This is a genomic window from Shewanella kaireitica, assembly GCF_023284045.1.
Lineage (GTDB): Bacteria > Pseudomonadota > Gammaproteobacteria > Enterobacterales > Shewanellaceae > Shewanella > Shewanella kaireitica.
On record NZ_JAKIKQ010000001.1, the window covers coordinates 288,357 to 346,027 of the forward strand.

50 protein-coding genes (2 of these 50 cut by a window edge) are annotated in these 57,671 nt (G+C 43.8%); 28 read left to right on the plus strand and 22 right to left on the minus strand.

Annotated elements, in window-relative coordinates:
* Nucleotides 1-221 carry the beginning of a membrane dipeptidase gene (locus L2730_RS01150; RefSeq protein WP_248972909.1) on the minus strand. Its footprint begins 934 nt before the window's first position, so the window shows 221 of its 1,155 coding nt (coding positions 1-221); the start codon lies at nt 219-221; its stop codon lies beyond the left edge, outside the window.
* Nucleotides 222-548: 327 nt separating this feature from the next.
* On the opposite strand from L2730_RS01150, the gene L2730_RS01155 reads away from it, so the two are divergent.
* Complete coding sequence (locus L2730_RS01155) at nt 549-1,475, plus strand: TAXI family TRAP transporter solute-binding subunit (protein WP_248972910.1); 927 nt, start codon at nt 549-551, stop codon at nt 1,473-1,475.
* 190 nt (nt 1,476-1,665) lie between these two features.
* Nucleotides 1,666-3,597 (plus strand): TRAP transporter permease, encoded by a 1,932-nt coding sequence (locus tag L2730_RS01160; RefSeq protein WP_248972911.1) that lies wholly within the window; start codon nt 1,666-1,668, stop codon nt 3,595-3,597.
* Between the two features lie 62 nt (nt 3,598-3,659).
* Here L2730_RS01160 and L2730_RS01165 read toward each other — a convergent pair whose 3' ends face one another.
* From L2730_RS01165 to yjjX, 5 genes are all read right to left on the minus strand, one after another.
* On the minus strand, nt 3,660-4,115 hold the full coding sequence (locus L2730_RS01165) for a SufE family protein (protein WP_248972912.1): 456 nt from the start codon (nt 4,113-4,115) through the stop codon (nt 3,660-3,662).
* Nucleotides 4,116-4,224: 109 nt separating this feature from the next.
* The gene (locus L2730_RS01170) at nt 4,225-5,436 is read right to left on the minus strand and encodes a cysteine desulfurase (protein WP_248972913.1); all 1,212 of its coding nucleotides are present in this window, start codon (nt 5,434-5,436) and stop codon (nt 4,225-4,227) included.
* A gap of 82 nt (nt 5,437-5,518) precedes the next feature.
* Nucleotides 5,519-6,562 carry an NADP(H)-dependent aldo-keto reductase gene (locus L2730_RS01175; protein ID WP_248972914.1) on the minus strand — a complete coding sequence of 348 codons (1,044 nt, stop codon included), beginning with the start codon at nt 6,560-6,562 and terminating at the stop codon, nt 5,519-5,521.
* A gap of 195 nt (nt 6,563-6,757) precedes the next feature.
* Nucleotides 6,758-7,717 (minus strand): bifunctional helix-turn-helix transcriptional regulator/GNAT family N-acetyltransferase, encoded by a 960-nt coding sequence (locus L2730_RS01180; RefSeq protein ID WP_248972915.1) that lies wholly within the window; start codon nt 7,715-7,717, stop codon nt 6,758-6,760.
* Between the two features lie 137 nt (nt 7,718-7,854).
* A complete protein-coding gene (gene yjjX, locus L2730_RS01185) occupies nt 7,855-8,394 on the minus strand; it encodes an inosine/xanthosine triphosphatase (protein ID WP_248972916.1) in 540 nt (179 codons plus the stop codon).
* 571 nt (nt 8,395-8,965) lie between these two features.
* On the opposite strand from yjjX, the gene L2730_RS01190 reads away from it, so the two are divergent.
* On the plus strand, nt 8,966-10,255 hold the full coding sequence (locus L2730_RS01190) for a serine/threonine transporter (RefSeq protein ID WP_248972917.1): 1,290 nt from the start codon (nt 8,966-8,968) through the stop codon (nt 10,253-10,255).
* A gap of 124 nt (nt 10,256-10,379) precedes the next feature.
* Entirely contained in the window at nt 10,380-11,747 is a 1,368-nt protein-coding gene (locus L2730_RS01195; RefSeq protein ID WP_248972918.1) for an L-serine ammonia-lyase, read from the plus strand.
* Between the two features lie 70 nt (nt 11,748-11,817).
* Here the strand turns inward: L2730_RS01195 and L2730_RS01200 are convergent, their stop codons facing one another.
* Nucleotides 11,818-12,261, minus strand: a complete 444-nt coding sequence (locus L2730_RS01200) for a GNAT family N-acetyltransferase (RefSeq protein WP_248972919.1) — start codon at nt 12,259-12,261, stop codon at nt 11,818-11,820.
* Between the two features lie 142 nt (nt 12,262-12,403).
* On the opposite strand from L2730_RS01200, the gene L2730_RS01205 reads away from it, so the two are divergent.
* Entirely contained in the window at nt 12,404-12,700 is a 297-nt protein-coding gene (locus L2730_RS01205; RefSeq protein ID WP_248972920.1) for a hypothetical protein, read from the plus strand.
* A 170-nt stretch (nt 12,701-12,870) separates the two neighbouring features.
* Nucleotides 12,871-14,169, plus strand: a complete 1,299-nt coding sequence (locus L2730_RS01210) for a dicarboxylate/amino acid:cation symporter (protein ID WP_248972921.1) — start codon at nt 12,871-12,873, stop codon at nt 14,167-14,169.
* Between the two features lie 140 nt (nt 14,170-14,309).
* On the opposite strand, the gene L2730_RS01215 is transcribed toward L2730_RS01210, so the two are convergent.
* Nucleotides 14,310-14,723, minus strand: coding sequence for an META domain-containing protein (locus L2730_RS01215; protein ID WP_248972922.1), 414 nt, complete (start codon nt 14,721-14,723; stop codon nt 14,310-14,312).
* Between the two features lie 78 nt (nt 14,724-14,801).
* Here L2730_RS01215 and L2730_RS01220 point away from each other — a divergent pair, with 78 nt between their 5' ends.
* A complete protein-coding gene (locus tag L2730_RS01220; protein ID WP_248972923.1) occupies nt 14,802-15,020 on the plus strand; it encodes a hypothetical protein in 219 nt (72 codons plus the stop codon).
* On the opposite strand, the gene L2730_RS01225 is transcribed toward L2730_RS01220, so the two are convergent.
* On the minus strand, nt 15,014-15,958 hold the full coding sequence (locus tag L2730_RS01225) for a GGDEF domain-containing protein (protein ID WP_248972924.1): 945 nt from the start codon (nt 15,956-15,958) through the stop codon (nt 15,014-15,016). The two genes, L2730_RS01220 and L2730_RS01225, sit on opposite strands and share 7 nt — an antisense overlap.
* A 263-nt stretch (nt 15,959-16,221) precedes the next feature.
* Between L2730_RS01225 and L2730_RS01230 the strand changes: the two genes are divergently transcribed.
* The 3 genes from L2730_RS01230 (at nt 16,222) to L2730_RS01240 (ending at nt 18,519) form a co-directional block, all read left to right on the plus strand.
* Nucleotides 16,222-16,779 (plus strand): GNAT family N-acetyltransferase, encoded by a 558-nt coding sequence (locus tag L2730_RS01230; RefSeq protein WP_428848426.1) that lies wholly within the window; start codon nt 16,222-16,224, stop codon nt 16,777-16,779.
* Between the two features lie 8 nt (nt 16,780-16,787).
* The gene (locus L2730_RS01235; protein ID WP_248972926.1) at nt 16,788-17,138 is read left to right on the plus strand and encodes a hypothetical protein; all 351 of its coding nucleotides are present in this window, start codon (nt 16,788-16,790) and stop codon (nt 17,136-17,138) included.
* Between the two features lie 685 nt (nt 17,139-17,823).
* Nucleotides 17,824-18,519 carry a VC0807 family protein gene (locus L2730_RS01240; protein ID WP_248972927.1) on the plus strand — a complete coding sequence of 232 codons (696 nt, stop codon included), beginning with the start codon at nt 17,824-17,826 and terminating at the stop codon, nt 18,517-18,519.
* Between the two features lie 222 nt (nt 18,520-18,741).
* On the opposite strand, the gene L2730_RS01245 is transcribed toward L2730_RS01240, so the two are convergent.
* From L2730_RS01245 to metK, 3 genes are all read right to left on the minus strand, one after another.
* Nucleotides 18,742-19,185 (minus strand): GNAT family N-acetyltransferase, encoded by a 444-nt coding sequence (locus L2730_RS01245; protein WP_248972928.1) that lies wholly within the window; start codon nt 19,183-19,185, stop codon nt 18,742-18,744.
* A 69-nt stretch (nt 19,186-19,254) separates the two neighbouring features.
* Nucleotides 19,255-19,662, minus strand: a complete 408-nt coding sequence (locus L2730_RS01250; RefSeq protein WP_248972929.1) for a hypothetical protein — start codon at nt 19,660-19,662, stop codon at nt 19,255-19,257.
* Nucleotides 19,663-20,105: 443 nt separating this feature from the next.
* Nucleotides 20,106-21,260 carry a methionine adenosyltransferase gene (gene metK / locus L2730_RS01255; protein WP_248972930.1) on the minus strand — a complete coding sequence of 385 codons (1,155 nt, stop codon included), beginning with the start codon at nt 21,258-21,260 and terminating at the stop codon, nt 20,106-20,108.
* 521 nt (nt 21,261-21,781) lie between these two features.
* Between metK and tkt the strand changes: the two genes are divergently transcribed.
* The 8 genes from tkt (at nt 21,782) to L2730_RS01295 (ending at nt 32,163) form a co-directional block, all read left to right on the plus strand.
* Nucleotides 21,782-23,773 (plus strand): transketolase, encoded by a 1,992-nt coding sequence (tkt, locus tag L2730_RS01260; RefSeq protein ID WP_248972931.1) that lies wholly within the window; start codon nt 21,782-21,784, stop codon nt 23,771-23,773.
* Nucleotides 23,774-23,906: 133 nt separating this feature from the next.
* A complete protein-coding gene (gene epd, locus L2730_RS01265; RefSeq protein ID WP_248972932.1) occupies nt 23,907-24,923 on the plus strand; it encodes an erythrose-4-phosphate dehydrogenase in 1,017 nt (338 codons plus the stop codon).
* Nucleotides 24,924-25,191: 268 nt separating this feature from the next.
* Nucleotides 25,192-26,367 carry a phosphoglycerate kinase gene (locus tag L2730_RS01270; RefSeq protein WP_248972933.1) on the plus strand — a complete coding sequence of 392 codons (1,176 nt, stop codon included), beginning with the start codon at nt 25,192-25,194 and terminating at the stop codon, nt 26,365-26,367.
* A gap of 260 nt (nt 26,368-26,627) precedes the next feature.
* Nucleotides 26,628-27,692 carry a class II fructose-bisphosphate aldolase gene (gene fba / locus L2730_RS01275; protein WP_248972934.1) on the plus strand — a complete coding sequence of 355 codons (1,065 nt, stop codon included), beginning with the start codon at nt 26,628-26,630 and terminating at the stop codon, nt 27,690-27,692.
* Between the two features lie 194 nt (nt 27,693-27,886).
* Nucleotides 27,887-28,627 carry a DUF481 domain-containing protein gene (locus L2730_RS01280; RefSeq protein WP_248972935.1) on the plus strand — a complete coding sequence of 247 codons (741 nt, stop codon included), beginning with the start codon at nt 27,887-27,889 and terminating at the stop codon, nt 28,625-28,627.
* 302 nt (nt 28,628-28,929) lie between these two features.
* On the plus strand, nt 28,930-29,661 hold the full coding sequence (locus L2730_RS01285) for a helix-turn-helix domain-containing protein (protein WP_248972936.1): 732 nt from the start codon (nt 28,930-28,932) through the stop codon (nt 29,659-29,661).
* Nucleotides 29,654-30,196 (plus strand): hypothetical protein, encoded by a 543-nt coding sequence (locus tag L2730_RS01290; protein WP_248972937.1) that lies wholly within the window; start codon nt 29,654-29,656, stop codon nt 30,194-30,196. Before L2730_RS01285 ends, L2730_RS01290 begins: the two co-directional genes overlap by 8 nt.
* A 515-nt stretch (nt 30,197-30,711) precedes the next feature.
* Complete coding sequence (locus L2730_RS01295; RefSeq protein ID WP_248972938.1) at nt 30,712-32,163, plus strand: hypothetical protein; 1,452 nt, start codon at nt 30,712-30,714, stop codon at nt 32,161-32,163.
* Between the two features lie 16 nt (nt 32,164-32,179).
* Here L2730_RS01295 and L2730_RS01300 read toward each other — a convergent pair whose 3' ends face one another.
* The 6 genes from L2730_RS01300 to L2730_RS01325 all read right to left on the minus strand — a co-directional run bounded on the left by L2730_RS01300 (nt 32,180) and on the right by L2730_RS01325 (nt 42,856).
* The gene (locus L2730_RS01300) at nt 32,180-34,399 is read right to left on the minus strand and encodes a PAS domain-containing protein (protein ID WP_248972939.1); all 2,220 of its coding nucleotides are present in this window, start codon (nt 34,397-34,399) and stop codon (nt 32,180-32,182) included.
* Between the two features lie 155 nt (nt 34,400-34,554).
* Nucleotides 34,555-35,163 carry a TatD family nuclease-associated radical SAM protein gene (locus L2730_RS01305; protein WP_248972940.1) on the minus strand — a complete coding sequence of 203 codons (609 nt, stop codon included), beginning with the start codon at nt 35,161-35,163 and terminating at the stop codon, nt 34,555-34,557.
* A 1,033-nt stretch (nt 35,164-36,196) separates the two neighbouring features.
* Nucleotides 36,197-39,355, minus strand: a complete 3,159-nt coding sequence (locus L2730_RS01310; RefSeq protein WP_248972941.1) for an efflux RND transporter permease subunit — start codon at nt 39,353-39,355, stop codon at nt 36,197-36,199.
* Nucleotides 39,355-40,569: an efflux RND transporter periplasmic adaptor subunit gene (locus L2730_RS01315; protein ID WP_248972942.1), complete on the minus strand. Its 1,215-nt coding sequence runs from the start codon at nt 40,567-40,569 to the stop codon at nt 39,355-39,357. Before L2730_RS01315 ends, L2730_RS01310 begins: the two co-directional genes overlap by 1 nt.
* 259 nt (nt 40,570-40,828) lie before the next feature.
* Entirely contained in the window at nt 40,829-42,052 is a 1,224-nt protein-coding gene (gene srmB / locus L2730_RS01320; RefSeq protein WP_248972943.1) for an ATP-dependent RNA helicase SrmB, read from the minus strand.
* 78 nt (nt 42,053-42,130) lie between these two features.
* Nucleotides 42,131-42,856 carry a tRNA1(Val) (adenine(37)-N6)-methyltransferase gene (locus L2730_RS01325; RefSeq protein WP_248973169.1) on the minus strand — a complete coding sequence of 242 codons (726 nt, stop codon included), beginning with the start codon at nt 42,854-42,856 and terminating at the stop codon, nt 42,131-42,133.
* A 517-nt stretch (nt 42,857-43,373) separates the two neighbouring features.
* Here L2730_RS01325 and brnQ point away from each other — a divergent pair.
* From brnQ to L2730_RS01355, 7 genes are all read left to right on the plus strand, one after another.
* Nucleotides 43,374-44,717 (plus strand): branched-chain amino acid transport system II carrier protein, encoded by a 1,344-nt coding sequence (gene brnQ, locus L2730_RS01330; RefSeq protein ID WP_248972944.1) that lies wholly within the window; start codon nt 43,374-43,376, stop codon nt 44,715-44,717.
* A 118-nt stretch (nt 44,718-44,835) separates the two neighbouring features.
* Nucleotides 44,836-45,738 carry a site-specific tyrosine recombinase XerD gene (xerD, locus tag L2730_RS01335; protein WP_248972945.1) on the plus strand — a complete coding sequence of 301 codons (903 nt, stop codon included), beginning with the start codon at nt 44,836-44,838 and terminating at the stop codon, nt 45,736-45,738.
* 201 nt (nt 45,739-45,939) lie between these two features.
* On the plus strand, nt 45,940-46,674 hold the full coding sequence (gene dsbC, locus L2730_RS01340; RefSeq protein ID WP_248972946.1) for a bifunctional protein-disulfide isomerase/oxidoreductase DsbC: 735 nt from the start codon (nt 45,940-45,942) through the stop codon (nt 46,672-46,674).
* Between the two features lie 129 nt (nt 46,675-46,803).
* Nucleotides 46,804-48,528, plus strand: coding sequence for a single-stranded-DNA-specific exonuclease RecJ (recJ, locus tag L2730_RS01345; RefSeq protein WP_248972947.1), 1,725 nt, complete (start codon nt 46,804-46,806; stop codon nt 48,526-48,528).
* Between the two features lie 265 nt (nt 48,529-48,793).
* Complete coding sequence (locus L2730_RS01350; RefSeq protein WP_248972948.1) at nt 48,794-49,234, plus strand: energy transducer TonB; 441 nt, start codon at nt 48,794-48,796, stop codon at nt 49,232-49,234.
* A 32-nt stretch (nt 49,235-49,266) separates the two neighbouring features.
* Nucleotides 49,267-49,395: a hypothetical protein gene (locus L2730_RS21915; protein WP_283105612.1), complete on the plus strand. Its 129-nt coding sequence runs from the start codon at nt 49,267-49,269 to the stop codon at nt 49,393-49,395.
* 19 nt (nt 49,396-49,414) lie between these two features.
* Nucleotides 49,415-49,813, plus strand: coding sequence for a hypothetical protein (locus tag L2730_RS01355; RefSeq protein ID WP_248972949.1), 399 nt, complete (start codon nt 49,415-49,417; stop codon nt 49,811-49,813).
* A 722-nt stretch (nt 49,814-50,535) separates the two neighbouring features.
* Here the strand turns inward: L2730_RS01355 and L2730_RS01360 are convergent.
* The gene (locus L2730_RS01360; protein ID WP_248972950.1) at nt 50,536-51,804 is read right to left on the minus strand and encodes a serine hydrolase domain-containing protein; all 1,269 of its coding nucleotides are present in this window, start codon (nt 51,802-51,804) and stop codon (nt 50,536-50,538) included.
* Nucleotides 51,805-51,908: 104 nt separating this feature from the next.
* Between L2730_RS01360 and L2730_RS01365 the strand changes: the two genes are divergently transcribed.
* Nucleotides 51,909-52,313 carry an XRE family transcriptional regulator gene (locus tag L2730_RS01365; protein WP_248972951.1) on the plus strand — a complete coding sequence of 135 codons (405 nt, stop codon included), beginning with the start codon at nt 51,909-51,911 and terminating at the stop codon, nt 52,311-52,313.
* 533 nt (nt 52,314-52,846) lie between these two features.
* On the opposite strand, the gene pepA is transcribed toward L2730_RS01365, so the two are convergent.
* On the minus strand, nt 52,847-54,355 hold the full coding sequence (gene pepA, locus L2730_RS01370) for a leucyl aminopeptidase (RefSeq protein WP_220738404.1): 1,509 nt from the start codon (nt 54,353-54,355) through the stop codon (nt 52,847-52,849).
* A gap of 223 nt (nt 54,356-54,578) precedes the next feature.
* On the opposite strand from pepA, the gene lptF reads away from it, so the two are divergent.
* Entirely contained in the window at nt 54,579-55,694 is a 1,116-nt protein-coding gene (gene lptF / locus L2730_RS01375) for an LPS export ABC transporter permease LptF (RefSeq protein ID WP_248972952.1), read from the plus strand.
* Entirely contained in the window at nt 55,691-56,749 is a 1,059-nt protein-coding gene (lptG, locus tag L2730_RS01380) for an LPS export ABC transporter permease LptG (protein WP_248972953.1), read from the plus strand. The genes lptF and lptG overlap by 4 nt, the downstream gene beginning before the upstream one ends.
* A gap of 115 nt (nt 56,750-56,864) precedes the next feature.
* Here lptG and L2730_RS01385 read toward each other — a convergent pair whose 3' ends face one another.
* Together L2730_RS01385 and L2730_RS01390 are read right to left on the minus strand one after the other, a co-directional pair.
* Nucleotides 56,865-57,374: an RDD family protein gene (locus L2730_RS01385; protein ID WP_248973170.1), complete on the minus strand. Its 510-nt coding sequence runs from the start codon at nt 57,372-57,374 to the stop codon at nt 56,865-56,867.
* A 59-nt stretch (nt 57,375-57,433) separates the two neighbouring features.
* On the minus strand, nt 57,434-57,671 hold the 3' portion of the coding sequence (locus L2730_RS01390) for a DUF2960 domain-containing protein (protein ID WP_020914207.1). It continues 17 nt past the right edge of the window; the window shows 238 of its 255 coding nt (coding positions 18-255); the start codon falls outside the window, past its right edge; its stop codon occupies nt 57,434-57,436.

Sequence of the window (57,671 nt, forward strand, 5' to 3'; positions counted from 1 at the left end):
CCATCGGGCTGTTTAATGGCTTCGATGGCAGATATGTCACAAAGATAAGCATCAATTTTGGAGCTGCTTAGGTCTGCTAAGTCATCAGGAAGAAAGCAAAGGCCATCAATAAATAGGCGCCGTTCGTTACTGGCTAGCGCGGGCAGAGAACCGAGTTGGCTCAAGATGGTGCCAGCGGTAATTCCTTTAATCAGTTGACGTCTATTAATTAGGTTTTGCATATTTGTCCTTTGTCTTCATTAGATTAGCGACACTTATCGTTATGCTTGCCATATTAGCCTATATGTCTTTATGAGTTCAAAATGGATCTAGCGGATTGTGGATTATTGCTTTTCATCAGTCTTATATGAGGCGTTCTAAACAACTATTACGGCATACTTCACCGCGAGTTTTTGGCTTGTTTGGTGGGTTTATTCGACTATTCGACGGCTTGACAATGGTTAACTCTTCAGTGAGTATCGAGGCCAAATTGAAGTGAAATCGTTAATAATTAAAAGCTTTTAAATTAAAGCCTAATATAAAAATAAATGTAAATTGAGGAAATGGCTATGTTGCATCGTGCATTAATGCTCGCTCTATTATTGGTATTGCCAGCGTCGGCTCAGGCTGAGAACTATTCTATTGGCACGGGTGGCCAAAGTGGGATCTATTACCCTTTTGGTGGCGCCTTAGCCAAAGTTTGGTCTGATAAGGTTCCTGAAGTAAACGTAAAAGCTGAAGTGACTGCCGCATCAGTAGAGAACACTATTAAGGTGGTGCGTGGTGACATGATTGCCGGGATTGCAATGGGTAATGTGGTACTTGATGCTTATAAAGGGGAAGGCAAATTTAGAAGTGCCATGCCTGTAAATACCTTGTTCGCGCTATACCCGAACTTAGTCCATGCAATCAGTTTAGAAAATTCAGGTATTACCTCTCTAGCCGATCTTAAAGGCAAGCGTATCTCTTTGGGCGCGCCAGCGAGCGGCACCGCGGTAACTTCTGCTGCGTTACTGGAATCTATTGGTATTGATGTAAAAAAAGATATTAAAGCGGTTTATCTGAATTACTCAGAGACCACTAACGCATTAGCTAACGGTCAGATTGATGCCGGCTTTATTGTGGGTGGCCAAGGCGTTGGCGCAGTGACTCAAGTTGCACTGACGCATAAAGTTAATATCATTCCGGTCTCAGCAGCGGAGAGTGCGGCATTTATCAAGCAAAACCCAGCTTATAGCAGCTATACCATACCTGCCGATGTCTATAACAACGTGGGCGCTGTGCCGACACTCAGCGTGTGGAATGTGATTGTGGTGAGCGCTAAGATGAGTGATGAGATGGCATTCAATCTTACAAAAGCAGCCTTTGAAAACATGAGCGAAGTACAAAAAGTGGTGAAAGTGGCTGAAGCTACAACCCCTGATAATGCAGGTCGGTTAGAAGGTGTGCCATTGCACCCTGGCGCGCAAAAGTACCTAGACTCGTTGGCTAAATAGTTTACTTTTCAGTAAGCGATTCTTGAAGTCGACTATCTGCAACAGTTAATCAATGACTGTTAAAACCATTAATAAAGGCAGCTTTGGGTTGCCTTTATTTTATTTAGCTTATATCCCAAATGCCCGCAATCTATCACCGATTGAACATGAGTGGCGGAGCATTTGAGAGTAGATAATTTGAGGACATGCTATGAGCCCTCTTCAACAAAATAGTGATGCGGATGCGACAACTGAAGCGCCTGTTGTAATACCACTTCCCCATGAATCGACCGTTAAGTATCTCGGTTACGTGATTCTTGCCATCGCGGTGGCGCTGTCATCATTCCAAATATGGCAGGGGATCACCTCAACCATTTCGGCTACCTACTTTCGTCCAGTGCACTTGTGCTGGGTATTGGTATTGATCTTTTTACATTACCCACTGATAAGTAATCGATATAACAAGGGCTATATGCTCGGTCGCGTGACCGATCTACTGTTGTGTGGACTGACCGTTTTTGCCGGATATCGGATGCTGATCTTCGACTACAACGATATTGACCACCTGTTGTATGGCTTAGGCAATATCGACCTAGCGGCTGGTTGCGCCTTGCTACTGTTATTATTGGAAGGGTGTCGCCGCACTGTCGGTTGGGTGATGGTGATGATTGCTGGGCTATTTTTAGCTTACAGCGCATTTGGTGATATGTTGCCGGGCGCGTTAGCAACTAAAGCCTACTCGTTGCAGGAGCTTATTCAATTCCAGATCTTCTCTGCGAATGGGGTATTTGGCTCCGCCTTGGGGATTGCCGCGACCACAGTGTTCATTTTTGTACTATTTGGTGCTTTTCTTGAGGTCACTGGTGCAGGCAAGTTCTTTATCGATTTGGCTTTCTCTATTGCGGGGAAATATCGTGGTGGGCCTGCCAAAGCTGCGGTTTTAGCATCTGCGGGTTTAGGTTCCATTTCTGGCTCCGCTATCGCCAATACAGTGACCACAGGCTCGGTAACGATTCCGATGATGAAGAAGCTTGGCTATACGCCTGAGCAGTCCGCAGGCATTGAAGCCGCTGCATCAACGGGTGGGCAGATCATGCCGCCAATTATGGGGGCGGGCGCTTTTGTTATGGCGCAGTTTACGGGCGTGCCCTATAGCGACATTATGCTGGCATCAATCGCACCGGCTATTCTCTACTTTTTCTGTACTTTATTGTACGTGCATCTAATGGCTTGTAAGTTAAATCTGCAAGCAGCTAGTCGCACAGAGGCTGTTATCGAGGTAATGAAACAAGGGGCACATCATCTTATTCCACTGGTGATTATCACTGTGCTATTGATGATGGCTTACTCGCCATTGTTGGTTGGTGTTGCCGGCTGCGCCGCGATACTACTTACCGCCGCTTTACGTAAACATAGCCGTATAGGCCTTAGTAAATTTATCTCAGGAATGAAAAGTGGGGCGCTAATGGCGCTGCCTATTTCAGTTGCGTGTGGTGCTGCAGGCATTATTGTTGGCGTGGTGGGGCAAACTGGCATTGGGCTGCAGTTTACCCAGTTTGTGATGGATTTCTCTGGCGGTTATATGCTGGTGGCCTTGGGCTTAATCAGTATCGTCGCCTTAGTATTAGGCATGGGTTTACCAGTAACTGCTGCTTACATCGTATTGGCCGTGATGGCTGTACCTATGTTGGGCGACTTTGGCTTACCGCTACTCACTGCGCATCTAATCGTATTTTGGTTATCGCAGACATCTAACGTGACACCACCGATTGCACTGGCGGCATTTGCAGGGGCAGGTGTTGCTAATGCCAATCCAATGAAGTCCTCAGTTGAAGCGTTTAAGCTAGCAGGAGGCCTGTTTATGATCCCGATAATGATGGCTTATACCGACTTACTCAATCCGGATGCAGGTGTATTGGCATTTGGATTTGCCATACTGCAAACGGCGACGATTATCTTGGCGTTAGCAATTGCGATTGAAGGTTATCTGCTGCGCGCTTTATCAAGCGTTGAGCGTATTATTGCTTTTGCTGCAGTGCCACTGGTGTTGTTCAATCCATTTGGTGCGGGCTTTGTTGGCATGTTGATTATATTGGGCTTGTTGGTCAAGCAGTGGAAAACCATGGTAAAGGTAGCTGTTTAGTATTTTAGTACCAGCCAAGTGCAGACTTGGCTGGTACTGGATTTAGCCGATGAAGCTTGGCGTTACTTGCTATCAACAGCACCTGCTTTAATCGCTTGTGCTAACGCCAGTAAACCATTGGTACGAGATGGGCTTAGCTGACCTTGTAAGCCAAGCTGAGTAAAATAATCATCTGCATCGAATGCGTTAATTTCTGCACTCGTTTTGCCATTACAGGCAATCAATAATAGTGTGACCAACCCTTTAACTATGCGAGCATCGCTGTCTGCAAGAAAGTAATGCTTGCCATCTATTTCACTGTGATACAACCAAGCATCACTTTCGCAGCCTCTAACCTGAGCGCTTTCAACACGGTATTTATCGGCAAGTTTAGTTAAGCTTTTACCTAGTAACATAATATGGCGGTAACGTTCTTGCCAGTTGTTTGCTTGTTGAAATAGCGCTAACGTTGCCTGAGCCGATTGGCTGAACTCTACTGCTAAAAAATCTGCTGTTGAAGGTTGGATTGACTGACTCATACTCGACCTAAGATTAATGTAATGGTGATTGATTAATATAGTTGTAAAGAATATTAACTGACTTATGTAACCGTCAGCTTTTGATTTAAAGCAGCCTAGCATCTGGTGGCTATAACAGCAGCTCTTTCACTGACTTCATTGCGGTTATAAAGTTGTCGATATCGGCTTTATTGCTATAAACCCCAATTGAAGCGCGGCAACAACCATTAAGCTGTAATATTTGCATCAGAGGCATGGCACAGTGGTGGCCGCAGCGAACCGCGATCCCCTGTTGATCAAGTAAGATCCCCACGTCTTGATGATGCTCTCCAGCTAGATTAAAGGCGACGGCACCAAGGTTATCGCTATGAGCGCCGTATAGCTCTATATCACCTAAGCCTTGCAGTGAATCTTGTAAGTAAACCAATAAAGCTTGCTCTGCTTCCCGCACTAGCGTTTTAGGCAATGCATTAAGGAAGTCGATTGCAGCGCCTAAACCGATAACTTCAGCAATTGGCGGCGTGCCAGCTTCTAGCCTGTTAGGCAGCTGATTAAATACAGTGCCGCTAAAACTGACGCTTTTTATCATCTCACCGCCAGTCATCAATGGGGCAAGCATATCCAGTTGTTCAAAGCGACCATAGAGCACACCGATCCCCGTCGGTCCATACATCTTATGGCCTGAGAATACGTAAAAGTCGCAATCTATCGCTTGAACATCAACATCCATGTGGGCGATGGCTTGGGCACCATCGACTAAGGTTAACGCACCCACTTGCTTGGCTTTAGCCACAAGCTCAGCTACTGGATTTACTGTGCCTAGCACGTTTGACACATGACTTAGCGCGACAATTGCAGGGCGCTCGGTTAATAGCGTATCGAAAGCGGTAATATCTAAACGGCAATCGCCAGTTAAAGGAATGGGTTTAACAATTGCGCCAGTACGCTGTGCCAGCTCTTGCCACGGCACGATATTAGCGTGATGCGCTGCGCTATCAATTAAAATCAGCTCGCCTGGCTTTAGCTGTGAGGTAAGGCCGTGGGCGACGATATTTATCGACTCAGTGGTGCCGTGGGTAAAAATGATCTCTTCGCGGCGCTCAGCACAAATCAACTGGCGAAGCTTGTCGCGCACTGCTTCATATTGAGTGGTTGCTCGGGCTGATAGTTGATGCGCTGCGCGGTGCACGTTGGCATTATCGAATTGATAGTAGTGATTCATGGCATCAATCACCTGTTGCGGTTTCTGGCTGGTGGCGGCGGTGTCTAAATAGCACAGCGGGTAGCCGTCGTTAGACTGAGCAAGCGCAGGGAACTGTGACCGTAACGTTGAGAGATCCATTAATTTGACCTGTGGATTAGAATGCGCGCAGATCTTGTAAGATCTGCGCCTTTAATGCAAGCCTATTTATATCGGTTATTTACTAAGGGCAAGGCAAGCGATATAGCTGTGCCAGCTCATTAAGACGCGATTGCAACTCTGGTGAGATACTGCAATGAATGCTATAGATATTCTCTTTTAGCTGCTCAAGGTTGGTGGCGCCGATAATATTTGAGCCAACAAATTTTTGCTGATTAACAAAGGCCAGTGCCATTTGTGCTGGGCTAATATTGAATTCTTTAGCTAGCTCAACGTAAGCATTGGTCGCCTCAAGCGCCATTTCAGATCCTGTATAACGAGCAAAGCGCTTAAACAAAGTTAGTCTAGCGCCTTCAGGCCATTGGTCATTGAGATACTTGCCCGATAGTGCCCCAAATGCGAGCGGGGAATATGCAAGCAATGGTACCTCTTCGCGATGGCTTATCTCAGCCATACCGACCTCATAGCTGCGATTGAGCAGGTTGTAAGGGTTTTGCACAGAGACAATCTTCGGTAGGCCATGTTTTTCGGCAAGCTGTAGGTACTTCATAAAGCCCCAAGGGGTTTCATTAGAGATGCCGATATACCGGATTTTACCTGCAGTGACTAAATCAGCTAATGCCTCAAGGGTTTCAATTATCGGTGTTTGCTGCTCGTTATCATCTTGTTGGCTATAGCTCAATTCGCCAAAGAAGTTAGTATTACGATCGGGCCAGTGGATCTGATAAAGATCAATCGTGTCCAGCTGTAAACGCGCTAATGATGAATCGACGGCCTGATGAATATTACGCCAGTCTAATGCCATATTGGGGCGAATATAATCGCTCTTACCACCGGGACCAGAAACTTTGCTGGCGATGATGAGGTTGTCGCGATTACCGCGCTGCTTAAGGTAGTTGCCGAGGATCGTTTCTGTTGCTCCCTGAGTCTCTGCTTTAGGAGGAACTGGGTACATCTCTGCTGTATCGATGAAGTTAACACCTTCAGCAATGGCATAATCAAGTTGCTCAAACGCTTCGGCTTGAGTATTTTGCTCGCCCCATGTCATAGTGCCTAAACAAATCTCACTGACGTCTAAGCTTGAGTGTGGCAGACGTTTATATTCCATAATTAAACTCTCTTCTAATCGAATGCAGTGATAACGAGAGCGCTAAGTTGCCAAGAAAGCGATTAGATCGCTATAGCGCATGATAGTAGCTGATTTCAGTTGTTGAGCACTCCAATCCGTAGGAAGAACTCAATATGCCTCAACTCTGAGGCTAGCAAGCTTTTACTGGAAACACTATCTTTGTTATGTGCCTTTTTAGGTGGCTGATTCTGGAGGAAGCGATAAAAGCATCACTATTTCACAAGCATCGTGACCTGTATCCCCGAGTGGTTTGTCTAAATGCTTAAAACCTAAAGATTCATAAAGCTTTATTGCTTCTTTTAAATCGGCAGTGGTTTCGAGATAACAAGCGTCATAACCTTGCTCTGTGGCAAAACCGATAGCTTGCAGCGCTAACCGCCTAGCAAAGCCTTTACCTCGCAGAGCCTGAGAAAAGTACATCTTTTGCAGTTCACATACGCCAGGTTGATTGTTCAGTGGTGCGATGCCGCCCCCGCCAAGGATCTGTCCGTCCTGTTCAATCACCCAATAACAAGCATTGCTTTGTTGATAGACTTCGCTGAGACTATCGAGAGTAGGATCTGATACTCCGTAGCCTTTATCTGCAGTGAGTCCATATTCAGCTGAAACGTCACGAATGATCTGCGCCATAGCCGCATTATCGGCAGGCTCAATAGTTCTAATGTTATAACCGATTTGCGCTTTAGATTGCATAACGGCTTTATTGTATTGACTCAGTGATTGCTCTATTTGTGAGATCTGTGCCACTGGCAGTTGCGCCATAATCTCATTGAACTGCTGGTTCTGTTGGTTATCAAGCTTAATCAGCTGCTTTTTGCCGCTGGCCGTTAATTGGGCCACTAGACTGCGGTTATCTTTGGGATTGGCTGTGGTTTTAGCAAATCCCTTCTCAACTAAATGACTCACTGCGCGGCTGGCATTAGATTTATCAATATTGAGTAATTCAGCTAACTGTTTAATCGAGTAGTTGCTCTGGCCTAACTCTATCAGTGTGTGGGCTTGCACTGGTGACAAGGGCTGATTACCGCAGGCAGCATCGAGCAAACCTAATTGGCGAATAAGTTGTCTTGATAAGCGGCGTAATTGAGAAGCTTGGCAGAGAGGCTGAGGCATAGTGAAATTATTTAGACCCATTTAGTTGCGACTTGCATCTAACTTACGAGGACTACTAAGTAAAATCAAGTGGATCTTAACTATTGGAACTTAAGTATTAAGTTAACTACTAAAATTTGCTTGGTCAATAGCTACTTCAGACTGACCAAGCTTTAGTTTTATAGGCTAAACAGTTCAGGGTTAAGCATCGGAGCCATTGCAAGAATAATAGCTTGGGTGTAAATACTCTGGCGAGTTGCATGCCCTTTGGTCAGTAATGCTATTGCACCACCTTGCTGCTTAATGTTGACGGTATTAAACATGCTGTCCATGACGTTACCTAGCTCCTCACCTTGAGTTAAAGCTTGGTATACCTTCATAGGCAGTGGCAGTAATGCACTGCGGCCAACACTGACCTGTTGTTTATGGGCAATGGCGATATGCGCGAATGTAGCCGGACCATGGTCAAATAGGTCGACACCGCCTTCCATCGCAAGAAAGTAATCGGCTTGGTAGTTTTCCATGCAGTACTTAACTCGGTTTACAGCGCCTGCTTGGGTCTCGCTTTCTGTCATGGGCTGATCGGCCACAAGCGAGGGCGCATGAACACCTTCACACTCGATCGTCACTTCAGGAAAGAGCGTGCTTAATGCCGATTTTGCCGCGCCAACTTTTACTGGATTTTTTGAGCCAACGATAATTCGAACTACTTGTGTCATAGGGAGGCACTTTTCTATTTAGGTATAGTTGAAATTATTTCACATAAAGCGAGTCATTGGTGATTAATTTCAGCTGTTTTTACAAGGCTTATTTTTGCTGTAAATAGCAACGTTTTCTACCTCTAATAGGGAGGCTAATAAATAGGCCAAAACTATTTTTCTATATTAATCATTAGATTGACTAATGCTTAGGTTTTTCGAGGCTAAAAATGGCGTGATCTATGTCGCATTAACGCTGGAGAATGCTGGTTTGGATCGCAAAAAGTGTGGTTTTTAGACCTATGTCCGCTACTCATTTTTGTCTTCGCTAGACTTTACATCAGAATTTAATTAATTAGGTGATATTCGTGTTAAATCTAGGTTCAATTGGGTTATCAAACTGCAATAAAAATGAAAATTCATTACATGAAATAAGCGATATAGCTCCCAATATGCGCACATTGTGAAATTCAATTACAAAATGCGTAGCCAGATCAATTTATCTGCCCTGCATTAGGATTACCTTAACCGCGAAAATTACTCCTTAGATACAAATCTACAGGTGTTAACAAACACCTTAAAGGTAAAGCTAATGCAAAAAGATGCGATACGTGCACAAGAAGTGACCTTAGATGATGTAGCGACGACTAAGTCGTTACCTTGGACACGACAAGATACGACTTGGATGTTGAGTTTGTTTGGTACCGCAGTAGGTGCTGGCATACTATTTTTACCGATTAATGCTGGTATGGGTGGCTTTTGGCCTCTTGTGCTGATGGCAGCGATTATTGGCCCAATGACTTACCTTGCTCACCGTGGCTTATCTCGTTTTGTTTGTTCATCAAGCAAGCCTGGTAGCGATATTACCGATGTTGTTGAAGAGCACTTTGGTGTTGGCGCTGGTAAAGCGATTACCATGCTGTACTTCTTCGCTATCTATCCAATTGTTTTGATCTACGGCGTAGGTATTACCAACACCGTTGATAGCTTTATTGTTAACCAACTTGGTATGGCGTCGCCTCCACGCTTCTTACTTTCTGGTGCGCTTATTATTGCGATGATGTCAGTCATGGTTGCAGGTGAGAAGTTTATGCTTAAGGTGACTCAGCTTTTGGTATACCCACTGGTTGCTATCTTGGCATTTATGTCTTTCTACCTTATACCTGACTGGAAAATGGACGCACTGAACGTTGTACCTAGCACTGGTGCTTTCTTGGGCACTGTTTGGTTGACTATTCCAGTACTTATCTTTGCATTTAACCATTCTCCAGCTATTTCACAGTTCTCTGTGGCACTTAAGCGTGAGCATGGTCAAAATGCAGCGCGTAAAGCTGACTCTATTTTGCGTAACACCACTATGATGTTAGTGGGCTTTGTGATGTTGTTTGTGTTCTCTTGTGTATTATCACTCTCTCCAGCACAGCTTGCTGAAGCCAAGGCAAATAACTTACCAATCCTTTCTTACCTCGCTAACGTACATGACAGCGGGTTTGTAAGTTACTTCGGCCCTATCATCGCTTTTGTTGCCATCATCTCTTCTTTCTTCGGTCACTACATGGGCGCAACTGAAGGCATGAAAGGCATTATTAGCAAGCAACTTCGTTCAAGCAACAAAGAAGTATCAGACAAGAAACTAAATAAGTTTATCTTAGGCTTTATGTTCTTCACCATCTGGGCCGTAGCGGTAATCAACCCAAGCATCTTAGGAATGATTGAAGCACTCGGTGGGCCGATTATTGCGGCAATCCTGTACCTTATGCCTATGTATGCAATTCACAAGGTGCCTGCTTTAGCGCCATATCGTGGCCGCGTGAGTAACATCTTTGTTGTGGTTGCTGGTCTGCTTTCTATGACTGCAATTCTGTTTGGACTTATGTCTTAACTGAGTAGCTCTATCGGGTGTTTATCGCTATCCCTAATGGCTTTAAACCCCGACGATTTAAATACAATGTTTGACCTTGGGCTAGAAAGTCTTTTAGCCCTTCCTCTGTTTTCGAGGTAATTCTATGTTTAGCGCATTTGATATTTTTAAGATAGGTGTGGGTCCGTCGAGCTCTCACACTGTCGGGCCGATGAAGGCCGCCAAAGAGTTTATCGACGACCTACATCAAGCAAATCAATTTGAAAAAGTCACTCGCTTAAGTGTTGAGATCTTTGGGTCATTGTCACTCACAGGCAAAGGACACCATACTGATATCGCCATTATTATGGGCTTAGGTGGTAACACACCCGAAAGTGTCGATATCGAGTCAATTCCGCATTTTATTAGCGAGGTTGAGAAAACAGAAAAGCTGCCAATGGGCAAAGAACAGCGACTCGTCGACTTTGGACGTGACGCCGTTATTTTCCACAACTATGCGCTACCAATGCATGAGAACGGCATGATGTTGCACGCTTATGCAGGTGACCAAAGAATCATGAGTAACACTTATTATTCAATAGGTGGCGGTTTTATTGTTGAAGAAGCGCAGTTTGGTAAAGCAGTCGAAAATCCAGTTAGCGTGCCTTATCCCTTTAACTACGCTGACGAGTTGCTAGCAACATGCAATGAAACTGGCATGAGCATTAGTACCATAATGTTCAAAAATGAGCTGGCATTTAATAGTGAAGCTGATATCTACCAAGGTTTTGCGGACGTATGGCACACCATGCACTCAGCTATCGAGAAAGGTTGCCAGACTGAAGGCGTATTGTCTGGGCCGTTGCGAGTACCACGTCGTGCCCCAGCACTATACCGCCAGCTATTAACGGGCGAGCGTTTATCACAAGATCCGATGGAGATTGTCGATTGGATTAACGTTTTTGCCATGGCTGTTAGCGAAGAAAATGCTGCTGGTGGCCGAGTGGTAACTTCGCCAACGAATGGTGCCGCAGGTATTATTCCTGCTGTGTTGGCATATTACGACAAGTTTATTAAACCTGTTGGACCACAAGAATATACTCGCTTCTTCTTAGCCGCTGCCGCAATTGGCTCTCTATATAAGCGTAACGCTTCTATATCTGGTGCTGAAGTGGGTTGTCAGGGTGAGGTTGGTGTGGCGTGTTCAATGGCTGCTGCAGGCCTTGCTGAGGTTATGGGCGGCAATGCTGCACAAGTTTGTATGGCAGCAGAGATTGGAATGGAGCATAACTTAGGTCTGACGTGCGATCCCGTTGCTGGCCAAGTACAAGTGCCTTGTATTGAGCGGAATGCCATTGCGGCAGTTAAAGCAATTAACTCGTCGCGGATGGCGATGCGTCGTAACTGCCAACCTAAGGTAAGCTTAGATAAAGTGATTGCGACCATGTATGAGACAGGCAAAGATATGCATGTTAAATACCGTGAGACTAGCCAAGGTGGTTTAGCCATTAAAGTCACCAGTATCTGCGGATAAAAGTTAAATTTGTGACTTAAAAAAGGCCATCAGTTGATGGCCTTTTTTAATGAACTCTAATCAATGAAAGCTATTTTTCTTCGTACATTAGATAATAACTTTGATCCATGCCTAGTGCGCTGTATGTTTGCTGCGCTTTGGTATTTTCCTGCTCGACATAGAGTCTGAAGCTGGCTGCACCACCATCTTGCGCTGCGATATCTTTAACCTCTTGATAGAGTTTTTTGTAGATCCCTTGGCGACGGTTTTCTGGGCGAATATAAACGCTTTGGATCCAGTAATAATCTTTAGCGCGCCAGTCACTCCACTCGAAAGTCACCATTAATGAACCCGCGATTTCACCATTCACTTCAGCAACTAGGTAAAAACCTTTCTCTGGCGAATTAAGTAATGTGTTTACACCTTGGTGTAGTACATCGCTATTGAGCGAAAGGCCTTCGGTTTCTAATGCCATTGCTTGGTTGAAGTCTATTAGCGCTTGTAGATCGGTTGATTGGGCTTTACGAATGAGCATATTCAATTCCTCTTTTTTGGCTGATGTTAACATGTACACATGCTAAGTAACTGCAATTTTTCCATTATTAATGGCTATTTTTATTCGACTAAAGTCTAACTCTGCTACACTTTTTCTATAGCTTATTGAAGGTGAGAACGCGATGGAAAATACTCCCCAATCTGATGAGAATAAAGATAATGATGAATGTAAACAGAGGGCTGCTGACTACAAGTCTATTAATCATCCACGCCATTTCGCGGCAACAATAATCACCTTTGGTCTATGGGGACTGGTATGGTGGTGGCTTATTTTGCGTGCTGAAGGTAAGCAAAAACAGATCTTTAGTGGTTTTGATGATGCCTATTGGAGCTACTTAATTGAACGGGATCAACCGCCAGCAGCACTTCACAAGATGAGCTTTAATAAAAATGAAGAAAATATAAAATTTGATGCCTAATATTGCGAATTATTCATTGTAGTCGTGGTTTTTATAGTGAGTAGTTTGTTGAAGGGATCGGCGTGATACAGATCATCTCTCCTGTTTAGTGCCTATGCTAAACTGCCCCGTTATTTTTTAAGCAAGTATCTGCTTGTGTCCTCTTTCTCCAACAGTAGCAAGGTTTAAATATGTCAAAACAACAAACTTCACTTTTTAAAAAAGTGTGGTCAAGCTGGATGTCTGTGCCACTGTGGCTACAGATCATGATTGGTATGCTACTCGGGATCTTAACCGGTATCGGTTTTGGGGAACAAGCAACGGTGCTCAAACCGATCGGCACCCTGTTTGTAAATACCATTAAGATGTTGATTGTGCCTTTGGTATTTTGCTCGCTGATAGTGGGCGTGACCTCGATGCAAGATACTGCCAAGATGGGGCGCATCGGCTTTAAATCTTTTGCCTTCTATTTGGGCACTACCTCAATCGCCATTACTGTCGGTCTTGCCGTTGGACACTTTTTACAGCCTGGTAAAGGGCTGGACATGGTTGCCGAACCCTCAGATCAAGTCGTAAAAGCGGCGCCATCAGTGATGGAAACTTTGATTAATATTGTGCCGACAAATCCTATCGCTGCATTGGCCAGTGGCCAAATCTTGCAAGTGATAGTATTTGCTGTGGCGCTAGGTGTTGCTTTGGTGCTGATTGGTGACCATGGTAAGCCTGCAATCAAAGTCTTTGAAAGTCTTGCTGAAGCCATGTATAAGCTGACAGACTTGGTGATGAAATTAGCACCGTACGGCGTATTTGGCCTTATGGCATGGGTGGCTGGTGAGTATGGTATTGGCATGCTTATGCCTCTGATTAAAGTGATTGTGGCAGTGTATATTGGCTGCTTCCTACATATTGTTGGCTTCTATAGCATAGTGCTGACGGTCTTTGCCAAATTAAACCCAATACAGTTCTTTAAAGGGATCAGCAACGCTATTGCTGTGGCCTTTACTACCTCAAGTTCGGCGGGTACGTTACCTGCGAGTATGAAGTGTGCCAATGAGTATTTAGGGGTTAATAAGAAGATCTCTAGCTTCGTATTACCCCTTGGAACGACCATCAATATGGATGGTACTGCGTTATACCAAGGCGTGACGGCACTGTTTGTAGCACAAGCGTTTGGTATTGACTTAAGCTGGGTCGATTACATCACCATTATCTTAACCGCCACACTTGCCTCAATCGGCACTGCGGGTGTACCGGGCGCAGGTCTGGTGATGCTCACCTTGGTGTTGACGACCGTTGGTTTACCGCTAGAGGGGGTAGCATTGATTGCTGGTATCGACCGAGTGCTTGATATGGCTCGAACCGTGGTGAATGTGTCTGGTGATTTGGTAGCGACAACAGTAATAGCAAAATCTGAAGATGAACTTAATGTTGAGCATTACAATGCGGGTGCTGAAGAAAGCGCTGAAATAGCTGAAAAGCTAAAATCGTAACAGCAGTAGTTCGATAGTAAAAAAACCGCCCAGTTTGGCGGTTTTTTTATGTGTCATCTTTTACTGCTTATAGATAGCTTAACAATATTGGTTACTGCTTACTGCTTACTGCTTACTGCTTACTGGTTACTGCTTACTGGTTACTGCTTACTGAGTACCATCAAGGTCTTACTATCTGCATCTTGCAGTAACAATTTACCTTTGCTCATTGTTGCTTGGCTAACTTCAGGCATCGCTTGCATGACGCGTTGCTCTTGTGCCATTAATGCATCTACACAAGCCTTCATGGTGTTACCTGCAGGCTGTAGTTGTATAGATTGACCTGATAAAACGTAACTGCCAAAGAAGTTATTGCAGCTATTATTACCGGTTAACTTACCTTCTGCTTCGAAAGTGAGCTGAGCTGGGCTATAGTCGATAACGGGTTGGCCGTTTGCGACCTCGATATGCCATGTACCCTCAATGGCTAAATCCTCGATTTGGGCTTGCGGCGTTGATTGGCATGCGGATAAACCCAGTAGCAAACTTGCTACGAAAAAGGATTGTTTTATCATGTTACGGATCCAAAGTGATTAATATCATTATATTGTGAGTATTTTAGCTCAAAATCAACAGGAATAAGGCGTTTGTTAGTGCAAAAAAATGTAATTAATTACCTCAAGATGTTGCATTGGGTAGGCTTAAGCATGTTGTTATGCGGTGTTGGCTTATATTTCTTTACGGAGCTAACACAACAGGTTACAGGAATGACGATTGTCGCCAGTTTGGCTGGATTAGGCATGGTCATGATGTCGCCTTTTCCCATTGCACTTTTTCTGCAATGGGCTCAGGCTCAAAACCAAGATCAATAGGGTTTAGTCACTAAAGATTGACGACATAGCTCCAGGTTATCCTCTGCGGCTTGTTGCATAGGTACCAATGATTGCTGGGCATCTGGGGTAAAAAAGCTCTTGCCGACTATGATACTCAACTTGCCCGCTTCTTTGGCTATCTGCTTGCGGAGCCGGGCAATCAAAGTGTCTAAGTTTGATTCACTATCTACAAACGCTAAGATCATAAATTTATCTTCATCAACACGGGCTGACATATCTGCTTCACGTAAGCTCTCGGCTATAATTCGAGCGAGCAAACGAGCCTTTTGCGAGGTAGATAGCGGGGCTGTGCGCATGAGTGGATTGTCGACCAACTCAATTAATACTATTCCTGCATGAGAGCCAAATCGTCTACTTAAGCTCAATTGCCTTGGCGCCATTAAGCCAAAACCATAGTGGTTGAGCATTTGCGTTGTTTCATCTTGAAACGATAGCCTTTGCACTTGTTGCATTAAGTAAACTTGCTTCAGTTCACTCTGTAATAATGAACGCACAGACTCTATTACTGTTAGTGATGCGGATGTCGCTTGGGTTGTGTTTGGATCGCAAATGAGGATACAGCCAAATACTCGACCATCAGGCCAAGATAACTGTATGCTGATAACCTGCTCAAACTCAGCGAAGGCATCACCTAGTTCATCGATATTAAGTTCACTTGAGCCAAAGCTACTGCTTGAATTTATAGCGGTTAAAAGCGGAGAATTACTCAGCACTTTTCCTGCTTTTAGGGAGCCATCATGATACTTTTTACCACAGACTACCTGAGCATCTGATCCCGAAAACTGCATAACAAGACTGGTTTTAGCACGATAAAGATCGTTGAGTAGATCAACCTGTTGTTGCCACCTTGGCAAGCTAACTGCGGGTTGTTCCTGATCTCGCAGCCAAACATTATGATCGATATTTTGAGCTAACATGGGTAAAACTCACTTGTGATTGATTATGCAGATAAATCTGACTTAAAAATTCTCTTATTAGGTCGACTATACTGGTTTTTTAAAGTTGTTGAAATGTAAACAAGTAAAGATTTGATGTTAATCATGTTTAAATCATGCTCATCGGATCACTCTTTGTGGCCTTTGTATATTTGCTGCGATTTATAGCCATATTTTCGTTGGTGAAGTTGCTATAATGGCACTATTAATTAGGGTTTTTACTCCAGAAAATAATGATGAATAGCATTAAAATCCGTTTAGCCACAGTGCAAGACGTTGCCGCTTTAGCAGCCTTAGAACAAAGCCAACAGCAAGATGAATTGGCTATTGAACAGCGAAATAACAGTTTAGCTGGCCAGTCATTTAGTCAAGGCGATCTAACTTGTTTGGTCACACAGCATTGGGTCGTCGTCGCCGAACTTGATGGTGATATTATTGGTTACGTTATCGCTGGACGTTGGAGTTTTTTTAAACAGTGGCCAATATATCGAAACTTGCTTAATCGTCTACCAAGAATTGACTACGAAAAAGCTAAGCTTGCCGAAAGCAACTGCTGTCAATATGGCCCGATTTGGATCGCGAGCGAATATCGTGGCCAAGGCATATTTGAAGCATTAGTACAGTTTGTCAAAAAATCGGTCGCCAGGGAGTTGCCTTACATGGTGACTTTTATTGCTGAAGATAATGCCGGCTCGTTTGCGGCACATACCCGAAAGGGCGGAATGCAGGTGGTCGATTTTATTAGCTTTGACGACCGTGATTATTATTTACTGGTTTTACCCACTAGTGACTCTTTTTTTTAAGGACTGTTATGTTGTCTGAATCTGTAGCATCTATTTTCTCTCCCTATCTGCAATTGAATTTATCGGCCTTCGATAACCTTAAACTGGTCGTGGCGGTTTTAACTGATAAAGCTGAAGAGTGCCATGCCTTAGAGGCTGAGATGACCGTTGAAGGTAAGGCTCAAACTGCATACTTGGTCCGCTGGCATAAGCATTTTATCTATTGTGGTCGTACAAATTCTTATGGCAACAAGATTGATGAAGTGGCCGATTTGGATGCGATAAACCCTGAGTCGATAGAAGTGCTACAGCCACCAGTGTTGTCGATGCAACAAGTTGAGTTTATGTGCATGGAAAATGCTCACTTTGACCATATTTAGGGGGCAGGCGCCCCGGCGAAATTTCCAATAAGAAAGATTAGATACTGTTATTTGTAGTACTGAGGTTTATATTGATATTTACAGATGATACCAATCAGTATAAGAATTTGATCAACTCAGAACGATTTTTGGCAAACTAATTCAAGGCGAATAGCTGCAATAATGGTTATTCCCTTATAAATCTATTCAACGCAGAAGTAGGCAGCCAAAAACGTTCCAGAATGGCGAGTTTTAGCGATTCTGATGCTGTATTAACGAACTTGAACGTAGAACAACTATGCTCTTCATTCGCTGCCTTGCCTCAAATCCGCTAAATTTTCGCTGAGTGACTAAATGTTTATACTGATTGGTATGATACGAATAAAGGCATTTTCAACGTAGTTCGGTAACTTCTATGGGGAATTGGCCTTGTCTGTGAATCGACTATTGTTTCGATGTGTTCAAGTCATCGCTATTCAGTATCGAAGTTTTAGAACGTTTAAGCTGACCTTCATCTATTTACGTTACAGTTACCAGTTAGCTCTGTCTCAACAATGTTTGATGGAGAGTGACACTTGATGTCGAACAAGGTATTTTTACGCCGCTATAGGTCAGTGGGTATCGATACAGGCATCATAAAAGTTGCTGTAATGGTATTTATCTTTAAATTTTTCGAAGCTTGCATACTTCGCCTGGAAAACAATATATGAGTAGTACATCGACACATAAACCTCGGCCTTTGGTTGACCTGATCGTGAGCATTGCTATACCCGCTTTTATTCTAATGAAGCTAAGTGGTGAAGATCAGCTCGGGGCGAGTGGTGGATTAATATTGGCGTTAAGCTTTCCGCTGGGCTGGGGCATATTTGAGTTAATCAAATATAAGAAGTTTAATTTTATCGCCCTTCTTGGTTTAGCCAATGTGTTGCTGACTGGCGGGATTGGTTTACTGGAGCTTGACCTTAAGTGGTTGGCCATTAAAGAAGCCGCTATCCCGGCGATTATCGGTACCGCTGTTGTGCTGTCGACCTTTACTTCTAAGCCATTAATTAAAGCCATCATATTTAATCCGGCGGTGATGGATGTTGATAAGATCAATGACAGATTGAAACAGAACAATTGTGTGGCTGCATTTGAACAGCGTTTAATGAAAGCCACTTATTTGGTTGGCGGCTCATTCGCCTTTTCTGCCGTTATGAATTACGTATTGGCTAAATGGATCGTCACCAGCCCAACAGGAACGCCAGAGTTTAATGAGCAGCTGGGGCAATTGAGTCTATACAGTTACCCCATGATAGCAGTGCCATCGATGTTGATGATGATGGGAATATTTTATTATTTATGGCGCACTATCCATGATTTAACTGGGCTTAAGCTGGAAGAGGTTTTAGCCAACCAGTAATGGTTGTGTCAGGTTGCGGCTGACTTACGCTTTACAGCGATAGGCAATTAAACTTCGTTTGATAAAAGGTCGTGACCTTGTCACTTATCAGGCGATGCCTGACTTCTAAGTTAGATTGCGTCTAACAACTAACGTCGCGGCGCTTCGCCCGCACCCAAGGACTCAATCAAGCTACGCTTGATTGAGTCCTTCTAGGTCGTAAGGCCTCAAATAAAACGAAACCTATCGTTCAATAGCACCAGTTAACCCCATTAACACCAACTCCTTCTCAGAACCTTGATACTTCAAAAACAACTGCGCAATATCATTGGGCGCATCAGCAATGACACCAAACCCATGCTGCGCATAAAACCCTTCTAAATGCGCCAAGGCAAAAATGTAAGTTTTGCCATCACAGAGAAAGGGTGACAGTTCGCGCATCAACTGATGCCCAACACCTTGGCCGCGAAAATCAGGATGTACCAACATACCTGTAAGAATCGATAATTGGCCGATTGGCCGGATGCGAACACAGGCAACTATCTCACCTAAGTTGTCAGTATTAGTGTCGGTTTGGGTTAGCACACAGACTGACTCTTTCTGCAGCAGGCGTGCGTAGGGCATATGTTGGCGATAGAACTTCTTCACCTCGTTGCGATCATCAGGCGCTAACCAAGTTAATTGCACTGTGTTCTTACCTTATCGATTAATCGTTATATCAGTGAATAGCAGTTTGCGAGTTAGTCGCTTTCGAGTCTAGCGATTGCGCCAAACCTTAATAATAGAGCGACTTCTCATGATGGCGTAAGAGAGAAGCATAAATCCAATTGACGCGCTATACAGCGCTACAATGATGTTATCACTATCCCAGCTAGTATTTGAATCCGTCACCATCTTCCATGTATCAAAGGTGCAAGCTCCTGCGAGTAATAATAGGATAAGTGAGCCTAGAAAGAGGCCGATAACCTTAAAGAACAAACTGAAAGATAAATCATCTGATTGAGCTAGCTTTGTTGAACGATCGAGAGCAAATAATGTGGAGTAGAGTATCTTGCTAGCTATTATGAAAAAAGCCAGAGCAAAAATGAAAAGCGCCAATTCAGTAGCAAAGATGAGTAGCACCAAGCCAAATATAAAAAAGCCAATGGGCATATAGCGACGCAAAAGATGAAAGCCTTAGTTTAGTTGTTAGCTTGCAGCGCATAATAGTATTCGATGTTAGTAGAATCAATCACTTTGGCTGGTTTGATATACGTGATAGGTGCTCCTGCATATCGTTGATTTTTCGCCATCTATAGCATATTTGGTTAAATGTTCAAGAGATTCGATAATTTGTAATCGCTTCTGGCACATTGGGATAAATGTGCCACACATAACGCAGGTTTATTATTTTGGAAAAGTCATCCGTGGCAAATCGGCGCAAATGTTCCACACATAACGAAGATTTATTATTCTGGAAAAGCCCTCCATGGTAAATCTTCATAAATGTTCCAGACATAACGAAGATTTTTTACCCTCCATGGTAAATCTTCATAAATGTTCCAGACATAAAAAAACCGCCGGTAGGCGGTTTTAATTGCAAGCTTTGCCGATTAAATCGGTAAAGCTTAAAGACCTGCGTCAGCGCGTAGGGCTTCTGCTTTGTCTGTTGCTTCCCAAGGGAATTCGTTACGACCAAAGTGACCGTATGCAGCAGTCGCTTGGTAGATTGGGCGAGCTAGGTTTAACATCTCTGTTAGACCGTATGGGCGTAGGTCGAAGTGACGACGTACTAGATCAATCAGTAACTCTTCAGCCACTTTAGCAGTGCCGAATGTTTCAATGCTGATAGATGTTGGCTCTGCAACACCAATAGCGTAAGACACTTGTAGCTCACAACGATCTGCAAGACCTGCAGCAACAATGTTCTTAGCCACGTAACGTGCAGCGTATGCCGCACTACGGTCAACTTTCGATGGATCTTTACCAGAGAAAGCACCACCACCGTGACGAGCCATGCCGCCGTAGGTATCAACGATGATCTTACGACCTGTTAGACCACAATCGCCTACCGGGCCACCGATAACAAAACGGCCAGTTGGGTTGATGAAGTATTTAGTGTCTTTCGATAACCACTTAGCCGGTAGTACTGGCTTGATGATGGTTTCCATAACACCTTCAATCAGATCTGCTTGACTCACGTCTTCACGATGCTGAGTTGAAAGGACTACTGCATCGATACCAGCAATGCTACCATCGTTGTTATACGCAAAAGTCACCTGACTTTTCGCATCTGGACGTAACCACGGAAGGGTCTTGTCTTTACGTACTTCAGATTGACGCTTAACCAGCTTGTGCGAGTAGGTGATAGGCGCAGGCATCAATACGTCAGTTTCGTTATTTGCATAACCAAACATTAGGCCTTGGTCGCCAGCACCCTGTTCTTTAGGATCGGCACGGTCAACACCTTGGTTGATATCTGGAGACTGTTTACCAATGGCATTAAGAATTGCACAAGAGTCAGCATCAAAGCCCATATCTGAATGGGTGTAACCGATTTCACGTACGGTCTTACGGGTGATCTCTTCGATATCAACCCAAGCTGAAGTGGTGACTTCGCCGCCAACCATAACCATGCCAGTTTTGACATAAGTTTCGCATGCTACGCGTGCTTTTGGATCTTGCTCCAAAATTGCGTCGAGTACCGCATCAGAAATCTGATCGGCGATTTTATCTGGGTGACCTTCTGAGACCGACTCAGAGGTGAACAAGTGCTTTGCCATGATGGAAAATCTCGTCTTTAAACAATTTGAATGTGTAGAAGTATCTACATCTAGACGGCTATCTTAGTGGAAAACAGCTTGGATGACACCCTTTTCACTTAATTTTGTGCAGTAATCCACGCTATTAAATCCTTAATATATGCAAGGGTAATGGCTGTGATTTTTACTAAGTTACTGATAAAGATATTTTTAACTGCTTTGGTATGCTCACTTGTTCTGATAAAAAAATGATCAAGCAAATGCCATTATTGACGAGTTCGTTGACGAATATTTTATTTTTGCTTAGCTAAAATGGTTCGCAACTAAGTTAAGGTATTGTTAATTATGGCTAGATTGTCATAGGTTATAGATAATATGTATCGATAATTTTTCATATCAAGCGAATTAAATTTGCGTCCTACAGCCTAGTAAGCGAAAATATGGCTCCAAATTTTGCTGTAGTGGAAAGTAAAGCAGATACCGCAATTGCTACCTTTCGCTAGATCTAAGCCTCAATACCTCAACACGACGCAGGAGAGAGCATGTCATCTCGTAAAGAACTCGCTAACGCAATCCGTGCATTAACCATGGATGCCGTTCAAAAAGCCAATTCTGGTCACCCAGGTGCACCAATGGGGATGGCTGACATCGCTGAAGTGCTATGGAATGATTTCCTAAAGCACAACCCAAACAACCCTGAGTGGGTTGATCGTGACCGTTTTATCTTGTCAAACGGCCATGGTTCTATGCTTATATACTCTCTGCTTCACCTTACGGGTTATGCATTGCCAATCGAGGAGTTGAAAAACTTCCGTCAGCTTCACTCTAAAACACCTGGTCACCCAGAATATGGTTACACACCAGGTGTTGAAACAACTACTGGCCCACTAGGCGCTGGTATCAGTAACGCTGTCGGTATGGCGATTGCTGAAAAGACATTAGCGGCACAGTTTAACCAACCAGGCCATGACATTGTTGATCACTTCACATACTGCTTCCTAGGTGATGGCTGTTTGATGGAAGGTATCTCTCATGAAGCCTGTTCATTAGCGGGTACGCTGGGTCTTGGTAAGCTAGTTGCTTTCTGGGATGACAACGGTATCTCTATCGATGGTCATGTTGAAGGCTGGTTTACTGATGATACGCCTAAGCGTTTCGAATCTTACGGCTGGCACGTTATTGCTAACGTAGATGGCCATGACAGCGACGCTATCCGCGCTGCTATCGAAGAAGCGAAGTCAGTGACTGATAAGCCAACTATGATCTGCTGTAAAACGACGATTGGTTTTGGTTCGCCAAACAAGTCTGGCAGCCACGATTGTCACGGCGCACCATTGGGTGATGCTGAAATTGCAGCTGCACGTGAGTTCCTAGGTTGGGAGCATGGTGCATTTGAAATTCCTGAAACCGTTTATGAAGGGTGGGATGCTAAAGATTCTGGCGCTTCAAATGAAGCTAGCTGGAACGAGAAGTTTGCTGCTTACACTGCTGCTTTCCCTGAACTTGCTGCTGAATATAAACGTCGTGTTATCACTGGTGAGCTTCCTGCTGAATTTGAAGAAAAGGCAAATGCCTTTATTCAAGAGTGCCAAGACAAAGCTGAAGGCATTGCTAGCCGTAAAGCATCACAAAATGCTATCGGTGCATTTGGTGCAATCTTACCTGAAATGCTAGGGGGTTCAGCTGACCTTGCTGGTTCTAACTTAACGTTATGGTCAGGTTCTAAAGGTATTCAAGATGACCCAGCCGGTAACTACATCTACTACGGTGTACGTGAATTCGGTATGAGCGGTATCATGAACGGTGCTTCTCTACACGGTGGTTTCATCAACTACGGCGCTACTTTCATGATGTTTATGGAATACGCGCGTAACGCAGTACGTATGTCAGCATTGATGGGCATTCAAAACATCTTCGTTTACACCCATGACTCTATCGGTCAAGGTGAAGATGGTCCAACTCACCAGCCTGTTGAGCAACTTGCTAACTTGCGCATGACTCCAAACATGACAGTATGGCGCCCATGTGATGCGGCTGAAACTGCTGTATCTTGGAAGAACGCGATTGAGCGTCGTGACGCACCAACATCTCTAATCTTTAGTCGCCAAGGCCTAAAGGCTCAAGCACGCAGCGCTGAGCAGCTAGCTAATGTTGCTAAAGGTGGTTATGTACTGAGTGATTGTGCTGGCACGCCTGATCTAATTCTCATTGCTACAGGTAGTGAAGTGCAGCTAGCACTTGATTCTGCGGCTGCGCTTACTGAGCAAGGTCAAAAGGTTCGCGTCGTTTCTATGCCGTCAACTAACGAGTTTGACAAGCAAGATGCTGCTTATAAAGAGTCTGTACTGCCAAGCAGTGTGACTAAGCGTGTTGCGATTGAAGCTGCTCACGTTGATTTCTGGCACAAGTATGTTGGTTTCGGCGGCGCTGTTGTGGGTATGACTACCTTTGGTGAGTCTGCGCCAGGCGGCGACTTGATGAAGCACTTCGGCTTTACTGTTGAAAATGTTGTAGCAACCGTTAACGGTCTATAACAGTCAGTGATAAAACTGACGGCGCAATGGCAAGCTCGAGCTTGCCTATTGCGTCTGTTGATGCTCAATGATCTAACGGCTTACCAGTAGAGGTAGGCCGTTGTTGTATCAAAGTAACAAGGTATATTAGTTAATGATAAGAGTCGCTATTAATGGTTACGGCCGCATCGGTCGTTCAATTCTTCGTGCAGTATATGAATCTGCAAAACGCGATCGAATTCAAATCGTGGCGATTAATGAGTTGGCAAAACCTGAAGCGATGCTACATTTAACCCAGTACGATACTACTCACGGTCGTTTTCATACTCAAGTTAAGCTTGATAATCAGCATATGCTCATCGGTGATGACGCTATCAAGCTGTTGCATGAACCCAATCCTGCCAACTTGCCATGGCAAGAGATGGATATTGATATAGTGTTTGAAGCGACAGGTGTGATTCACGACAGACAAGCTTGCGAAGCGCATATTGAGGCTGGTGCTCGGCAGGTTTTAATTAGCCATCCCTCTTCAAGCGATGTTGACGCGACCATTGTTTATGGCGTTAATCAAGACCTGCTTAAGCCGGAGCACACTATTGTCTCTAATGCTTCATGTACCACTAACTGTATCGTGCCGGTGATTGACGTACTAGACAAACACTTCCAAGTAAAAAGTGGCGCCATTACTACGATTCACTCGGCAATGAATGATCAACAAGTGATTGATGCTTATCATGATGATTTGCGTCGTACCCGCGCAGCTGGACAGTCAATTATTCCGGTTGATACTAAGCTTGCTCGAGGTATTGAACGTATATTGCCGCACATGAAAGATAAGTTTGAAGCTATCTCTGTACGAGTGCCAACAATTAACGTTACCGCTATCGACCTCTCCGTTACGCTAGATAAGCGCGTCGATATTGAACAAGTTAATAAGGTGCTCAAGCAGGCAACTGAAGGCTCATTTTCCGGCGTGGTTGGTTACACTAATGAGCCACTAGTATCGTGTGATTTTAACCACGATCCGCGTTCAAGTATTGTCGATGGTACCCAAACTCGAGTCAGCGATGGTCATTTAGTTAAGCTATTACTCTGGTGTGACAATGAGTGGGGTTTCGCTAACCGTATGCTCGATACCAGCTTAGAGATGATTAAGGCTAGAAGAGCATAGGGACTGGCACAGTTGTAGAGCGGCATGTTTTTGTAGGTCGGCATTTATGCCGTCAAAGGTTTATAGCAATACCAAGAGGTTGCTGAGGCGGTCTAAGCTTAGAATAAATGTTCAAGCTTGAAAGATAAAAGATAAGTCGCTTCAAATTAGCCATGATTGATTATGCTGAACCTAGAAATATAAAAGCTGATGGCTTGGTGTTGTGTCCCAGCGGTCAGGTAACACAGTTTCATTTTAACTTTAACTTAAATCGTAAGGAAGCATGAAAATGTCGATTCTTAATATGCAAGACCTAGAGCTTCAAGGTAAGCGTGTGCTTATTCGTGAAGATCTTAACGTACCGGTTAGCGATGGTGTGGTAACAAGTGACGCGCGTCTACGTGCATCACTTCCAACCATTAAGCTAGCGCTCGAAAAAGGCGCGGCGGTTATGGTGATGTCTCACCTAGGCCGTCCTACTGAAGGTGAGTTTAACGCTGAGTTCTCTATGCTGCCAGTGGTTAACTATCTTGCTAAAGCACTTGATTGCCCAGTGCGTCTTGCCAGCGAATACCTTGATGGTGTTGAAGTTGCTGTCGGTGAAGTGGTTGTTTTTGAAAACGTCCGTTTCAATGTTGGCGAGAAGAAAAACGATGAAGCACTAGCCAAGAAAATGGCTGCACTTTGTGATGTATATGTAATGGATGCCTTTGGTACCGCTCACCGTGCTCAAGCGTCAACGCATGGTGTGGGTCTACATGCGCCAATCGCTTGTGCAGGTCCTTTGCTTGCAGGCGAACTTGCAGCATTGGGTAAAGCGCTTGATAACCCTGCTCGTCCAATGGTGGCGATTGTTGGTGGTTCAAAAGTATCAACTAAGCTGACGGTATTAGAAAGCCTGTCAACTAAAGTTGATCAATTGGTTGTTGGTGGCGGTATTGCTAATACATTCGTGGCAGCAGCAGGTCACAACGTCGGTAAGTCTCTGTATGAAGCTGACTTGATTGATGAAGCTAAACGTCTTGTAGCGGCAGCACAAAGCGGTGGCGGCGATATTCCAGTACCAACTGATGTGGTTGTTGCCGGCGAGTTTAGCCCAACAGCTACTGCAACCTTGAAAGATGTTAGCGCTGTTTCAGATACCGATATGATTTTTGATATTGGCCCAGACAGTGCTGAAGCGTTAGCTGAAATTATCAAAAATGCTGGCACTGTTGTTTGGAACGGCCCTGTAGGCGTATTTGAGTTTGATCAGTTTGGTGAAGGCACTAAGCGTATTGCGCAGGCTATCGCTGATTCAAATGCCTTCTCTATTGCTGGCGGCGGTGACACGCTTGCTGCAGTTGATAAGTATGATATTGCAGATAAGGTGTCATATATCTCAACTGGCGGTGGTGCTTTCCTTGAGTTTTTAGAAGGTAAAGAGTTACCAGCGGTAGCAATGCTTGAGAGCCGCGGCAAGTAATCGCAGCTGATTTTGCTATAGCATACAAAAAAATTACCAAACTGTATGTTGGCGGGCTTTAAATCGACATTTGTCGGGGTTACACTAGCCGCCAACAATACAGTGCTAAGCGCTGTAGCTTAAAAGTATAACAATTATAAAAAATAACCAGTAACCGTTATTGAGTTTAAAGCAAGAATGCTGATGACTTGATGACATAAAAATCAATCCAAACGATAGCGACCTCGGTGAGTCAAATCACCCTATTATTGGAGTAAAAAATGGCCTTAATTTCCCTACGTCAAATGTTAGATCACGCAGCAGAGCATGGATATGGCGTACCTGCGTTTAACGTAAACAACCTTGAGCAGATGCGTGCAATTATGCAAGCTGCTGAAGCAACTGACAGCCCTGTGATCGTGCAAGCATCAGCAGGTGCGCGTAAGTATGCTCGTCCACAATTCCTTAAGTATCTTATGGCTGCTGCTCTTGAGCAGTATCCTGATATCCCAGTATGTATTCACCAAGACCACGGTACTGATCCTGATATCTGTCAACGCTCGATTCAATTAGGCATGTCATCAGTAATGATGGATGGTTCTTTGATGGCGGATGGTAAAACACCTGCATCTTATGACTACAACGTCGATGTTACTCGTCGTACTGTGGCATTTGCTCACGCATGTGGTGTATCAGTTGAAGGTGAAATTGGTTGTCTAGGTAGCTTAGAAACAGGCGAAGCTGGCGAAGAAGATGGTATTGGTGCAGCTGGTATTTTGACTATGGACCAAATGCTAACTACACCTGAAGAAGCTGCACGCTTTGTATCAGACACTCATGTTGATGCCCTAGCGATTGCTATTGGTACTAGCCATGGTGCATACAAGTTCAGCCGTAAACCTACCGGTGAAGTGCTGCGTATTGACCGTATTAAAGAGATCCACGCCCGTATTCCTAATACTCACCTTGTTATGCATGGTTCATCTTCAGTACCACAAGAGTGGCTAGAGATAATCAACCAGTATGGCGGCGCAATCCCTGAAACTTATGGCGTGCCATTAGAAGAGATTGTTGAAGGTATTAAGCACGGCGTACGTAAAGTAAACATCGATACTGACTTACGTCTTGCCTCTACGGGTGCAGTGCGTAAGTTCCTTGCTGAAAACCCAACAGAATTTGATCCTCGTAAATTCTTGAAGGCGTCAATGGAAGCAATGGCTGATATCTGTACCACTCGCTACGAAGCATTTGGTTGTGCGGGAATGGGCTCGAAGATCAAGCCTAAGTCGCTACAAGCTATGTATAAAGCATACCAGTCAGGCGAACTTGATCCACAGATTAAGTAAGTTATCACTGATAAACTGAACTGCTTTATATAAAAATACCTGCCGAGTGCAGGTATTTTTTTATCCATTTTTCAGATTATTAATTCACAGTATAAAAGCTGAAAGATTGTTATAAGTCATATTTTCAATTACTAGCACTAAATGTTAATATTGCGCCGATTTTTAGGGATTTAAGTAAACGGAGTAATAAGAGAATGAAAACAATGTTGACTGCAATTGCAGTTCTATTGGCGGCTCCTTTTGCTGCCCACGCTGGTGCTGACTTTGTAGAGGGCGATAAGACTTTCGCAGGTGAAGCTGAACTAGGTGCTACTTTAACGACGGGTAATACTGATACATCGTCTATTAAAGGGCGTTTAAACCTAATGCAAGAACTGGGTAATTGGGAAAACCAGTACCTATTTGAAGGGCTTTATAAAGAAGATACTGGCGAAGTGACTGCCAAACGTTACTATGCGGGTATTCAAGGTGATTATAAGTTCAATGAAAAGAGCTATATGTATATCACTGCCAACTATGAAGCCGATCCATTCACAGGTTTCGATTTTAAGTCTGTAGCCTCTGCCGGTTACGGTTATAAATTTATCGACAGTGACAATATGTACTTAAGTGCTGAAGTTGGTCCTGGTTATATTTATAAGAAACTTGATGACGAACAATCGGCGTTATTGGGCTACGATAACGAAGATAGCGTTGTTGCTCACGGAGCGATGAATTTTAGCTACGATATCAGTGAATCATCTAAGTTTACCCAACTGTTTATCGCTGACTATGGTGATAGCTTAGAGGGACGTTCTGAAACAGCCATCACTGCCAATATCATCGGTGCCCTAGCAATGAAATTTGCGGTTATTGTTCGTTATAACAGTGAACCGTTAGATGACAAGAAGAGCACTGATACAGAAACGAATATGACTCTGTTATACGCGTTCTAACTTTTGAACCGCCAGTAACAGTTAATATTTTACAGTAAAGGCTCCTTTAAAAGGGGCCTTTATGTTAATGACTGTTTGGCTTGCTAAGATGTTTGTTGCATCTTTTGGTGGGTGAATAAATTTGGCAGCTTTAACTTTACATTCTTTGCGGTTTGTATCCTCCCCTACAATTTTTTATCATTCCATTAATGTGCTAAGGCTCACGAAAGTGCGATAGAGTCGTGGATTGTATGTTTTTATCACGGACTCGACTAGCGATAATCAGTACACTGGCAACCCGTAGAATAGTATGAGTTGTAAATGTGTTTATAGGTCCAGTCCGGTTTGATGTTGAGCTTAGGCAGTTGGTGAATACCGAATCTGCGCAAGCACTCAAATTGTCCAATATTGAGTTTCTAGTGATCAATGAACTGATCTCATCTAGAGGTCAGGTGGTATCGACTGAATCAATGTGCGCCTTACTATTACCTAAAGTTGTTACTGCGCAAGACATCACCATAGCCATTACTAATATCAAAGCATTTTTAGGGGCTAATACAGCCTCTATGATCGAAGTGGTGACTAATCAAGGCTATTTGCTGCATGTTAAATCCAGAACCTTACAAATGCACAGTAGCCCTTATGCGGCGTTTTCAATTAAACAGTTTTCATTGTTGTTGTTACTTGGGGTGATGTTGGTTATTTTCTTGGCGACTCACTTTAAAACAACCGAGAATATTCATTTTTCACTTCCGGAGCAGATCTTACTTGATGGTAAGTCATCGGTGTTAGTGCCTATCTATAGCTCTGATGAAGAGCTTGATAGTTACCAAAGTAAGTTTAGAGAAGTTGCAATTAAACTCGAACAGTGTGAAACGCTAACCTGGGATAAGATTTACACCTCAGCCTCGCCTGCAGGGGATATGCTACATTTTGTGATGCAAGTTGAAGTCGATAAAGCTATTAAGTTTGAAAATCTAAAAGTGCTCAATGTTGGAGAAAGTTGGGATTTTATCAACGACTCGTGGTTGCAGGAGTATGGTCTCTGTGAATAATCCATTGCAGCGAGAGCTTTTTATTGGTTTCCGTTCAACCCCAATTCTTATTACGCTGATTTTTATACTTGGTTTGTGTATGGCATTGGACTACTTTGTAGAACCTAATGAAGATGTAAAACTGGCCTGTTCTTCAAACAGTTATGATCATAACCTAAGCCGCCCACAGCATTCTGGGTTAAGGTTTGAAATAGAAAGAATAGGTAGCTCTGTAGAACTGAAGATGACCTACCTTAATGATCATAAAGATTTAGTGTCTGTCTCGGGTATTGGAACATTGGTAGAAATTTCAGCACCTGTACTTACCTATGAGGTTCAGCTAGATTCTGCAGCGTTAAAAAGTGATTTACAGCAAGAGGTCTATGAGCCACACATGCAGGAAACTGTGCAATTAGTGAAGAAGTCTATTACTAATGGCGCAGCAGGTCAGGGGGAAGCTTTTTACATTAAAGTGCTAGAAATGGATAAGACTACTGGCTTTGTTACCATCCAGTTGAACGAACGCAACGCGTTATGGGCTTGTAAGATCCTGTAGTCGACTGAAGGACTGCTTGCTCTGTCGATTATGGCGTTACCATTTAAGCTAAAGATTGAAGCTATATTTCAAGTCTTAAGCGACAGCAGACTTTCCCTGGAAATAAAAGCTTATACCAATTGCATTAAAATTTTGACCATTCAGTGTTTTGCCAATTTGTATAACCTCAGCCGCACTAGGTGAACACTTCAGTCTTTCCACTTCTGCTTTGTATTGGCTTAAAAGGGAATAACCATTTCTTTATCAATGCGCTTTGAGTTGAAAAGACTGAGGGGCTCTGAACGGGTCAAATACTTAATGCAATTGGTATTACTCATGCCGCAATGATTTCATTAGCAAATAGATTCCGTCCAGAAGTAAACCTCGTTAATGGCACCCGATTCCTCTTCTATGCTAGTTTAAATAAGTAGTATGCAAGCAGTCTGTGATCAGGGTTAAAGCTAATTTTCCTCGCTAAGTTAGACTATAATGATTAGGTCGATGTGTTTGTTTTGAAATGCATTTAAAGGATATATGTGGCTAAAATTAGAGTTAAGCAAGAAGAATCACTATCAATCAAATTCCTACATCAGATGGAAGTGGGTGATAACCGGCGATTAGATCTGTATTTTTTCTTGCCGAAAGAGATGGGGATAAATCCGCAGAGTTTAAATGAGGAGGAGTATTACCATTCCTCTATCACTGGGCGGCGTTCTTATTACTCCTCAGGGCTGCATTTGCCATTAGTGCAAAGCCGTTTTGTTAGTCAGAAGAAACGAACAGTTGAAGAGTTTCGACTGTATTTAAATTTATTTGCTTATCAATTCTCTGTTGCAATAGAGACCGACAGTAAAGAACTGGCTCAGGTTGAAGATCTGGTTCAATTTTATACCGCACTGGAAGAGTTAAGCGAGCAGGTTATTCATCTGCTCAAGCGTTTTAGACGTAATGAACCCAGCGATGAGAAATGGAAGTCCTATTTTGAAAATGCGGATAATTATCTCTCTTGGTTGTGCGAGCAGCGATTACTAAAACTTTTAGCCCATGCCCCCCGAAGTAGTGATTATACCGAGGTCACAGAGAGTGTGGTTGGTTTGTGTCGTGCAGAGGCCGATTATCGTAAAGAGCATAAGTATAACTCTTCCAAGACGTTAGAAGATGCCAATCGCATCGCCAACAAGATGCACTTGTTAAGACGATTGATCCAGCAAGGTGTGGTACTTAAAGAGGAGCTTAAACCATTAGGCATAGGGCTTAAGAAGATGACTACAGGTATTGCAACAGCTATGGTCATGCTGGTGGTGTCTACCTTAATTATCAAAGCGCAAGGTGTGTTTAGTGGCTTAACCATCGCGTTAGTATTAACTCTTGCGGTTATCTATGGTTTCCGAGAGATCTTTAAAGATGATATCCGTAATGCGCTGTGGCGGCTTATTCAACGTGGACGGCCGCGTTGGAGCCGATTATTAACAGATACAACTAGTAAGCTATCAATAGGTAAGCAACTTGTATGGCTCGACTTTATGAAGAAAAAGGAGTTGCCGCCCCAGGTTAATCAGATCTTAAAGAAACGCCATAGCCAAAATAAAGTGGATGCTGAGATTTTGCATTATGGGATCCACTCTCGAGTTTCGGCCAAAGGTTTTTTAGCTGGCTACTCTCAAATTCAAGAGCAGGTTAACTTTAGCTTTGTACCCTTTGCCAGAAACTTAGAACGTGGTAAAGCCAAAATTTATAATGAGCATGAAGGAAAGATTAGCAATGAGTCGGTAGAGCGCCGCTATCAAGTTAATCTTATTTTGGTACTCAAAGAGGGCAAGGATGAGCCACAATACGCTCGTTATAAGATAACTATGAATCGCTCAACTATCATTGAGATCACTGAAAGTGATCTGCCATCAGGCATGAAAAATATGGATGAAACGCCTTTTGAAGATGAGTTATTAACCCCTAGCGGCACGGAAAGCGTAGAGGTCAAAACTAATTAACTAATACTCTTGAGAATTAGAATATCTGCCTAGTAAAAGCTTGGCAGATATTTTGCTCATCAGTTTGCTTCGCTCGCTTTAAGGCAATCTCTGCATTACTCAGGAACTGTTCTAGTACTTGGCCGCCCTGATAAGCTGCTATTCCGATACAGATCCCATCACCTAAGCCATTACTCTTGAGCTTAGATAGAGTATCGATGGCAAAATAGTGTGCTTGGTCTGAATCAGTATCAGGCAGCATGATAATCAGTTTACCTAGTTGCCAGCGTGACATTTGATATCGATTGGGCAACTCACGCAATAGCTGACTTTCAACCTCTTTTTGACGGCTCTCTAACTGGCCAATATCACTCATGTGGCTTAGCATGCCTTCTGCCGCAATATCGAGTAACATCAGGCTTGAGAAATCCTTTTTCTCTTGGCTCATATTATTAAAGTATCGCTCAAGATCGCGACGATCATTAAAGATTGTGCTGCGCTGTGGTACTGAGCTACCAGGTTCAGTGCCATGGGCTTTTAACTTGGCGTGCTCAAAGGTGCAGACAATGTATTCGATATCGTCTGAGGCATCTAAATGTCCCTTTAAGGTGGCAAGCATACAGTCATCACTGGCACGGTTATTTGCAGATAATATCTGTCCCTGCCAAGTCCTTTTGAGGATAAGTTGCTGTGAGATCTGTGGCCATTGGTTTTTAAAGTCTATGGTTAGTAAGTCGGTAATCTGTAAGTTACGGCTATCCTTTACCTGCATTAAAGAGTTGAATGCAGCGTTAGATTTGATGATGACGCCTTTGGCGTCAGACAGTACCGTTGCCATCGGATTATCATTAAGCAGTTGGTTTAATCTTGCTTCTTCTTGACTATGTTTTAGTTCGCCAATATTTTCAAATGTCACTAAGGTGTAGTTCTGCTTGTTATCCATATCGTATTCAAGACGCAGACTGACAGACAGCTGAGTATACTCTGAGGCCTCTGTATCAAGCTCTCCACGCCACTCTTTTTGTTCTGCAAGTAGGGTCTCAAGCTCTTGGTACTGCTCGTCATCCATATGCAGGATACGTTGTAAGCTACGGTCGGACAGTTCATCTTTTTCAAGTGATAACAGTTTTGCAGCCATGGTGTTGGCACTGAGTACTCGCCCGAGTTCATTGGCAATAATGTAGCCAGAATCGGTATTAAATAAGCGATTGGCTAGATCAATGCTGAAGTCCCGTGAACGGTGTACTAGGCGGTATGCATGGGTCAAATAGATAACAACACAAGCGAGTAGAGTCAAAAATATCGCTCCGCCCATCAAAATATTGCGCCACTGTTCAAACTTGGCGGCGATATCATCGTTCTTTACATAGGAGAGTAGAAAGTACTCTCTGCGGGTTTCGTATTGTGTGGTTAGCTCGACTTTCAGATAAACAAAGGTGGCATCGTCACCATGGAACTGGCCAAAATTACTGGTGGCCATTTTGCGCCAAAGGGCAGGATATGATTGTTTGAGGCTGCCGCCCATGGTTTCTGGTAATCGACCAGTTGTCGGGGATTCAAGTGCTCCAGAGTAAAGCAGCCCTTGGGTATCAAGCATCATTAACGGTGCTTGCTTACTTGAGTAAGCTGGCTTGATATTTTTTAACATGCGCGACATAGAGTTGTACGCGACCAGATAACCTCTTACTGTTTGGTCCGGATTTTCAAGCCATGCAAGTTGATAGAGATAAGGCTCTAGTTTGCCATTGATCGGACTAAACTCAAGCGGTGAGGTGTAGATTTCATTACCCCCCATATTACGTGAACTTCCTAACAACGACGGTGGAAGAGCGTTGTGGCCAAACTCTTCGTCCGTGGCAAATTTTAGCTGACCTTGTGGGTCGTAAAGTGCAATCCCCAGTAACTCGGGAATGTTATCAACGACGATATCCCAGTTATTTTGCAGATTCTCTTGGTTGGCTTCAGTCGGTAAGTCCAGATAACGATTAAGTAGCTCTGATGTGGCAAACATTTGTGTTCTAAATTGTTGAAAAGAGACTTTATCCGCAATCAGTGTACCAACGGCTTGTAGCTCACTGTAACGCTGGGTAGCCCAGTCTTCTTGCAGGCGTCTTTCACCAAGAGTAATGACAATATTGGTAAGAATAATAACCGAGATCAATAGAATGCAGATCTGACTAGCAGCAGCAAAAATTCGTTGTTGGGACCATTGGATCCCTTGTGCATTGATAAGTAGCGGTAATTTTCGCGTTAACATGAATAGCTATTTTCGATGGTTGTTATAGCCGCTATATTATACCAATTCGGCTATATATGTAATCAATTCAGTATGGTTATCCTGCGGTTGATTAAACTCAGTTGAGGCAGTATCTGTTCTAACCATAAATCAAGAAGCTATTGATTTAAGTGATATTAGCCGACAACCCCTAGCTCTCTTTGTTTGAACTTAGCACCTGCTACTTCAACTATTTTGCGGCAAGCCTCAATATCTACCTCTGCAAGCCCGTTTATCGCCGATACCTGAACATCTGCAATGTAGTGTGGCGCAAGCTCGATAAATTCAAGTAGGGCGGCATAGGCACCTTTTAGTTTGGGCTGGCAATGTTCTTGATAAGCGGCAGCTGTATCTGTATTGAGTGAAATTGACAGGCTGTCTACGCATTTTGCTAGTTCAGGCAAAATATTGCGGCGATGAAATAGATTACCTAGCCCGTCAGTATTCACTCTCACTTTGCCACCACGGGCTTTAATTTCGCTAGCAACGCTTAAAAGGGTGGCTAAGTTGAGGGTTGGTTCGCCATAGCCGCAAAATACATATTCATCGAAAGCTGTCGTGTCACCCAGTAGTGCGACCACTTCGTCTGCACTTGGTTGGTTCTCAAGAGCAAGCTGATATTGATGAACTTGTTTACTGCCGTTGTGCTTAGGGCAAAACTGACAGCGTAGAGTGCATCTACCGGTTATATTTAAATAGCGACTATTGCGAATATCGTAAACAAGTGTGGCAGCAGATTGGGTCATATTGATGGTCACTAGCAAGAGAGGCGTTTAGCATAGCGGATGCCAGTTACTAATTCTGTTCGCTAGATCGAGTATTATACCAATTCCACTAAAGATGTGATTAATTCAGAGCTTTCTCAGGACTTTCAATTCAAGGCGCATTGTGGAAGAAATGGTTATTCCCTTTTAAGACAATGTAATACCAATCAGTATAAGAAGTTGATCTACTCAGAGCGTTTTTGGCACGCTAATTCAAGGCCGGCTAATTCAAAGTGAGTAATGACATAATGGTTATTCCCTTATGAGTTTATTCAACGCAGAAGTAGCAAGCCAAAAACACTCCTAAAGGCGAGTTTTAGCGGCTTTGATGCTGCGTTAATGAATTTGAACGTAGAATAACTATGCTCTTCATTCATTGCCTTACCTCAAAGTCGCTAAACTCTCGCTGAGCGATCAAATCTTTATACTGATTGGTATAACGCAGCAGTGAATGTCCTGAAAAGCTCACTGCGTGCGGCTGATGTTTAAGGCATGAGGAAATCCCTTAATACGGCGCATTTGGCTTTCGATATAGAATAACTATTAACTAATACTAATTGCATTAAGTATTTGACCATTTCAGAGCCCCTCAGCCTTTTCAATTCAAAGCGCATTGGTAAAGAAATGGTATTCCCTTTTAAGCCAATGCAAAGCAGTAGTGGAAAGACTGAGGGGCTCACGTAGTGCGGCTGAGGTTAAACAAATTGGCAAAACGCTGTATGCTTCGCTATGGGATTTGGATATACGGCTAAATGGATTTAGGAGGTAGAGCGAAGCAGGATGCCAGAGCCGAGAATAACTATTAGCTCAAGCCCCAATACTTGCCTACAGCGTTTTGAATTCCCGCTGAATGGTCAAACTTTTAATGCAATTGGTATAAAACCCACTTGCTTGTCTAAAGTGATTTAAATTCCCGCTGAATGACCAACTCTTTAATGGAATTGGTATTAGTATTTTTGTTCAGGCATAAAAAAGGAGGCCAATGGCCTCCTTTATGTAAAGAACTCGCGATTCATTAGTTAGAGGGCTGTTCGACCTTAACAGCTGCTTCCGTTTCTGCTTTAGGTTGCCACCACCATTGGTAAAAACGGCTTGATACCCGCTTTATATCATCAAGAATAATATAAAGCAGTGGCACCAAGATCAGCGTTACCACTGTGGAGAACAAAATACCAAATGCCAAAGAGGCTGCCATCGGGATGACAATTTGAGCTTGTAAGCTCTTCTCTAACAAGATGGGGACTAAACCAACAAAAGTGGTAAGTGAGGTTAAGATAATTGCTCTAAAGCGATAACACCCAGAATCGACAGCCGCTTTGATGATTGAATGCCCTTCAGCACGAGCGCGGTTAACAAAATCAACCAAGATCAACGAGTCATTCACTACCACTCCAGCAAGTGCCACAATGCCACATAAGCTCAAAATACTCATGTTAAGACCCAAGATGAAGTGACCAAACAGCGCGCCAATCATACCGAATGGGATCACTGACATGATAATCAATGGCTGGCTATATGATTTTAGCGGAATAGCCATCAGTGCATAGATTGTAAATAGGGCAAAGAAGAAGCCTTGTAGCAAGCTAACAAGCGCACTTTGCTCATCCGCGCTGCCGCCATCTAATGCTGTCGATATACTTGGGTATTTCTTCGACAGCATCGGTAAGAAATCAGCTTGGATTTCTGATACTACTTTTGATGGTTCAACCTTGTTGGTGTTGGCATTGGCGGTAATTGTAATTGCGCGTCGACCATCTACCCGAGTAATTGACGAGTAAGAATCACCAAGTTCAAGCTGGGCAACATTTGCAAAAGGAACTGCAATACCCGTAGGAGTACGGATCAGCATATTCTCTAAGTGGCCAACGGTTCGGCGCTGCTCAAGAGGGTAGCGCACCATGACTTTCACTTCCTCTTTATTACGTAAGATCCGTTGTGCTTCATAGCCGTAAAAACCATATCGCACCTGACGTGCAAGATCAGATAGAGTCAATCCTAGCGCTTCGGCTTCAGGTTTGATCTTTAGTTTGATCTCTTGGCTGCCAGAAGAGAAGTTGTCGGCAATATCATAAACGCCCTCGTAGCTTCTCAGCTTCTGTTTTAGCTCCGCTGAAGCTAAAGATAGTTGTGCAAGGTTACTTGAGGTTAGTCTGAAGGAGATGTCGCCACCTGCATCATTGGTACTGGCATTAATATTGAGCTTTTTAACTGCGAGCAGTTCAGGTAGTTTTGCTCGCCATGCAGTGGCGATGGTTTCACCATCGACATCGCGTTCTTCTCCTTTGGTGAGTTCAGCAAAAATAAATGAAGAGGTACGTGAGCTCATGTTGATGAAACTATGTTTCACGACTGGGTAACCTAGCTCAGCCTCCATTTCATCATTCATGCGATACAGCGCTTCTTCAACCTCTTGCACTACTTTAAGGGTGTTTTCCTCTGAGCTGCCTTCGTCCATTTCGATATTGACCTGAATGAAATCAGATGGAATATCTGGGAAGAAAACCCAACGTACCTGACCACTGACGACCAATGCGATAGACAGGATCAGCACTCCAGTAAACACCGCGACAGTGTTATATCTTTGCTTAATGCAGCGCTCTAAAAATGCTCGGTAGTTGTTATGAATGAAGTACTGGACCTTGTCATTCAATCCTGCTTTGAGCTTGCCAAAGTAACCCAACTTAGCACGAGGCTTAGGTGGCTTCATATGAGCAAGATGCGCAGGCAGAATAAGCTTAGATTCAACCAGTGAAAATGCTAAACAGAGCACAACAACCATGCCGATAGATTTCCAGATAATCCCTTGTGGGCCAGAAACCATCAACATCGGCATAAAGGCAGCTATGGTGGTTAATACCCCAAAGGTTGCTGGCATGGCGACTTTCTTGGCGCCTCTGACTACATTATCCAGTGAGTGACCGTGCCGCTCTATTTCACTATAGGCACTCTCGCCAATGACAATGGCGTCATCCACCACGATCCCTAGCACCAGAATGAATGCAAACAGCGTAAGCAGGTTAATAGACAATGAAAAAGGCTCGATCGGCATGACTAACATCGCGCCCAAGAAACAAATAGGTAGGCCAACCATAACCCAGAATGCGAGTTTGATCTCTAGGAACAGTGCCAAAATGAAGAACACCAATAAAGCACCATAAAACATGTTGGATAACATCATGTTTAAACGGCCTTTGAGATAATGGGTTAAGTCGCCCCAGGTATCGAGTTTGGCACCTGCAGGCAGATCTGCTCGCTTGGTCTCAATATAGCTTTTGACTTGAGCAGAAATATCAAGTGCGTTTTGATCGTCAACACTGAGTATTTCGATAATTGCTGCAGGCTGGCCGTTAAAGCGGGTGTATTCAAGACGTTCTTCAAAACCATCATTGATAATCGCGACTTCTGGCAACATGACTCGGCTACCATCGGGGCGGGTACTGACGACTATTTGTGAAAAGTCTTCACCGGTGTAGGCCTGACCTTTAGTGCGCAGCAGGATATCGCCATCTTTCGCACGAATAGATCCACCCGGTAAATCAATAGAGGAGTTTTGTACCGCTGTCGCAACCTGAGAGAAGGTAAGGCCGTATTCACGCAGCTTATCTTCAGACAATTCAATGCTTATTTCATAATCGCGCACGCCAGTGACTTGGGCGCGGGTCACTGCAGGTAGAGCAGTCACTTCGTCGCGAATCGTTTTTGCTAGCTCCTTCATATCTTCAAGAGATTGATCACCATAGACGGAGATCCAAATAACATTATTTTCAGGCTTAATACGGACGATATTGGGCTTTTCGATATTCACCGGGAAGGTCGAGATGGCATCTATAGCCAGTTTAGCTTCATCGAGTATATCTTGTGGATCATGACTATCTTCAACTTCAATCCTAACAGAGCCAACCCCTTCACTCGCGACTGAGGTGACCTTCTTGATGCCATTAATATCTTGGATCGCTTCCTCGATCTTAATATTAATACCTTCTTCAATCTCCTGTGGCGCTGCTCCTGGGTAGGCGACAGAGATATTGAGGTAGTTAAGTTCAAAAGTTGGGAAGATCTCTTTATTAATAATAACCGTGCTAAATAGCCCGCCTATTAACAGCACCCACATCAATAAGTTGGCCGCGACGTTATTCTTAGCAAACCAAGCGATAATACCTTTTTCAGTGGCCATTATTGGTCACCTGCGCTAGCGAGTTGCTCTTCGGTTGTCGTTTCATCAGTATTTTCGATTGTTGAGCTGCTGTCATCACCTAAAATCTTAACTAATTGGCCATCTTCGGCATTACTGAGGTTCGTTACGGAGATGCGCTCACCACTGGCTAAACTGTCTTTGATATAGACATTTTCTAGATCCGTGCGGACAATATTAACTTCTCGTACTTCAACACTGCTTGCATCAGTGATTAAAGTGACTTTGCCATGACGTACTAAGTGGCGTGGCAGTTTTACAATTCCATCGACTGTACGGCCTTTGATGATAGCAGTGACAAAGCTGCCGTATTTAAGGGGCAGTTGTCCTTCAACCTTAGCGCTGCGAAGGTAAGGATCTTTTACCTCTGCAACCAAGTAGACCATGCGGTTTTCTGCATCTATCACACCTTCGCTGCGAATGATCTTGCCTGTCCAAGTAACCACTTTACCTGCAAGGTCGGCGCTTAAGGTTACTTCTGTGTCTGGGTTATCTACCGATTCCAAGTAGGCTAAATCATTATTTGACAGAGGTAGGCGGATCTCGGCGACACGAGTGTCGTAAAGCTCACCGAGGTTTGTACCTAAAGTGACATACTGACCTAAATCGACATTACGTGCTTTTATAATGCCATCAAAAGGAGCGCGTATTATGGTTCGTTCAAGGTTACGTTCTGCTCGCGCTAAGGCTGCTTGCTGGAATTTAACGTTGGCTTGCTCTTGCTTAAGTTGTGGTAAACGTAGGCCTAACTCTGGTGGAATACCGCCGTCATACCCTTTCCAGTCATTCTTGGCCACTTCGCCTTTCGCTTGTTCCTCTTCGAGAGCAGCTTTGGCTTGAGCGAGTGAAGCTTGCGCTTGCATTAAGTCAGCTTCGTAATCCGAGGGCTCAATGACCGCCAGTTCTTCGCCTTTTTTGACTACGCCGCCAGCAACAAACTTATTTGAAATGTTTAGCATGCGACCTTGTACTTCCGTCACTAGCTGAGTTTTATATTTCGGGCTAACAACGCCGTATGAGGGGAGGTTGAGAGAGACCGTTTGCTGTTGAACTTCCATTACGTCAACAATTGGGATCGGTGCTTCATCTGCCTTTTGCTCTGGTGCCTCTTTAGTGCTAATAAGTACTTGTGCAGCAACAATAAAGAGAATAAGAATAAATAATGGGGAAGCCCTTCGAATTATTTTTTTTATCATTATAGTTTCGCTTTTCCATGTAATGCGTTTCCTAACGGCTAAATTACCAGACTAAGCGTTGAGGTGATACGATTTTTTGTAAATAAGATGTTTCAATTTATGGCGTTAGCGATAGGATTTTAAAAGCGTGTCTAGTGCTACGGGATAAGCGATTAAGCTAACTCGCGCTGGAATGTGCTGCAGGAAACAAAAAAGGATCACCGAAGTGATCCTTTTAAAAGAGATGAGAAGTCATTCTTATACGGAGTCGTATGAAATGTTACTTCTTTTTCTTCTTGTTTTTCTTACTGAATGTCTTGCCAGTGTCTTTAACTTTCTTCTTCCCTGGAGGCTTAGCCTCTTTGTTCTTCGGGCGAAGATCTTTAACAAAGCGACGCTTAAGTGGCTGCTCTATGTAGCGTTCAATCTTACCCACTACACGAATATCATGGGCTTCGACCAAAGATATTGCGGTTCCTTTAGCGCCTGCTCGGCCGGTACGTCCGATACGATGAACATAAGTGTCAGCAGAGCGTGGCATATCGAAGTTGATCACATGAGTGATATCGTCAACATCAATACCACGGGCGGCAACATCGGTTGCTAGCAGCACATTGACTTCACCTTTAGTGAATCGACCTAGTGCCTGAAAGCGAGCTTTCTGCTCCATATCACCGCGCATAAAGCTGCAAGTGATCCCTTGCTTTTGCAATAGGCCGTCTAGGCTTGCTACTGCCTCACGTGTTTTGACAAACACGATCGCACGCTCTACTTCTTCTTGCTGCAAAATAGCGCATAGCAGGGCAAATTTATGTTCTCTATCATCAGCGATATGAATCCACTGGTGGATCTTAGCTTTTTCGCTGCGCGGAGCTTCAGCTTCGAGCTTCACTGGGTTGCTTAACAGCTGGTGAGAAAAACGACCAACGTCGCTGCCTTCAAGCGTTGCTGAGAACAGCATGGTTTGCTTACGGCCAACAGATTCGATTGCGATGGTTTCAACTACGGCAGAAAAACCCATGTCTAGCATGCGGTCAGCTTCATCGATAACGAGCACTTCAACCTCTTCCGCATTGAATAGACCTTTATCTAGGTATTCCATCAATCGGCCTGGTGTGGCAACTAAGATATCGACGTTTTTCTTTAACGCTTCTTCTTGAGGAGCGTAGGGCACGCCGCCAGTGATGATGCTGATATCCAGATCTAAATCAGTCGCCAAATGAGATGCATAGCGGTGGATTTGACTGGCAAGCTCACGAGTAGGCGTTAGCACCAATACTCGAGCTTGGCCGCCGAAGCGACGTGGGAAGTCAATAATATGCTGCAGCGCTGGTAGTAAGAAGCTCGCAGTTTTCCCCGTTCCTGTTGGTGCGCGAGCAAGAATATCTCTTTGCTCCATCGCTACAGGTATTGTTTGTTGTTGTATCGTAGTGGGCTTGTTGTGGCCCATTGCTTTCAGTGACTCTAACAAACAAGGGTCAAGCTGGAGATCTTCAAATAGCATGCGTGGCATCTCAATAAATAACAGCCGAACATTATAAAGGTTTCAACCCAGACTTGAAACGATTAGATCGCCAGATCGCTACAGCTTTAAATAAAAACTTTTGCTCAACTGTATAAAGTCATCGCTGTAGTGGCCATCGGCTTTGCGGATCACCAAGTTTGAGGCTGAATGGGTTGTTGCTTGATGGGCAAAATTTGAGTAGCTAGGTGTGAGTAGTAGTAATTGTCGATTGGGGCTTTTACCTTCAACACTGGCAACTAACACCGCATGTTGGCAGATGAGCTGGTGTTGCTCAAGCTGCTGCAACAACCGATTTGCGCCAGCAAGCGGTAAAATAAGACTCGCCTGTCCTGTTGGGCTTAATAATGAACTGATAGCCGCCAATAGCTCATCAAAACTCAAACTATCGGTATGGCGGGCTTTGGCCCTTAAAGCGCTACTCGATTGCGGGCCGTTGTCAAAATAGGGTGGGTTACAGATGATGTGGTCAAAGCTATGTTTCGTGGCTGTTGTACAAAACTGCTGAATTGAACAGGTTAACAACGTCAAGCGATCAGCCCAAGGGCTTAGGCTGAAGTTATTCTGGCAATCAAGCGCCGCATTTTCGTCAAGTTCGATGGCGGTGATATTTGCCTTGCTGCGCTGAGCGGCCATTAAACTCAGTAAACCACTACCTGCGCCGATGTCGAGAATTTCTTTGCTATTGGATAAAGGAGCCCAGGCGCCAAGGAGCACGCCATCGGTGCTGACAGGCATGCCACAGCGGCGATCATCTATATGAAATTGTTTGAAGCTAAATGGCATGGAATTTACAGGCTTTTTTACAGGTTTTGGGTCAGTGAAATTATTGTACGCTAATTCAGTGCGGTCAGTAACAGGCATATTTGCTTGCATCTCTGAAATTTTTAAACGCAGAAGGTAAGTGTTTACTCGCGATTGAGGGCTTGCTAGAGCAGCAATTGAATGTTTCTTGCTTATATGATAAATGCGCTGAATGTAAGTTATGGAACAGGTCTGTTATTCAGTTGTTATCATTTATATCGAGTATGGCGTTTATTAGGTGTCGATTCTTGTTAATTAGCTGTGACTCTGATAATAGTATGCTCCTCCTAGTAGGTTCAAAGCCTATTTTAAGGGACGGTAAACCAGTTTTATAGCAATTTCAGTGTTCATTTATTCGCTGCTGTTCATAAACTCGCCAAGCTTAGGTCGTATTTACCACTGGGTTGTGTAAACCAAATATTACACACTAGATTTTGTCATTCTAAAGTGGTGCCATTGAGGCCTGATGACATGAAATTGTTAATTATAAAAATTATTGATGGGGCATAAAGTGCAAAATAATCAAATGAGTATTGCAGATACGTTAGGGTTAGGTTTCATGACCTTCGCGTTTTTCTTAGGGGCGGGTAACCTTATTTTCCCTCCTCTTGCAGGTTTTCTTGCTGGCGAGAATATGACATTAGCTATGCTTGGCTTTCTTGTCACCGCAGTAGGCTTACCGCTGATAACTTTGATTGCTGTTGCGAAAGCAAATGGCAAGATTATGGATCTGTTGCCTCCTATCGCTGCAACCACTCTAGCAGTGGCTATTTTCATTATCATTGGCCCAGCTTTTGCTGCGCCAAGAACAGGATTGGTAGCATTTGAAGTAGGCTTTAAGCCATTTTTAGAAAATGCTGATGCGACCTTTGTGCTTGCTGGTATTACCTTCACCACGGCTCAACTTATCTATACGCTAGTCTTTTTTGGCATATCCATGGTATTTGCACTGTACCCAGGAAAGCTACTTGATAACGTAGGTAAGGTATTAACGCCTATTCTTATTTTATTGCTTGTCGGTCTTGCGGCAACGGTAATGATCCTTCCAGGTAGCCCTGTTGAAGCGGCAGTTGGCGACTACCAAACCAATCCGTTAACGAAAGGGATTTTGGAAGGCTACAACACTATGGATACCTTAGCCTCGCTCATCTTCGGTATTTTAATTATCGACATTTTACGCAAGAAAGGTATTACAGAGCCTAAAGCTCAAACTGGCTATTTAGTGAAAGCTGCGCTTATTGCTGCAGCGGGTCTAGCATTTGTTTATATCGCACTGTTTTACTTAGGTGCTACTGCAGGCGATTTAGCCGCAGGTGCTAAGAATGGTGGTGTGATTTTAACTAACTATGTCACTCATGAATTTGGTACAACAGGTTTAGTGTTATTAGCGACCGTCGTAACCTTAGCTTGTTTAACCACAGCAGTTGGCCTTATTAGTGCCTGTAGTGAGTTCTTTAATGAGCTACTACCTAAGATCTCATACCGCCGTTTTGTTGTGCTTTTAAGTGTTATTTGCGCAACGATCGCTAACGTTGGTCTTTCTCAGCTTATTAGCATCAGTATTCCAGTATTGATGACGGTTTACCCTGTTGCGATAGCGTTGGTTGCGGTAACGTTCCTAACTGAACGTTTTGCAAAACCAGAAGCCGCTCATCGAATCGTGCTTAGCGTAGCGTTGTTCTTCGGCATTATTGATGGCATCAAAGCAGCCGGTGTTGATGTGAGCATATTTAATTTTATGCCTTTGCACGCTGAAGGTATGGCTTGGTTACTTCCTACTGCGATTGCAATTGCTGCTTGTTTAATGATGAAGAAACAGCAAGCGACAGTGGCAGTTAGCTAAGCCAAATAGCTGCTATGCTCAGGTGAGATAGCTTCTGCAAGCTTGATAACATATGATAACGGCGATGAATTTATGATTCATCGCCGTTTTTATATCTGATTTAAGGAAGCCATTTTAGGTGCCTACTGAGTATATCCCTGATAGTGCAATTGATCTGTTTCTTGACCATCTATGGTCAACCAAAGGCTTGAGTGACAATACCTTAAGCGCCTACCGTACAGATCTGCGCCATTTCGACCGCCACCAACAGTTAAAAGGTTTAAAGCTAGTTGAAAGCAGTCAATTCGATGTCAGAGACTATCTTGCTGTGCGTTTTGACAAAGGCTTTGCTAAAACCAGCAGTGCACGGATGATGAGCAGTCTGCGGCGCTTCTTTGGCTATTTGGTGGTAAATAAGCAGATTAACACTGACCCGATGGCTTTACTCGAATCGCCCAAATTAGCACGAAAGTTACCTGACTCATTAAGTGAGGATGATATCGATCGGTTGTTGTCTGAGCCACAAACTGATGATCCTATTGAGTGCCGTGATAAAGCCATGCTTGAGCTGCTGTATGCTACAGGTCTGCGGGTGTCAGAGCTTGTTGGTTTAACCATGGAGCAACTTAGTTTACGGCAAGGATTAGTGCGTATCGTGGGTAAGGGCGGCAAAGAGCGTTTAGTGCCTCTTGGTGAGCTAGCGGTCAGTGAAGTTGAAAACTACCTTAAATTTGCCAGAGTGGAGTTACTTAAAGGTAAGCAAAGTGATGTGCTATTCCCTTCAAAACGCGCACAACAGATGACGCGGCAGACATTTTGGCATCGAATAAAACTCTATGCGCTGCGTGCAAATATTAGCACTGAGCTGTCCCCCCATACCTTAAGGCATGCTTTTGCTACACACCTACTTAATCATGGTGCAGATCTAAGAGTGGTGCAGCTACTTCTTGGCCACAGCGATTTATCAACCACGCAGATCTACACCCATGTTGCCACGGCCCGTTTGGCGAGTTTACACTCAGAGCATCACCCACGCGGTTAAGCCTTAATATTGACGATTCAGTTGGGAAGATGAAAATCTTTAGTGCAGAGTTCTAGCAATAACTTGATAGATTTCACGTCTGTATGATTTCGTTACAGCAAAAAGTTTGCTTTAGTTAGCATGAGACTGTAACTTTTCAGCTCCAAACTAGGTCTAATCCTTATACCCTTTAATAGACAGTAACGTAGAATAGGATATCCAATGAAGTTCACCCGAGCATTTTCTTTGATCATTGCAATGGTCATAGCCCCTGCAGCCCTTGCCGGGTCAAACACCCAAAGTGATGACACTGCGGCGATAAAACAGAAGTTGTCTGATACATTAAGCGTAGATGTGATGTCGCTGAGAGAGTCGCCAATTCCTGGTTTGTATGAAGCGTTAACCAATCGTGGTGTGCTGTATATCAGTAAAGATGGTACTAAGCTGTTGCACGGTAATCTTTATGACTTAGATAAAGGCATGAAGAACCTAACCGAAGCCGCGATGTCAGGTCCGCGTATTGACATGATGAAGCCACTTGAGAAGAACATGTTGGTTTACAAAGCCAAGAATGAAAAACATGTTGTCACTGTGTTTACTGATGTAGATTGTGGTTACTGCCGCAAGCTACATAATCAAATGGATGAATATAACGATCTGGGTATCACAGTTAGATACCTAGCATTCCCACGAGCAGGTATCCCATCAGCCAATGCTGACGAGATGGAAGCTGTTTGGTGCGCTGCAGATCCACTTAAAGCGATGACAGATGCTAAGTCAGGTAAGGCTGTAAAATTGGCTAAGTGTGATGCGAAAATTGCAGAGCAATATAACCTTGGGCAAACCTTTGGTATTAACGGAACGCCTGCAATCGTGCTTGAAGATGGCAGCTTGATCCCAGGTTACCAACCGCCTAAAGATCTATTAAGAGTGCTAGATGCTGCAGCCGCAGAGTAATTATTAATTAGTAAAAAAGGTGAGCCTCGGCTCACCTTTTTTGTGCCCGTTAAATAGAGTGAAGAGCAAGCCTTTGCTAGCAGTCTTTGCTATGCTGGCAAGACTCATTGTTTAAAGGTAGTCAGCCCTGTGATCCATAAGATAGTTCGCCGCTCAAAAGTCGATGATAGCCATTTACCTAACTCTTTATCTCCACTGTTAAAACAGATATATGCCAGCCGTGGTGTGAGTGCAAATGAATGTGAATTGAGCTTAGGTAAACTGCTTAGGCCCAATACTATGTTGGGAGTGAGTCGAGCCGCAGAAATTGTCGCTGACGCGATTGCAGCGCAAAAGTCGATTTTGATCATGGGTGACTTTGATGCCGATGGAGCTACCTCTACCAGCGTATGTATGTTGGCGCTAAAAATGATGGGCGCTAACAATATCGATTACTTGATCCCCAATCGATTTGATTATGGCTATGGACTGAGTCCCGAGATTGTCGCTGTAGCAGCGCAAAAAGGGGCTGAAGTTATTATAACTGTTGATAATGGTATCTCATCAATTGAGGGCGTCGCCGCAGCTAAAGCGCTGGGTATGACCGTTGTTATCACTGACCATCATCTGCCTGGTCAATCTATACCTGATGCAGATGCGATTGTTAATCCTAATCAGAACGGTTGTGAATTTGCCAGTAAATCTATTGCAGGGGTTGGCGTAGCGTTTTATTTAATGTCAGCACTTCGGGCAGAATTAAGGCAACGTGACTGGTATCAGCAGCAAGGTATCAATGAGCCAAATCTAGGTCACTTACTCGATATCGTAGCCTTAGGCACTGTTGCCGATGTGGTATCGCTTGATACCAATAACCGCATCTTGGTTGAAGCGGGACTGCAAAGAGTGAAGGCGGGTCGCTGCCGCGTTGGGATCACCGCGTTATTAGAAGTGGCCAAACGCACTCCATCACGTATTGTAGCCTCAGATTTTGGTTTTGCTGTTGGCCCAAGGCTAAATGCTGCAGGGCGTTTGGATGAGATGGCATTAGGTGTTGAAACACTCCTGTGTGAAGACATCATGCTAGCTCGAAGAATGGCATCTGAGCTCGACAGCTTAAATGCAGAGCGGCGCGATTTAGAAACTGAGATGCAACAGGAAGCGCTTAAGAGTCTTGAAAGTGTTGAGTTAAACGAATCCGAGCTTCCTTGGGGAATTGCACTGTTTCAAGCTGATTGGCACCAAGGGGTTATCGGCATTTTAGCCTCACGCATTAAAGATAAGTATCATCGTCCTGTTATCGCATTCGCCGATGCTGGAGATGGTCAAATAAAAGGTTCAGCTCGTTCTATCAAAGGTTTGCACATGCGCGACCTTTTAGAGCTCATCAACAGTCGCCATCCAGGGCTTATTCTTAAGTTTGGTGGTCACGCGATGGCTGCTGGCCTATCAATAAAAGCGGGGCAGTTTGCGTTGTTTGCTGATGCATACGATAAAGCAATTCGAGAAACCTTGGCACCAGAGTTACTGACTGGTGAGTTGGTTTCCGATGGAGAGCTGACGCCAGATCAATTTACTTTACCTTTAGCTGCAGAGCTTCGCGCAGCAGGCCCGTGGGGGCAAAACTTCCCTGAGCCACTGTTTGATGGTCACTTTAGGATCATCCAACAACGAATTGTTGGTGAGAAGCATTTAAAGCTAGTGTTAGAGACCGAGTGCGGCCAAGTGATGCTGGATGCTATCGCGTTTAATGTTGATCTGAAAACCTGGCCTGATGCGACCATTCAACATGCCGAGATTGTTTATAAGCTGGATGTGAACGAGTTTAGAGGTAATCAAACCTTGCAGTTGATGGTGGATCAGATAGCGCCAATGTAGTTTGGGCAGGGAAATCAGCTTTTAGTTTTTAAGATCAAAGTCTAGATCAGTTTATCAGACAGTTAGGTTTCCGCTTCAATCTAACAAGAGACCCGATAAATATTCTGCACCAGGTGCGGGGTGGTAAATAAAAATGGTAAACGCCTCGCAATATTAGCTTTTCTTCAATTGGTTATGTTGCTAGTTTCGGTTGTAAACTAATAAAGAGCAGGGGTTTTTCGAGGCGAAGGATAATAAAGCTATTAGGTGAACAAGGAAGGTTTAGATGAAATCTCAAATACTAAAATTAATGTCAATTTTACCATTGGTAGTTGCAGTTAATGCTAATGCAAATCATGCTGATGTAAAACTAACTCATTTAGAACCGGAGGAAACAGACGCTCTATGGGTTCGGGCAAAGCAGTTTACACCAAGGTACCCAATGAAGCTTGCGATGAAAGGTATTGTTGGTTGCGGTGTTTTCAAAGTCATTGTTGATGAAAGCGGTAAAACAGATAGTGTTGAGTTGGTTAGTTCAATACCCCAAAAAGTTATTTATAAACCTGCTAAAAAGGTTATAAAAAGTTGGGAGTGGAAAAATGCCTCAGGCGAGCCAAGCTTGGCTGAAGAAAAGATCATTCGTTTAGATTTTTGTATGGGTGGTAAAACTGAAGCAGAAGCTAAAGCTAGGTGTGCAGAGCAAGCAAAATTAGAGTGTAGTGCGTAAGTTCACCTAATAAGAAAACCTAGGTGACGCTTATGACGCACCTGATTTGGGCGTTATTTAGACGCTGGAGAGTTATGGGTCGTCGAAGAGAATTAGGAAGTATTGCTAGCGGTATTATTGGTTCATTCAATAGCAGAAATAATGATATTGATGGATATTGATGGATATTGATGGATATTGATGGATATTGATGGATATTGGGGGATTGGTAAGCTTTACAAGGTTGTGGCTCAGCTTGAAAGAAAGATTGTTTCAATCGATCTAAGCAACAAGGCTATGCGCCCTATATCAAACGAGTTTGGTTCAATGGTTACTTTTTACTACAATATGCTCACTCGCTTGTTGGTAAAACACGGTATTCCAGAGAAATGGGTTATCTCGGCTTATATCACTGTTGAATTTGAAGCAACGTTTGTATATGAACATCACTATTGGAGAAGCGAGCTAGGTCATCCTTGCAATCTAAAGTGTCATATCTACGATGATAAAGGTCGCAAACATATAGCGTATGCTTACAATAATTGCAGACCTCATGAACCGAGTCGAGAAAGCCAAAGCAGTAGAGTAGGCAACTTATAATCGAGTAGCGTGGGGGATCTAGCCTCCAGTTCCACAGCAGTACCTGCATATACGCTGACCGCAGGCCATTGGAACCACCTAAGCTGGAAGCTAGCTTATTTTTCTCTAAGTTGCTTAGCTCTCTATTATTTATCAAGCGTCGCTTGACCAAAGTCATGAGCTTCCAGCTCACACTCGGCCAAGAGGGGATCAACAGCAATCCCCTCTTGGATCACCCCTGCCGCCCCGACGAAGTTGTCTCCCTCGTACTTATTTGAAATCACCTAACGCTTCCGATGGGACATCCTGTCCCGCGAAAGCTATACCCACATCCGTGTGGGCACTACGATTATTTCTTCAACGTACTTCGGCAACTCCGATGGGGATTAGTGTGTTCTGTAAGTTTTTGAAACTAACTTTTGCCCCAAAATCACTTAGAGCAAATACACTTCATTTATTCGAGCGGGTGCGTTCGCCATACTTAAAGTTACCCTTGCAAGACAACTAAGCCAGTTCGACTAATAATGTTTGTTGAACGACTGAAATTCAATCTTTTGAGTAAAGCGCTAGTGTAAAAAAAGGTAATCTCGTACATTTCCTTTTGACTAGGTAGCGAGGTATGAAGAAAAACAACTTTGTATATGCTTATATAGCACATCGTCAACGAAGGTATAAGGCGGAGCCACTAGCAAAAACAGCGAGCTCATTGATAGCTCGCTGTTTTGTGCAGTACCAAGTAATAATTACTTTCTGTAGTAATCCGAAATGGCTTCCATGGCTCGATAAGAATCGGTTGCATAGCTATAGTCTGGCTTATCCCAAGTCGACAGACGAACAATAACTAAGTTGATGTCTTTATCAATGTAAACTTGTTGACCGGCATAACCTAAAGCAGAGGTGATGTGACGTTCATTATCGGTTACCCAAAACTGTGCAGAGTATGCGCCTTTTGGTAACATTCCTGTGTAATGCTCGAAGTTCTCATGGTTGCCACTGCGTACTTTTTCTACCCAGTCTGTTGAGATGATCTGCTTACCATTGAATTGACCACCGTTTGCAAGCATTTGTCCCCAGCGCCCTAAGTCTCGGAGAGTCGTACCAAAACCACCCATAACAACACATGCACCTTCACGGTCAACCATACATTGAGCATCTTCTTCTGCGCCTAATTTAGACCATACTCGTTGACTAAACAGTTCGGCACTGCCAATGCCAGAGACATTTTCCATGATTTGACCAAGCATATCGGTTTCTGAAGAACGGTAGTGGAACTTTCCATCAGTCTCCTGCATTTTATCCATAGAGTATAGGAATTCGCGATTCGTTGCTGGGTTACCTTGTGCGACATTTCTCCAACCTACAGCAGACTCATGTGCCCAAACTTCTGCATCTGGGTTATCGAATTCCTCTCGATATTGCACGTCAGAAGTCATATCCAATATTTCTTTTACCTTAACATCCTCCCAAGCGGTCCCTTTTGCTTCCGGTACATAAGTAGAAATAGTCTTTTCTACGTCAACACTGCCATCATCAACAAATGTTGAGAACAATGTAGACGTTAATGACTTGGATGCACTCATCAAGTGGTGGCGCGTATGGGGTTTCATGCCATTATGATACTCCTCAGTGACGATTTTTCCGTCTTTAAGGATGAGTAAACCATCAGTAAATGTTCGATCTAAGTGGCTGCGGAGTGATTCTGTGTCACCATTCAAATTGGTAAAAGTAATGTTATTCAAATCTTGGCGGTTATACTCAAACTGATGGGCCTCACCATCTCCTCGCCAAACTACAGCCGTAGGAAAAGCACGACTAATCTGCTGATAAACCGAGACATTGTGAGGCGAATTTTGCCAGCTTCGAGCGAAATCGCCGTAGGCACTGCCACGCAGTGATTCAGCTGTTTCAGGTAAATGTGGAAGTTGAACGGGTGATTGAGCAAAAGAGGCTGTCGCCAAAAATGAACTCAAAATGCATACTGAAACTAATGTCTTTGTGGTTAAGTTTTTCATATTGATATCCTTTACGAACCTTGTTCTCTATTTGATGAGGCTATAATATGACGTATGGTTTCCATATGCTGGAAATGAATAGCTGCTAATTTACAGGTGTTGGAATGCCCGATATAAATACCGAAGGATACGAGTTTTTTGGTGTTGATGAATATCAACTCAAAACCATGTTAATAGAAAGAATTGAGTACTTAATAGCGAATCATGGTTGGTCTAAACACCAGTTAGCACAAAAAACTCAATTACCAGTAAGCTCTTTGTATATAAAATTAGATAGAGAGTCGAAGAGCCAGTTTACATTCATTGAACTGTGTCAGATTGCTAAGACACTTGATATCAGTTTGATTCAAATGCTTCCGCTTACCCAAGAGGAAATTGAGCAAGGAGGCAAGCCCGTAGGGACTGCCACCATGTTAAAGATGTGGGATACGCTTCTATCTAGGGATCAAGCGCAATTAGAGGTGCTGTTTGAAATAGACCAGATTCTACATGCTAGAAAAGAAAGCTAGGGCACTATACTGAGGGGAAAGGGAAGAGTTTCTGATAGGTAACGTTGTATAGTTAAGCATAGAATACAGTGTATTATTAATCTCCACGATACTTGATATTCTGCCCGTTATAGCTGTTCTGCCTCGATAAGCTGGACACCAAGTTAAGTGACTTTCCATACTTATAGTTATTCACGAGTCGCTAATATTGGATCTTCCACAACTCACTTTTGTCCAAAAATGAGTTAACGACTACCATCGACTTGCAAGTATTCATCTGGATTGGGCTGTGCAAGCTTCTAAATCATGGATGATTTAGCAGAGCCTATAGGGATATATTTACGGCGGCTTGCAAAAGTTCAAGGCAGCTGAATTGCCATACCCCGCTTAACCTCAATACAGATCTTTAGACTTTTACGTTAATGTATTTCTGACCCAAATGAGCTTCAATCTCTATTGGTTAAAAACACAAAGCATTAAAAAAGCCAGTTGAATTAACAACTGGCTTTTATTTTGTCTAGCAATGCTAGACAAGTCGCTTTCGCTAAAGCAAATTACTCGCCTTGATCAACGCCTGCGCGGTTGATTAAGAACTGAGTCAATAATGGTACAGGGCGACCTGTAGAACCTTTATTGGCACCGCTGTTCCAAGCTGTACCAGCCACATCAATATGTGCCCAGTTATACTTCTTAGCAAAACGAGATAAGAAACAAGCTGCAGTAATAGAACCTGCTGGACGACCACCTAAGTTAGTCATATCAGCAAATGGGCTCTCTAAGTGCTCTTGGTACTCATCCCATAATGGCATGCGCCATGCGCGGTCACCACTTTGCTCACCAGCATTAAGTAGCTCATGTGCAAGCGGGTTATGACCAGAGAACAGCCCTGATGCGTGCTTACCCAGTGCAATAACACATGCGCCGGTTAAGGTTGCTGTATCAACCACTAATTCTGGGTCAAAGCGCTCAACGTAAGTTAATACATCACATAAAACTAAACGGCCTTCAGCATCAGTGTTTAACACTTCAACCGTTTGACCTGACATAGTGGTTAAGATGTCGCCTGGACGATATGCATTACTAGAAGGCATGTTTTCACAGCCAGCTAGTACGCCGATGACGTTGATGGGTAACTGCATGTCACACAATGCTTTCATCGCACCGATAACACCTGCTGCGCCGCCCATGTCGTATTTCATCTCATCCATGCCTTCGCCTGGCTTAAGTGAAATACCACCTGAATCGAAGGTTAGCCCTTTACCGACAAGTACAATTGGCTTCTGAGTATTATCAACTGCGCCCTTGTATTCCATGATAGTCATAACTGATTCGTTATCACTACCGCGGCCTACAGCTAGGTATGAATTCATTCCTAGTTTTTCCATCTGCTCTTCACCAACCGTTGTTACTGTGAGGTTCTCAGTATTTTCGGCGATTTGACGAGCTTGTGATGCAAGGTAAGCGGGGTTACAGATGTTTGGCGGCATGTTTGCCACGTCGCGACAAAGGTGCATACCGGCTGATACAGCCATACCATGCTCTATCGCGCGTTCGCCAACAGTTAGCTCGCGGCGAGTTGGTACGTTAAACACCAACTTACGTAGTGGACGACGAGTTTCACCTTTACGTGTCTTAAGCGCATCAAAACTGTATAAGCTGTTTTGCGTACTTTCGACCGCTTCACGTACTTTCCAGTATGTGTCACGACCTTTCACGTGTAGTTCGGTAAGAAAACAAACAGCTTCCATTGAACCTGTTTCGTTTAGAGTATTAATGGTCTTAGTGATGATTTGCTTGTATTGGCGTTCATCAAGTTCACGCTCTTTACCACAACCGACCAAAAGTACACGTTCGCTTAATACGTTAGGTACATGATGCAGTAATAACATCTGTCCTGGCTTACCTTCCAAATCGCCACGACGAAGTAGGTTACTGATGTAACCTTCACTGATCTTATCTAACTGTTCGGCGATACCGGACAAGCGTCTTGGCTCATATACACCTACGACGATACAAGCTGAGCGTTGCTTCTCTGGGCTACCGCTCTTTACGCTAAACTCCATGAGCTCTCCTAGATTCTTAAAGACAAATTTTATTATTTATTAGATAATGTCTGCTTGTGCCCAAAAAGGGCCTAAATATGGCTCACCCTAAAATAGATTTTTCAGGTGTTTTCCCTGGCCATGTTATGCAATTGTTGGTTACAAAACTACTAAAAGTAGACAGTTTACATGAAAGTTGTATTGATACCAGCATAATTCAAAGTTTAGAGACAGGATCCTACCTGTGATTGTATTTAGATACTTGATTCGAGAAGTTTTAAAGGCCCAAATAGCGGTACTTTTGGTGCTGTTAGCTATTTTTATTAGCCAACATTTCGTGCGTGTGCTTGCTGACGCTTCTGATGGCGAATTTCCTGCTTCCCTAGTGATGACATTGCTAGGGCTCAACATGCCGTTTCTAATTGTTTTAGTGCTGCCTCTTAGTCTATTTTTAGGTATTTTGCTGGCTCATGGCCGTATGTACTCTGAAAATGAGATGGTTATTTTGCACGGTGTTGGTATTAGTGAATGGTATATCACCCGAGTCACTTTGCTGCTGGCTGTGGTTAATATGATTTTCACTGGTTTCTTGTCTATCTATGTCACACCTTGGGCAGAAGAGCGGCAAAACCAGGTGTTGGAGCACGCCCAGTCTGAGGCGGGCATCGCTGCACTTACCCAAGGTCGCTTTCAAACCAGCCCTAATGGCCGTGCGGTGTTATTTGTGGAACGTATTGGTCGAGACAATAAGCTTGATAAGGTATTTGTTGCCCAGCTTCCGGATCCTGATGATGAAACGGGCCTAGCTAATGTTGTGGTTGCACGTTCTGGCAAGGTGGTTGAAGACGCTACAGGCGGGCAAAGATTGCAGCTTGAAGATGGGGTCCAATATCAGGGGAGTCCAAAACGCGTTGATTATCAAGTCGTCGAATTTGGTGGCTATCAGATGGAGATTAAAGAGCAAGAGGCGGGTGAGCGCAGACGTAAGCTCTCTGCACTGCCGATTGATCAATTGATGGATATTGATACGCCAGAAGCGACTGCTGAGTTTCATTGGCGTTTAGCGATACCTTTGGCTATTCCTTTAATGACTTTGATTGCTGTACCTATGGCACGAGTTAATAACCGTCAAGGTAAATTCGCTAAGATGTTCCCGGCTATTTTACTTTATTTAGGCTACTTCGGGCTGATGGTTGCGGGTCGAAAATCGCTAGAGGATGGGGTGGTGCCTGAGATTCTCGGGATGTGGTGGATCCATGCCTCCGCCCTGTTAATAGGCTTACTCTTGCTTGGTAAAGAGCGGCCGACAGGGGCGAAACTTTCTGGTGTGTTTAAGCGCAAAAAGGCGGCCCGCACATGAGAATTTTAGACTTCTATATCGCTAAAGTTCTTATCAGTAGTTCCTCTTTGTCACTGCTTATTTTGACGGGTTTATCGGGCATTATTAAGTGGGTTGATCAGTTAAGACTCGTAGGACGAGGCACCTATAGCATGATGGATGCGGGGATCTATGTACTGTTTTTGATCCCCCGTGATATCGAAATGTTTTTTCCTATGGCGGTGTTGCTTGGTGCGCTTACCGGCATGGGGATGTTGGCATCTAATTCTGAATTAGTGGTGATGCAATCATCCGGTTTATCGCGCTTGCAAATAGCGTTGTCAGCGATGAAAACTGCGATACCTTTAATGATTTTAGTCATGCTACTCTCAGAGTATGTTGCGCCTGTTGCCGAGGTTCGAGCGAAAGAGATCCAGCGAACGCAGATCTCTGGCGGTAGTTTGATTGAATCTACTCGCGGGGTTTGGGCTAAAGATGGCGATCTGTTTGTCAATATTGGCGGCGTTGTCGATAGCAATAATTTACGTGATATCACTTTGTATGAATTTGATGATACCACTAATCTTACCAGCACCGTGCATGCTGAAACTGCTAAATATATGGGTAAGTTTTGGCAGCTCTATGACGTTAGAAGAACGTCACTAAAGAGCGAGCAAGTGGTGCTGAGCAACCTTGATGAAGATAAATGGGTATCGTCTCTGACACCTGAGAAATTAAGTGTGGTATCGGTTAAGCCTGAGTCACTTTCTATCGAAGGCTTACTGGATTATTTAGACTATCTACAAAACAACAATCAAGCTTCTGCGCGCTATGAATTAGCATTGTGGCGCAAGCTAATGCAGCCGGTGACCATTGCGGTAATGATGTTAGTTGCACTCTCCTTTGTATTTGGTCCACTGCGAACGGTGACCATGGGGGCGCGAGTTCTGCTTGGGGTCGTTGCTGGCTTTAGTTTCTATATATGCAGTGAGGTGTTTGGACCATTGAGTATTGTTTACGGTTTACCAGCATTTATTAGTGCCGGAATGCCCGCAGTAATATTCAGTGCTGGTGCGCTGTACTATATCCGTAAATAAAGGCCTAATCTGTAGAAGGTTGGAACAAAAAAGCCAATATACTTGCGAGCAAGTTTATTGGCTTTTTATGTTCTGCCTAACGCCTAACGCCTAACGCCTAACCGCATATAAGCGATTAAACGCCTCGCCAATTACGCATCTGATTAGCTTCTTTAGACAATACCACCACTTCAGAGCGGGTCATCATATCTTGCAATGCAAGCTTGTCACCGTTAATCAATATCCACAAATTACCTATGCCGAGTAATGACCAGATAAGTCTCGCTGCAGCTGTTACCATACTAAGGTTCTGACCATTCGGATGCTGGATTTTAAGTCTCCATGCTCGCATCCCTAAAGTTTGGCCACCGTAGCTCCAGAAGCTGATGTAGAACAAGCCTACACATAGCGCGATCCAGAATTGGTAGATCCCTTTATACAAAGGGATGGCATTAAGTGCATCGGACACATGTTCATAACCTGTTATGTCGATTAGCCCGCCTGAAACCAGTGCGGTGAAAATGCCAAAACCAATCGCACCTGCGATCATATAAACGGCGACTGCTAGCAACAGATCGTAAATAATAGCGCCGCAGCGTTTGAAAAAACCAGCGCGTGGAAAGTTGGCATGATCGCTATTGGGTATAGAGTTTGCTGTCATTAATATCACTCAATTGGTTAGTTTCCTGGGAAGCGTTTAACGAATTAACGCGCTTTAGGGTCATCTTTTATGTAATAGATATCGCTAAAACCAAATCTAGCAAACTCCTTATTACGGAAATCCCTTACTGCTGAAGAGCCTTTAGATGTCATTTCTACTTGCTGTTCCATCATATGGTAGCGAGTTAAATCAACGCCTTCTTCAGCCGCAACGGCTTCATAGATGTCATGAAATTTGTCGTAGGCAAAGTTAATTTCTTTTGCTTTGCCTTTGAACTTATAG

Bases quoted from the DNA above. Each gene is read 5' to 3' on its own strand.
- L2730_RS01190 (WP_248972917.1), top strand. From the start codon at position 8,966: ATGCAAAAAGATGCGATACGTGCACAAGAAGTGACCTTAGATGATGTA.
- L2730_RS01160 (WP_248972911.1), top strand. From the start codon at position 1,666: ATGAGCCCTCTTCAACAAAATAGTGATGCGGATGCGACAACTGAAGCG.
- L2730_RS01155 (WP_248972910.1), top strand. From the start codon at position 549: ATGTTGCATCGTGCATTAATGCTCGCTCTATTATTGGTATTGCCAGCG.
- L2730_RS01350 (WP_248972948.1), top strand. From the start codon at position 48,794: ATGAAATCTCAAATACTAAAATTAATGTCAATTTTACCATTGGTAGTT.
- brnQ (WP_248972944.1), top strand. From the start codon at position 43,374: ATGGGGCATAAAGTGCAAAATAATCAAATGAGTATTGCAGATACGTTA.
- L2730_RS01200 (WP_248972919.1), bottom strand. From the start codon at position 12,261: ATGCTCATTCGTAAAGCCCAATCAACCGATCTACAAGCGCTAATAGAC.
- L2730_RS01175 (WP_248972914.1), bottom strand. From the start codon at position 6,562: ATGGAATATAAACGTCTGCCACACTCAAGCTTAGACGTCAGTGAGATT.
- L2730_RS01240 (WP_248972927.1), top strand. From the start codon at position 17,824: ATGAGTAGTACATCGACACATAAACCTCGGCCTTTGGTTGACCTGATC.
- pepA (WP_220738404.1), bottom strand. From the start codon at position 54,355: ATGGAGTTTAGCGTAAAGAGCGGTAGCCCAGAGAAGCAACGCTCAGCT.
- L2730_RS01205 (WP_248972920.1), top strand. From the start codon at position 12,404: ATGGAAAATACTCCCCAATCTGATGAGAATAAAGATAATGATGAATGT.
- L2730_RS01360 (WP_248972950.1), bottom strand. From the start codon at position 51,804: ATGAAAAACTTAACCACAAAGACATTAGTTTCAGTATGCATTTTGAGT.
- L2730_RS01325 (WP_248973169.1), bottom strand. From the start codon at position 42,856: ATGCCATTTAGCTTCAAACAATTTCATATAGATGATCGCCGCTGTGGC.
- L2730_RS01300 (WP_248972939.1), bottom strand. From the start codon at position 34,399: ATGTTAACGCGAAAATTACCGCTACTTATCAATGCACAAGGGATCCAA.
- yjjX (WP_248972916.1), bottom strand. From the start codon at position 8,394: ATGACACAAGTAGTTCGAATTATCGTTGGCTCAAAAAATCCAGTAAAA.
- L2730_RS01165 (WP_248972912.1), bottom strand. From the start codon at position 4,115: ATGAGTCAGTCAATCCAACCTTCAACAGCAGATTTTTTAGCAGTAGAG.
- tkt (WP_248972931.1), top strand. From the start codon at position 21,782: ATGTCATCTCGTAAAGAACTCGCTAACGCAATCCGTGCATTAACCATG.
- epd (WP_248972932.1), top strand. From the start codon at position 23,907: ATGATAAGAGTCGCTATTAATGGTTACGGCCGCATCGGTCGTTCAATT.
- L2730_RS01225 (WP_248972924.1), bottom strand. From the start codon at position 15,958: ATGTTAGCTCAAAATATCGATCATAATGTTTGGCTGCGAGATCAGGAA.
- srmB (WP_248972943.1), bottom strand. From the start codon at position 42,052: ATGCTATTTGAAGATCTCCAGCTTGACCCTTGTTTGTTAGAGTCACTG.
- fba (WP_248972934.1), top strand. From the start codon at position 26,628: ATGGCCTTAATTTCCCTACGTCAAATGTTAGATCACGCAGCAGAGCAT.
- L2730_RS01310 (WP_248972941.1), bottom strand. From the start codon at position 39,355: ATGGCCACTGAAAAAGGTATTATCGCTTGGTTTGCTAAGAATAACGTC.
- dsbC (WP_248972946.1), top strand. From the start codon at position 45,940: ATGAAGTTCACCCGAGCATTTTCTTTGATCATTGCAATGGTCATAGCC.
- lptG (WP_248972953.1), top strand. From the start codon at position 55,691: ATGAGAATTTTAGACTTCTATATCGCTAAAGTTCTTATCAGTAGTTCC.
- L2730_RS01235 (WP_248972926.1), top strand. From the start codon at position 16,788: ATGTTGTCTGAATCTGTAGCATCTATTTTCTCTCCCTATCTGCAATTG.
- L2730_RS01355 (WP_248972949.1), top strand. From the start codon at position 49,415: ATGGATATTGATGGATATTGGGGGATTGGTAAGCTTTACAAGGTTGTG.
- L2730_RS01210 (WP_248972921.1), top strand. From the start codon at position 12,871: ATGTCAAAACAACAAACTTCACTTTTTAAAAAAGTGTGGTCAAGCTGG.
- L2730_RS01315 (WP_248972942.1), bottom strand. From the start codon at position 40,569: ATGATAAAAAAAATAATTCGAAGGGCTTCCCCATTATTTATTCTTATT.
- L2730_RS01365 (WP_248972951.1), top strand. From the start codon at position 51,909: ATGCCCGATATAAATACCGAAGGATACGAGTTTTTTGGTGTTGATGAA.
- metK (WP_248972930.1), bottom strand. From the start codon at position 21,260: ATGGCAAAGCACTTGTTCACCTCTGAGTCGGTCTCAGAAGGTCACCCA.
- L2730_RS01280 (WP_248972935.1), top strand. From the start codon at position 27,887: ATGAAAACAATGTTGACTGCAATTGCAGTTCTATTGGCGGCTCCTTTT.
- L2730_RS21915 (WP_283105612.1), top strand. From the start codon at position 49,267: ATGACGCACCTGATTTGGGCGTTATTTAGACGCTGGAGAGTTATGGGT.
- L2730_RS01195 (WP_248972918.1), top strand. From the start codon at position 10,380: ATGTTTAGCGCATTTGATATTTTTAAGATAGGTGTGGGTCCGTCGAGC.
- L2730_RS01305 (WP_248972940.1), bottom strand. From the start codon at position 35,163: ATGACCCAATCTGCTGCCACACTTGTTTACGATATTCGCAATAGTCGC.
- L2730_RS01170 (WP_248972913.1), bottom strand. From the start codon at position 5,436: ATGGATCTCTCAACGTTACGGTCACAGTTCCCTGCGCTTGCTCAGTCT.
- L2730_RS01180 (WP_248972915.1), bottom strand. From the start codon at position 7,717: ATGGGTCTAAATAATTTCACTATGCCTCAGCCTCTCTGCCAAGCTTCT.
- L2730_RS01215 (WP_248972922.1), bottom strand. From the start codon at position 14,723: ATGATAAAACAATCCTTTTTCGTAGCAAGTTTGCTACTGGGTTTATCC.
- L2730_RS01270 (WP_248972933.1), top strand. From the start codon at position 25,192: ATGTCGATTCTTAATATGCAAGACCTAGAGCTTCAAGGTAAGCGTGTG.